Annotated in this window: 56 protein-coding genes and 1 pseudogene (1 of these 57 cut by a window edge); 32 read left to right on the top strand and 25 right to left on the bottom strand. The window is 70.0% G+C overall.

Translation table 11 applies throughout. The features are described 5' to 3' along the window. The 4 genes and pseudogenes from AB0B64_RS49895 to AB0B64_RS49910 form a co-directional block, all read right to left on the bottom strand. Positions 1-299, bottom strand: a pseudogene (locus AB0B64_RS49895) (PucR family transcriptional regulator); the annotation flags it as partial. A gap of 57 nt (positions 300-356) precedes the next feature. Further along, on the bottom strand, positions 357-698 hold the full coding sequence (locus AB0B64_RS49900) for a TraR/DksA C4-type zinc finger protein (protein WP_357958594.1): 342 nt from the start codon (positions 696-698) through the stop codon (positions 357-359). 32 nt (positions 699-730) lie between these two features. Continuing rightward, positions 731-1,504 (bottom strand): rod shape-determining protein, encoded by a 774-nt coding sequence (locus tag AB0B64_RS49905; RefSeq protein ID WP_357958596.1) that lies wholly within the window; start codon positions 1,502-1,504, stop codon positions 731-733. A gap of 288 nt (positions 1,505-1,792) precedes the next feature. Then, positions 1,793-2,170 (bottom strand): hypothetical protein, encoded by a 378-nt coding sequence (locus tag AB0B64_RS49910; protein ID WP_358196029.1) that lies wholly within the window; start codon positions 2,168-2,170, stop codon positions 1,793-1,795. A gap of 122 nt (positions 2,171-2,292) precedes the next feature. Between AB0B64_RS49910 and AB0B64_RS49915 the strand changes: the two genes are divergently transcribed. Together AB0B64_RS49915 and secD are read left to right on the top strand one after the other, a co-directional pair. Continuing rightward, a complete protein-coding gene (locus tag AB0B64_RS49915) occupies positions 2,293-2,625 on the top strand; it encodes a hypothetical protein (RefSeq protein WP_358196030.1) in 333 nt (110 codons plus the stop codon). A 37-nt stretch (positions 2,626-2,662) separates the two neighbouring features. Beyond that, a complete protein-coding gene (secD, locus tag AB0B64_RS49920) occupies positions 2,663-4,954 on the top strand; it encodes a protein translocase subunit SecD (RefSeq protein WP_358196036.1) in 2,292 nt (763 codons plus the stop codon). Between the two features lie 89 nt (positions 4,955-5,043). On the opposite strand, the gene AB0B64_RS49925 is transcribed toward secD, so the two are convergent. Then, positions 5,044-5,187 (bottom strand): hypothetical protein, encoded by a 144-nt coding sequence (locus AB0B64_RS49925; protein WP_357958607.1) that lies wholly within the window; start codon positions 5,185-5,187, stop codon positions 5,044-5,046. Positions 5,188-5,344: 157 nt separating this feature from the next. Between AB0B64_RS49925 and AB0B64_RS49930 the strand changes: the two genes are divergently transcribed. From AB0B64_RS49930 to AB0B64_RS49955, 6 genes are all read left to right on the top strand, one after another. After that, positions 5,345-6,262, top strand: coding sequence for an ATP-binding cassette domain-containing protein (locus AB0B64_RS49930; protein WP_358196052.1), 918 nt, complete (start codon positions 5,345-5,347; stop codon positions 6,260-6,262). A 34-nt stretch (positions 6,263-6,296) separates the two neighbouring features. Continuing rightward, positions 6,297-8,540 (top strand): alpha/beta fold hydrolase, encoded by a 2,244-nt coding sequence (locus AB0B64_RS49935; protein ID WP_358196058.1) that lies wholly within the window; start codon positions 6,297-6,299, stop codon positions 8,538-8,540. A gap of 371 nt (positions 8,541-8,911) precedes the next feature. Beyond that, complete coding sequence (locus AB0B64_RS49940; RefSeq protein ID WP_358196062.1) at positions 8,912-10,333, top strand: alpha/beta fold hydrolase; 1,422 nt, start codon at positions 8,912-8,914, stop codon at positions 10,331-10,333. Position 10,334: 1 nt separating this feature from the next. Beyond that, entirely contained in the window at positions 10,335-11,408 is a 1,074-nt protein-coding gene (locus AB0B64_RS49945; RefSeq protein WP_358196072.1) for a sensor histidine kinase, read from the top strand. Further along, positions 11,405-12,061 carry a response regulator transcription factor gene (locus AB0B64_RS49950; protein WP_357958622.1) on the top strand — a complete coding sequence of 219 codons (657 nt, stop codon included), beginning with the start codon at positions 11,405-11,407 and terminating at the stop codon, positions 12,059-12,061. Before AB0B64_RS49945 ends, AB0B64_RS49950 begins: the two co-directional genes overlap by 4 nt. 204 nt (positions 12,062-12,265) lie before the next feature. Further along, positions 12,266-12,982: an alpha/beta hydrolase gene (locus tag AB0B64_RS49955; protein ID WP_358196082.1), complete on the top strand. Its 717-nt coding sequence runs from the start codon at positions 12,266-12,268 to the stop codon at positions 12,980-12,982. A gap of 104 nt (positions 12,983-13,086) precedes the next feature. On the opposite strand, the gene AB0B64_RS49960 is transcribed toward AB0B64_RS49955, so the two are convergent. Further along, entirely contained in the window at positions 13,087-15,957 is a 2,871-nt protein-coding gene (locus AB0B64_RS49960; RefSeq protein WP_358196092.1) for a BTAD domain-containing putative transcriptional regulator, read from the bottom strand. Positions 15,958-16,115: 158 nt separating this feature from the next. Here AB0B64_RS49960 and AB0B64_RS49965 point away from each other — a divergent pair, with 158 nt between their 5' ends. From AB0B64_RS49965 to AB0B64_RS49975, 3 genes are all read left to right on the top strand, one after another. Beyond that, positions 16,116-16,568: a carboxymuconolactone decarboxylase family protein gene (locus tag AB0B64_RS49965; protein ID WP_357958631.1), complete on the top strand. Its 453-nt coding sequence runs from the start codon at positions 16,116-16,118 to the stop codon at positions 16,566-16,568. A 257-nt stretch (positions 16,569-16,825) separates the two neighbouring features. Further along, the gene (locus tag AB0B64_RS49970; RefSeq protein ID WP_358196104.1) at positions 16,826-18,130 is read left to right on the top strand and encodes an FAD-binding oxidoreductase; all 1,305 of its coding nucleotides are present in this window, start codon (positions 16,826-16,828) and stop codon (positions 18,128-18,130) included. A gap of 12 nt (positions 18,131-18,142) precedes the next feature. Continuing rightward, positions 18,143-19,360: an SGNH/GDSL hydrolase family protein gene (locus AB0B64_RS49975; RefSeq protein WP_358196109.1), complete on the top strand. Its 1,218-nt coding sequence runs from the start codon at positions 18,143-18,145 to the stop codon at positions 19,358-19,360. Positions 19,361-19,397: 37 nt separating this feature from the next. Here AB0B64_RS49975 and AB0B64_RS49980 read toward each other — a convergent pair whose 3' ends face one another. After that, positions 19,398-19,856 (bottom strand): rhodanese-like domain-containing protein, encoded by a 459-nt coding sequence (locus tag AB0B64_RS49980; protein WP_357958640.1) that lies wholly within the window; start codon positions 19,854-19,856, stop codon positions 19,398-19,400. A 98-nt stretch (positions 19,857-19,954) separates the two neighbouring features. Between AB0B64_RS49980 and ftrA the strand changes: the two genes are divergently transcribed. Further along, a complete protein-coding gene (gene ftrA, locus AB0B64_RS49985; RefSeq protein WP_357958643.1) occupies positions 19,955-20,923 on the top strand; it encodes a transcriptional regulator FtrA in 969 nt (322 codons plus the stop codon). Positions 20,924-21,028: 105 nt separating this feature from the next. Here ftrA and AB0B64_RS49990 read toward each other — a convergent pair whose 3' ends face one another. The 3 genes from AB0B64_RS49990 to AB0B64_RS50000 are packed head-to-tail and all read right to left on the bottom strand — an operon-like array spanning position 21,029 to position 24,141. Next, positions 21,029-21,958 (bottom strand): superoxide dismutase, encoded by a 930-nt coding sequence (locus AB0B64_RS49990; protein ID WP_358196130.1) that lies wholly within the window; start codon positions 21,956-21,958, stop codon positions 21,029-21,031. A gap of 12 nt (positions 21,959-21,970) precedes the next feature. Next, positions 21,971-22,855: an SDR family oxidoreductase gene (locus tag AB0B64_RS49995; RefSeq protein WP_358196135.1), complete on the bottom strand. Its 885-nt coding sequence runs from the start codon at positions 22,853-22,855 to the stop codon at positions 21,971-21,973. Positions 22,856-22,857: 2 nt separating this feature from the next. After that, complete coding sequence (locus tag AB0B64_RS50000; protein ID WP_358196141.1) at positions 22,858-24,141, bottom strand: MFS transporter; 1,284 nt, start codon at positions 24,139-24,141, stop codon at positions 22,858-22,860. Positions 24,142-24,220: 79 nt separating this feature from the next. Between AB0B64_RS50000 and AB0B64_RS50005 the strand changes: the two genes are divergently transcribed. From AB0B64_RS50005 to AB0B64_RS50015, 3 genes are all read left to right on the top strand, one after another. Then, entirely contained in the window at positions 24,221-25,120 is a 900-nt protein-coding gene (locus AB0B64_RS50005; protein WP_357958655.1) for a LysR family transcriptional regulator, read from the top strand. A 125-nt stretch (positions 25,121-25,245) separates the two neighbouring features. Beyond that, the gene (locus AB0B64_RS50010) at positions 25,246-25,494 is read left to right on the top strand and encodes a hypothetical protein (RefSeq protein ID WP_357958658.1); all 249 of its coding nucleotides are present in this window, start codon (positions 25,246-25,248) and stop codon (positions 25,492-25,494) included. A 257-nt stretch (positions 25,495-25,751) separates the two neighbouring features. After that, positions 25,752-27,389, top strand: a complete 1,638-nt coding sequence (locus tag AB0B64_RS50015; protein WP_358196151.1) for a phospholipase A2 — start codon at positions 25,752-25,754, stop codon at positions 27,387-27,389. 61 nt (positions 27,390-27,450) lie between these two features. Here the strand turns inward: AB0B64_RS50015 and AB0B64_RS50020 are convergent, their stop codons facing one another. Then, on the bottom strand, positions 27,451-28,146 hold the full coding sequence (locus tag AB0B64_RS50020; protein WP_358196157.1) for a CGNR zinc finger domain-containing protein: 696 nt from the start codon (positions 28,144-28,146) through the stop codon (positions 27,451-27,453). Between the two features lie 67 nt (positions 28,147-28,213). Here AB0B64_RS50020 and AB0B64_RS50025 point away from each other — a divergent pair, with 67 nt between their 5' ends. From AB0B64_RS50025 to AB0B64_RS50040, 4 genes are all read left to right on the top strand, one after another. Continuing rightward, positions 28,214-28,603 (top strand): RidA family protein, encoded by a 390-nt coding sequence (locus tag AB0B64_RS50025; RefSeq protein WP_357958668.1) that lies wholly within the window; start codon positions 28,214-28,216, stop codon positions 28,601-28,603. A gap of 119 nt (positions 28,604-28,722) precedes the next feature. Next, entirely contained in the window at positions 28,723-29,058 is a 336-nt protein-coding gene (locus AB0B64_RS50030) for a hypothetical protein (protein WP_358196170.1), read from the top strand. 183 nt (positions 29,059-29,241) lie between these two features. Beyond that, on the top strand, positions 29,242-32,202 hold the full coding sequence (locus AB0B64_RS50035) for a glycosyl hydrolase (protein ID WP_358196178.1): 2,961 nt from the start codon (positions 29,242-29,244) through the stop codon (positions 32,200-32,202). A 137-nt stretch (positions 32,203-32,339) separates the two neighbouring features. Then, positions 32,340-32,873, top strand: a complete 534-nt coding sequence (locus AB0B64_RS50040) for a MarR family transcriptional regulator (protein WP_358196186.1) — start codon at positions 32,340-32,342, stop codon at positions 32,871-32,873. 61 nt (positions 32,874-32,934) lie between these two features. Here AB0B64_RS50040 and AB0B64_RS50045 read toward each other — a convergent pair whose 3' ends face one another. Further along, entirely contained in the window at positions 32,935-33,684 is a 750-nt protein-coding gene (locus tag AB0B64_RS50045; protein ID WP_358196194.1) for an NAD(P)-binding domain-containing protein, read from the bottom strand. Between the two features lie 98 nt (positions 33,685-33,782). Here AB0B64_RS50045 and AB0B64_RS50050 point away from each other — a divergent pair, with 98 nt between their 5' ends. After that, positions 33,783-34,397: a TetR/AcrR family transcriptional regulator gene (locus AB0B64_RS50050; RefSeq protein WP_358196202.1), complete on the top strand. Its 615-nt coding sequence runs from the start codon at positions 33,783-33,785 to the stop codon at positions 34,395-34,397. A gap of 131 nt (positions 34,398-34,528) precedes the next feature. On the opposite strand, the gene AB0B64_RS50055 is transcribed toward AB0B64_RS50050, so the two are convergent. Further along, entirely contained in the window at positions 34,529-35,776 is a 1,248-nt protein-coding gene (locus tag AB0B64_RS50055; RefSeq protein ID WP_358196210.1) for an erythromycin esterase family protein, read from the bottom strand. A 72-nt stretch (positions 35,777-35,848) separates the two neighbouring features. Next, positions 35,849-36,571 (bottom strand): haloacid dehalogenase type II, encoded by a 723-nt coding sequence (locus tag AB0B64_RS50060; protein WP_358196219.1) that lies wholly within the window; start codon positions 36,569-36,571, stop codon positions 35,849-35,851. Positions 36,572-36,820: 249 nt separating this feature from the next. On the opposite strand from AB0B64_RS50060, the gene AB0B64_RS50065 reads away from it, so the two are divergent. Beyond that, on the top strand, positions 36,821-37,702 hold the full coding sequence (locus tag AB0B64_RS50065) for a nucleoside hydrolase (protein ID WP_358196227.1): 882 nt from the start codon (positions 36,821-36,823) through the stop codon (positions 37,700-37,702). Positions 37,703-37,719: 17 nt separating this feature from the next. On the opposite strand, the gene AB0B64_RS50070 is transcribed toward AB0B64_RS50065, so the two are convergent. Beyond that, complete coding sequence (locus tag AB0B64_RS50070; protein ID WP_358196234.1) at positions 37,720-38,676, bottom strand: helix-turn-helix domain-containing protein; 957 nt, start codon at positions 38,674-38,676, stop codon at positions 37,720-37,722. Positions 38,677-38,934: 258 nt separating this feature from the next. Between AB0B64_RS50070 and AB0B64_RS50075 the strand changes: the two genes are divergently transcribed. Both AB0B64_RS50075 and AB0B64_RS50080 read left to right on the top strand, forming a co-directional pair. Beyond that, complete coding sequence (locus AB0B64_RS50075; protein ID WP_358196242.1) at positions 38,935-39,579, top strand: carbonic anhydrase; 645 nt, start codon at positions 38,935-38,937, stop codon at positions 39,577-39,579. An 81-nt stretch (positions 39,580-39,660) separates the two neighbouring features. Further along, entirely contained in the window at positions 39,661-40,344 is a 684-nt protein-coding gene (locus AB0B64_RS50080) for an NmrA family NAD(P)-binding protein (RefSeq protein ID WP_357958698.1), read from the top strand. Positions 40,345-40,435: 91 nt separating this feature from the next. On the opposite strand, the gene AB0B64_RS50085 is transcribed toward AB0B64_RS50080, so the two are convergent. After that, positions 40,436-40,810, bottom strand: a complete 375-nt coding sequence (locus tag AB0B64_RS50085; protein WP_357958701.1) for a nuclear transport factor 2 family protein — start codon at positions 40,808-40,810, stop codon at positions 40,436-40,438. A gap of 138 nt (positions 40,811-40,948) precedes the next feature. Here AB0B64_RS50085 and AB0B64_RS50090 point away from each other — a divergent pair, with 138 nt between their 5' ends. Both AB0B64_RS50090 and AB0B64_RS50095 read left to right on the top strand, forming a co-directional pair. Further along, on the top strand, positions 40,949-41,956 hold the full coding sequence (locus AB0B64_RS50090; RefSeq protein ID WP_357958704.1) for a YafY family protein: 1,008 nt from the start codon (positions 40,949-40,951) through the stop codon (positions 41,954-41,956). Positions 41,957-42,085: 129 nt separating this feature from the next. Next, complete coding sequence (locus tag AB0B64_RS50095; RefSeq protein ID WP_357958707.1) at positions 42,086-42,310, top strand: hypothetical protein; 225 nt, start codon at positions 42,086-42,088, stop codon at positions 42,308-42,310. A gap of 37 nt (positions 42,311-42,347) precedes the next feature. Here AB0B64_RS50095 and AB0B64_RS50100 read toward each other — a convergent pair whose 3' ends face one another. Next, positions 42,348-43,496, bottom strand: coding sequence for a hypothetical protein (locus AB0B64_RS50100; protein ID WP_358196265.1), 1,149 nt, complete (start codon positions 43,494-43,496; stop codon positions 42,348-42,350). A 168-nt stretch (positions 43,497-43,664) separates the two neighbouring features. Between AB0B64_RS50100 and AB0B64_RS50105 the strand changes: the two genes are divergently transcribed. Continuing rightward, a complete protein-coding gene (locus tag AB0B64_RS50105; RefSeq protein ID WP_357958712.1) occupies positions 43,665-44,618 on the top strand; it encodes a DUF5829 family protein in 954 nt (317 codons plus the stop codon). 50 nt (positions 44,619-44,668) lie between these two features. Here the strand turns inward: AB0B64_RS50105 and AB0B64_RS50110 are convergent, their stop codons facing one another. After that, positions 44,669-45,688, bottom strand: coding sequence for a saccharopine dehydrogenase NADP-binding domain-containing protein (locus tag AB0B64_RS50110; RefSeq protein WP_358196280.1), 1,020 nt, complete (start codon positions 45,686-45,688; stop codon positions 44,669-44,671). Positions 45,689-45,785: 97 nt separating this feature from the next. Between AB0B64_RS50110 and AB0B64_RS50115 the strand changes: the two genes are divergently transcribed. Next, on the top strand, positions 45,786-46,781 hold the full coding sequence (locus AB0B64_RS50115) for a helix-turn-helix domain-containing protein (RefSeq protein WP_358196288.1): 996 nt from the start codon (positions 45,786-45,788) through the stop codon (positions 46,779-46,781). 44 nt (positions 46,782-46,825) lie between these two features. Beyond that, positions 46,826-49,462, top strand: coding sequence for a caspase family protein (locus AB0B64_RS50120; protein WP_358196302.1), 2,637 nt, complete (start codon positions 46,826-46,828; stop codon positions 49,460-49,462). 9 nt (positions 49,463-49,471) lie between these two features. Here the strand turns inward: AB0B64_RS50120 and AB0B64_RS50125 are convergent, their stop codons facing one another. The 4 genes from AB0B64_RS50125 to AB0B64_RS50140 form a co-directional block, all read right to left on the bottom strand. Beyond that, complete coding sequence (locus tag AB0B64_RS50125; RefSeq protein ID WP_357958724.1) at positions 49,472-49,882, bottom strand: VOC family protein; 411 nt, start codon at positions 49,880-49,882, stop codon at positions 49,472-49,474. 10 nt (positions 49,883-49,892) lie between these two features. Then, positions 49,893-50,333 carry a helix-turn-helix transcriptional regulator gene (locus AB0B64_RS50130; RefSeq protein WP_357958727.1) on the bottom strand — a complete coding sequence of 147 codons (441 nt, stop codon included), beginning with the start codon at positions 50,331-50,333 and terminating at the stop codon, positions 49,893-49,895. A 68-nt stretch (positions 50,334-50,401) separates the two neighbouring features. Continuing rightward, on the bottom strand, positions 50,402-50,608 hold the full coding sequence (locus AB0B64_RS50135) for a tautomerase family protein (RefSeq protein ID WP_357650494.1): 207 nt from the start codon (positions 50,606-50,608) through the stop codon (positions 50,402-50,404). A gap of 50 nt (positions 50,609-50,658) precedes the next feature. Next, entirely contained in the window at positions 50,659-51,393 is a 735-nt protein-coding gene (locus tag AB0B64_RS50140; RefSeq protein WP_358196318.1) for an SDR family oxidoreductase, read from the bottom strand. A 110-nt stretch (positions 51,394-51,503) separates the two neighbouring features. Between AB0B64_RS50140 and AB0B64_RS50145 the strand changes: the two genes are divergently transcribed. Then, positions 51,504-52,193, top strand: coding sequence for a TetR/AcrR family transcriptional regulator (locus AB0B64_RS50145; RefSeq protein WP_357958733.1), 690 nt, complete (start codon positions 51,504-51,506; stop codon positions 52,191-52,193). 244 nt (positions 52,194-52,437) lie between these two features. Next, positions 52,438-52,887 carry a hypothetical protein gene (locus AB0B64_RS50150; RefSeq protein ID WP_358196325.1) on the top strand — a complete coding sequence of 150 codons (450 nt, stop codon included), beginning with the start codon at positions 52,438-52,440 and terminating at the stop codon, positions 52,885-52,887. 21 nt (positions 52,888-52,908) lie between these two features. Here the strand turns inward: AB0B64_RS50150 and AB0B64_RS50155 are convergent, their stop codons facing one another. Together AB0B64_RS50155 and AB0B64_RS50160 are read right to left on the bottom strand one after the other, a co-directional pair. Continuing rightward, entirely contained in the window at positions 52,909-53,232 is a 324-nt protein-coding gene (locus AB0B64_RS50155; RefSeq protein ID WP_358196330.1) for a hypothetical protein, read from the bottom strand. Between the two features lie 27 nt (positions 53,233-53,259). Then, positions 53,260-53,700: an Lrp/AsnC family transcriptional regulator gene (locus tag AB0B64_RS50160; RefSeq protein WP_357958740.1), complete on the bottom strand. Its 441-nt coding sequence runs from the start codon at positions 53,698-53,700 to the stop codon at positions 53,260-53,262. 79 nt (positions 53,701-53,779) lie between these two features. On the opposite strand from AB0B64_RS50160, the gene AB0B64_RS50165 reads away from it, so the two are divergent. Both AB0B64_RS50165 and AB0B64_RS50170 read left to right on the top strand, forming a co-directional pair. After that, positions 53,780-54,523: an AzlC family ABC transporter permease gene (locus tag AB0B64_RS50165; RefSeq protein WP_357958744.1), complete on the top strand. Its 744-nt coding sequence runs from the start codon at positions 53,780-53,782 to the stop codon at positions 54,521-54,523. After that, a complete protein-coding gene (locus tag AB0B64_RS50170) occupies positions 54,516-54,842 on the top strand; it encodes an AzlD domain-containing protein (RefSeq protein WP_358196347.1) in 327 nt (108 codons plus the stop codon). Before AB0B64_RS50165 ends, AB0B64_RS50170 begins: the two co-directional genes overlap by 8 nt. Before the next feature lie 993 nt (positions 54,843-55,835). Here AB0B64_RS50170 and AB0B64_RS50175 read toward each other — a convergent pair. After that, positions 55,836-55,918, bottom strand: partial view of an NAD(P)H-binding protein gene (locus AB0B64_RS50175; protein WP_358196356.1) — the final stretch only. The gene runs 544 nt beyond the window's last position; 83 of the gene's 627 nt are visible here — the last part of the coding sequence; its start codon lies off the right edge, out of view; it ends in the stop codon at positions 55,836-55,838.

Raw genomic sequence — 55,918 nt, forward strand, 5'->3', positions numbered from 1 at the left:
GCGGGGGCCCCGCGCGCGCCCCCCGCGCTCGGCGAGGCGCACGGGGCGTCAGCGCCGGTCCCGGTCGCGGTCTCGACGGGGCGGACCAGGACCGCCGCGGCGCGGGCGGCGGCCGCCCACCGCACCGCCTCGGCGATCGAGGAGGTGCCGACGGCCAGGAGCAGATCACCGGTGACGTGGCGGTCGGTGGCATCCGGCACCGCCACGCTGCGCAGCCAGGCCGAGCGGGTCTCGGGACGGCCGCACAACCGTACGCCGTACCCGCCGAGCACGTTCACCAGGCGGTCCAATGTGATCATGTGCGGCTCCGGATGCCAAGAGGGGGCGGGGCGACCCCGCTCCCCTCTCACTGGTTGTCAGGCGGCCTCGTGCCGCCGCTGGCAGTCGATGCAATTGCGGGCCAGCGGCCGGATCTTGAGCCGTTCGAACGGAATGGCCGCCTGGCAGTGGCCGCAACGGCCGTAGGTGCCGGCCTCCAGCCTGTCGTAGGCCTGAGCGAGTTCGGCGACGGCGCGCTCGGCGGCGGTGATCGAGGCGAGGAGCTCCTGCCAGGTGCCGTCGGCGCCGCTACCGTCCTGCTCCTGTGCCCTCAGCCTATCCAGGTACCGGCTGCGCTGCTCCCGTTGCTGGGTCAGCTCCTGGCGCAGCGACTCAAGCTGCACGCTGCTGAGGTGTGAGGTCGCGTGGCTGTCGGTCATGATCGAAGGTCCTTTCTTGCGAAGCGAAGACGTCAGCGGACGCGCGGGGCGAGGGCGGCCGTCAGAGCCGGCTGCAGGCACAGGCGCATCAGGCCGCGGATGGTGGCGTGCTGCGGCTGGTGCGTCGCTGTGACCGGCAGGCGAAGCGCGGCGCGGAGGCGGGCCAGCAGCTGCTCTTGGTGAGCGCCCCCGCCGGTGACCGTCAGACCCCGCTCGCGCGCGGCCGGACGCGAAGCGGCGGGCAGGCGACGCACCAGGCCCGCCGTCATCTCGATGACGCCCTCCAGCGCATACGACACCAGCCCCTCGCCGGTGGTGGCGTTGAGCTGGAGGGCGACCGCGTCGGTGACGGCCCCGTCCGCGATGGCGACGGCCTCGACAATGCCCGCCCCCACGTCCAGGACCAGGCAGGGCCGGGAATCGAGGATGTCCAGGCCGGCGCCGACGGCTGCGGCCAGCGGCTCCTCCATCAGGCCCACTTCGCATCCGGCGGCCTCGGCGACCGCGGCGCGGACCGCCCGGCGATCGCCCGGCGAGGCCGCCACCGGCACGCCGGCCAGCACCCATCGCGGCCGGCTCCCCGATACCTGGGCGTCCTGCAGCAGCCGCTGCACCAGCCGCCGGCAGGCGTCCGGGTCGGCCACCATGCCGTGCCGGACGGGCCACAGCGCGGCCGCCAGGCCGGAGCCGGCCGGCGGCCGGGTGACCGACGACGGCCGGTCCACGATGGCGAACCCGCTCAATGACAGCGACCGGGTACGCGCGGTACCCAGGTCGAGCGCCACGAAGCGCTGCGCGGTGCTCACCTCGCACCTCCCGGCGATGCCGGATGTGGCCGCTCCGGCCGCGGCCAGGCGTGAACTGATTCGACAACGGACATGACGATGATCGGCTCCTTGCTGAGGCCAAAGGAAGGCAGTACAGGAACAAGGCAGTACAGGAACACGGCCCTGCTGCAGGGACCGCGAGAGGGCTCCGAAGGCGACGGCGAGCATGGACCAGCCCCACCAGGGCGCAGTCCATGGGCTCGGGACATGCGGCGTCAGGATCCACGGCACGAGCGGCCGCAGCCCTTCGGAGAGAGGTAGCGTCAGCTAGATGAGCGGCGGGCTGCGCGATCCCGCAGTGCGGTGCGCGAGCTGTTGCGGATCGCGGAGCTCATCGACCTTCGAGCCAGGCGACGCCGACAGCGCCAGATAAGCGGGCTCATCGTGACGCTCGCCGCGCAACGGCGGCCACAGCGCCAGCACGTGGTGCTCACGGGCGCTACCCGCCTGTGGGGGCAGACCGGGCAGGTCACCGCCCCCACCGTCCGGGGTCCATGCCAGGCCGGACAGCGAATTCTCAGGCGCGATCGGGCCGTCGGCGCTCGCACTGCCGGTGGCGCCGGCCAGCACCAAGCACAGCAGGACCAGACCCATCACGCCGGCGAACGCGATGGACCCTCGTGGTGTTCTCCACGGTCCCGTCATAGGGCAGACCATAGCCCAGACGGCGCGAAAAAGGGCATGCCGTTCCATCGCAGGTGCGATCCGCGCCGGGGCCGGGGTACGGTGACCGCCAAGACCCGACCCGTGACCTGTCAGGAGGAGACGTGCGCAGCAGACTGCCCGCCGTCCTGCTCCTGCTGCTGTCGACCTTCCTGCTGGGCCCCGCGCCTGGCAGCGCCCAGCTGCCCGTCACCGCAACGCCTGCGACCTGGTGGAGCGGCCCGTCCGAGCACGCCGTGCAGGACGCGGCCCTGCCCCGGCTGCATCCCGCCCGCAGCGCGCCCGCGCTGCCGATGTGGCCGGCCGTACTGCCGTCCACCGAACGGCCCGGGCCACGGGCACGGCCCCTGACGACCCTCGCCCGGCCTTTCACCGCGGCACCTCAGCCGCCCGCCCGTCAGGCGCTGGCCCGAGCGCCACCCTCCACGACGCGCTGACGTCCCCTTTCCTTCTTCGACAGCCCGTGGAGGCTTCATGTCCCGCGCGCCCTTTTGGCGCGCGGTGGCGGCGTGCGCCATCGCCGCCACCGCACTGCTGTTCACCGTCACCACACCGCCACGTCTAGGGCTGGACCTGCGCGGTGGCACCCAACTCGTCTTCGAAACCCGAGACGCCTCAACAGTCAAGGCCGACGCCGAGGCCACCGACCGTGCCCTGGACGTGCTGCGCCGGCGCGCCGACGCGCTCGGCGTGGTCGACCCCACCCTGTTGCGCTCCGGCGATCGGCGCATCATCGTCGAGCTGCCCGGGGTGCTCGACCCCCGCCAGGCCGCCGAAGTCATCGGCAAGACCGCCCAGCTCACTTTCCACCCGGTCCTGGAACAAGCCGACGACACCAGCGCCGATCAAGGCACCCCCACCAGCAGAGGCATCGGCGCGTCCGGGCAAGTCCTGGCCGACGAAGGCGGGCAACGCCTGCGGCTCGGCCCTGCCGCGATCACCGGCGACGGGGTGAGCGACGCCACCGCACGCAACGACCCGCAGCAGGGGCCGGGCTGGTTCGCCACCGTCGACTTCCGCGACGCCGCCGCCTGGCAGCGGCTGACCGGCGAGGCCGCCTGCCACAGCCCGAGCAACCCCCAGCGGCGGGTCGCCATCGTCTTGGACAACGAGATCATCTCTTCGCCCCAAGTCGATGCGAGCGTGCCCTGCCAGATCGGCATCCCCGGCGGATCCACCCAGATCAGCGGCTCCTTCACCCACCAGGAGGCACAAGACCTGGCCGTGCTGATCAAGGGCGGCGCCCTGCCCGTCCCGCTCACCTTGATCGAGCAGCGCACCGTCGGCCCCACACTCGGCGCGCAGGCCATCGAGGCCAGCGCCAAGGCAGGCATCGCCGGTGTCCTGCTCACCGCGTTGTTCATCATCCTCACCTACCGGCTGTCGGGGCTGCTGGCCACCCTCGCGCTGGCCGCCTACGGGCTCATCTCCTACGCCGCCCTGCTCGCCCTCGGCGCGACGCTCACCCTGCCCGGCCTGGCCGGGTTCGTTCTGGCCATCGGCATGGCGGTCGACGCCAACGTGTTGGTCTTCGAGCGAGCGCGTGAAGAGTATGGCCGCGCGCCGCGCCGCGGCCTGCGCGCCGCCCTCGACCGAGGCTTCGCCAACGCCTGGAGCGCCATCGCCGACTCCAACATCACCACGCTCCTGGCCGCCGGATTGCTGTTCTGGCTGGCCTCAGGGCCGGTGCGCGGATTCGGTGTGACGCTGGCCGTCGGCGTCCTTGCCTCACTCGTCTCCGCCATGCTCATCACCCGTGTCCTGACCCACCTCATCCTCAGCGGGACCAGCCCCCGGCTGGCCCGGCTGTCCGGGCTGGCGGTGCACGGCCGGGTCAGGGCCTGGATCACCCGGCGCAACCCGTCCATGATGGCCGGGCGCCGACGGTGGCTGGCCGCGGCCGCCACCCTGGTCGCCGCAGCCGTGACCGGGCTGGCCCTGCACGGGCTCAACCTCGGCATCGAGTTCACCGGCGGTCGGATGCTCGAGTACACAGCCGCGCAACCGGTGAGCGCCGAGACTGCGCGGCAGGCGGTGGCCGAGGCCGGCCACCCGGCGGCCAACGTGCAAAGCTCCGGCACCAGCGTGTCCGTGCGTGCCGGCCAGATCAGCGCCGACGACACCGCCGCCATCGAGCGGGCACTCGATACCCACCTCGGCGAAGTGACCAAGCAACGCGACGAGCTCATCGGCCCCAGCCTGGGCGACGAACTGCGCCGCAACGCGCTCATCGCGCTCGCCGTGGCGCTGGCGGCACAACTGCTGTACCTGGCCGTCAGATTCCGCTGGACGTTCGGCGCCGCCGCCGTGATGGCCCTCGTCGTGGACACCCTCGCTGTGCTCGGCCTGTTCGCCTGGCTGGGCAAACCCATCGACGGGGTCTTCCTGGCAGCCATGCTGACCATCATCGGCTACTCAATCAACGACAAGGTGGTGGTTTTCGACCGCGTCCGCGAACTATGGCAGGCCTCGCGGCAGGCACGCTTCCCCGGCATCGTCAACGCGGCGATCCTGCAGACCGTGCCGCGTACCGTCAACACCGGCCTGGGCGCCCTGTTCATCCTCACCGCGCTGGCCGTCTTCGGCGGTGACACGCTGCGCGACTTCGCCATCGCGCTCATCTTCGGCATCGTGGTGGGGACCGCGTCGTCATCGTTCGTGGCCGGCCCCCTCGCGATCGAGCTCGAACGCCTCAGCAAGCAACCCCCACCCCAGCCGCCCCAGCCGCGCAAACGCCGCCGGCAGGGCACGGGCGCGGTCCTGTAGCACCGCGCGGGGCGCCCGGTGGAACCATGCAGAGGAGTCATCCACGCCACAGGAGCGCCCCGCCCTCCGCCCCCGTCACCAGCGCCGGCTCAGCGGGGCGGCAGCCGCACATCGACCACGGCGACATCCGGACGACCATGAACGAGCGCGTCGAGCAGCGAGCAGCACCAACGCGGCCACACGTTGAGCAGCAGCCCACCACCTGCGGCGATGAGGTGTCGAATGCCGGTCACGCCAGAAGTCTGCCCGATGCGCGGCGCGCGGTCGGTAGGTCTAGGCCTACCTCCGGAGGTGGGAATCTTCGCCCCGGCCGGTGGGCGCACGCCCATCGAGATCGACGGCCCGAGCCGGAAAGCTGGCGGCCGTCAATCGACGAAGGGAGGCCAGGCCGTGATCGAAGTGAGCGGGCTGACCATGAGATATGGCGACAAGGTCGCCGTGGACGACCTGACGTTCAGCGTGAAACCGGGACTGGTAACCGGCTTCCTCGGCCCGAACGGCGCGGGCAAATCCACCACCATGCGCGTCGTGCTCGGCCTGGAGGTGCCCCTCGCGGGCAAGGCCCTGGTGAACGCCCGTCCATACGCGTCAATGTCCAGGCCCATGCGCTCAATGGGAGCGCTGCTCGACGCCGGGGCTGTGCACGGGGGCCGCAGCGCGCGGGCGCATCTCGCCTGCCTGGCCCGCAGCAACGGCATCGGCCGGGCCCGGGTGGCCGCCGTGCTCGAGCAGGTCGGCCTGACCGGCGTCGCCGACGAGCGGATCGGCGGCTTCTCGCTGGGCATGCGGCAACGCCTGGGGATCGGGGCTGCGCTCCTCGGGGACCCGGGGGTGCTGATGTTCGACGAGCCGCTGAACGGCCTCGACCCGGAGGGCATCCGCTGGCTGCGCGACCTGCTGCGCTCGCTGGCCGACGAGGGCCGCACCGTGCTGCTGTCCAGCCACTTGATGAACGAGATGGCGCTCACCGCCGACCATGTCATCGTCATCGGACGGGGCCGGTTGATCGCCGACACCCCCATCGATGCCCTGGCCGGCCACTACCAGCGCGACGTGCTGGTCCGCACGCCCGACCCGGCCCGCCTGACCGCCCTTCTGGACACGCACGGTGCGACAGTGATCCCCGAGGACGACGGCGCCCTGTCCGTACGGAATCTCGACGCGGCCAGAATCGGCGTACTGGCGCTCTCCGGCGGTATCGCGCTGGCGGAGCTGTCCCCGCGCGGCGCCTCCCTGGAGGAGGCCTTCATGCGGCTCACCGAGGACAGCACGGAATACCGGGCCGGTGCCGGGGAGGCCATCCGATGACGGAATACAAGGCCGGTGGCAGGAAGGCCGTCCGATGATCGATGTGATCGCTTCCGAGTGGCTCAAGCTCCGCTCGCTCCGCTCGAACCTCTACCTGCTGGCCTGCTCGGTGGCGGCCGTCCTGGCCTGCGCCGGCGTGGCGTTCATGATCGGCCGCGGGTTCGACAACCAGTCGCCTGACGAGCGAATGACCTTCCCCGGCAACGGCGACGGCCTCGGCAACGGGATCGCGGTCGCCTACTTCGTGTTCGCCACGCTGGGCGCCCTCACGATCACCTCCGAATACAGCACCAAGATGATCCAGACGAGCCTGGTAGCCGTGCCGCGCCGGCACGCGTTATTGCTGGCCAAGATCCCGGGTCTGGCCGCGGTCGCGCTGGTGGCGGGTCAGATTCTGGCGTTCGCCATGCACGCGGCCGCCATGGTGGTGCTCGGCGACCGAGCCGGCCAGTTGCTCCGCGACGGCCAGACGCTGGGCACGCCACTGTCGGAGCCGGGCGTGCTCGCCTCGGTGATCACCGCTGGGTTGTCGATGGCGGCGTTCGCCTTGATCGGGCTGGGCGTCGGGGCCGCCGTCCGCTCCACCCCCGGCGCCCTGGTCGTGCTGACCGTGATCATCGTGGTGCTGCCGGTGGTGGCCAAGACATTGCCCTCGCCCCTGCGCGCCCAGGTCGGCTCGTTCATGATCGAGAATCTGCCGCTCCAGATCGCGGGGGTCGGCGGCGGGCAGCTGTCGCCCGCGGCCGCGGCGGGGCTGCTGGTCGCGTACGTGATCGCCGCACTGACGGCGGGCGCGACGGCGATCACGCTCAGGGGACGCCGGATCAGGGCCCTGGCCATCGGTGCGGCTGTCACCGTCCTGGTGTCGGCGGTGCCCGCCGCCGCGTCCGGTTCGCCCGGCTCTGGCCCGTCCTCGCTGGACTGGGCGGCCTGCGCGGACAAGGAACTGTCCAAGGAGATGAGGTGCGCCTCGATCGAGGTGCCCGTGGACTGGTCCAAGCCATCCGGCAGGAAGATCCGCCTGACCGTCGGCATGCTGCCGAACACAGGTGTCCAACGCCGCATCGGCGCGGTGTTCGCGGTCCCCGGCGGCCCGGGCGGCTCTGGTGTCAAGGACCTGAGCAAGTACGCGGGCAGCTTCTCCGAGCTGCGCGAACGTTTCGACATCGTCACCGTCGAACCGCGTAACACCGTCGACAAGGGCGTGCTGCCGGACAAGTGTCTGATCGGTGGCCCGTGGATCGCTCTGCCCGACAGCCCTGCCGAGTACGCCGAGCTGGGCCGTCGCAACCGGGAGGCCGCGCAGCGCTGCCGCGCCGCCGACCCGGAGTACTTCGACCACCTCGACTCGGCGTCCGTGGCGCGTGACATGGAGGCGATCCGTGTCGCGCTGGGCGAGGAGCGGCTGAGCTTCATCGGCTCCTCCTACGGCGGTATCCCCAGCGTCACCTACGCCCGCCTGTTCCCCGCCCGCGTCCGGGCGGTGGTGGTCGACGGCACGATGAGCCCGACCATGGACAACGCGGAGTTCATCATGCTCACCAGCGAGAAGTCCTTCGAACGCTTCGGCGCCTGGTGCGCGGCGACCACCGCCTGCGCCCTGCACGGCCAGGACGTCGGCGACGTCTGGCGGGCGCTGATCAAGCGCGCCGACCGCTCGCCGATCCCGATCAGAGGAGAGCAGTCGCAGGTCGCCTACAGCGGGTTCGACATCAAGGAGGCCGCCGCACCCAGCATCATCTCGCCTGGTCAAAAGCCCGACTATCCGCGATGGACGCAACTCGCCGAAGCGATCAAACGGGCCGTGGGCGGCGACGCCTCCGGATTCGCCGACTATGTCCGGCAAGGCACGTACAGCCTCAAGGTCCCGTCGGTCGTCGGCGGGAACATGACCCACTGCCCTGATGGCATGGGATACAACTCCTACGAGGAATACCGCGAAAAGCGCCGTAAGGGCGAGCGGCTGCTGCCCAACTTCTCCGGTATCGAGTTGTGGCACCGGCTCGGCTGCGTCGGCTGGCCCACCCCCGTCACCAACCCGTTCGAGCCGCTGCCCACCAAGGGACTGCCGCCATTCCTCGGCGTCGGCTCCTGGAGCGACTTCGTCTCGTCCGCGGACCTCGTACGGCACGTACCCGGCTCGGTGGCGGTCCAATACCAGTCGAACGGCCACGCGCTCTACAACAGCGACGTCTCCTGCATCATCGGCCACGTCAACCGCTATCTGACCAGCCTGCGCCTCCCTCCACCCGGCACCGTCTGCCGCCCCGCCGAGTGAAGCTCTCAGCATGGCGGTGAACCTACACGCCTGGCCAGTGGCCTCCGGCAACGCCGAACAAGACATGAAGAGATGAGGTGAGCCGGCCGGCGGAAACGCGCCCCCAGCCGCCGACGTGAACATCAAGAACCCCGGCGATCTCCCGCACATTGCCGGGGTCTTCCCGCTTCCACAACTCCTCATTTCTGAGAATGCGAGTGTGGTCATCGTCACGCTTAGCTACTAATCAGTCTTTACGGGTACGTCCGATGCCACGCGGGCGGAGGGCCATACCCAGGGCAGGCGCGGGTCGCCGCGCTCGCCAGTGCGCACGCGAGGATCTATCGAAAGGTGGACGACCGGCAGCAGGCCGTCCGGCAAGGCTGAGGGTCATGAAGAAGACGATCCTCGCCGTGCTCGGCACGATGCTGCTCTCCACGGTGGCGGCGGCACCGGCGACAGCGACGGCAGGCGCCAAGCTTTCCTGGCAGGACTGCGGAGACGGCCTGCAATGCAGCCGGCTCACCGTACCCGCCGACTGGGCCGTCCTCAAGGGTGAGCAGATCACGCTGGGGCTCGCCAAGCTGCCCGCCAGGGACCCGGCCGCCAAGAAGGGGACGCTCGTGCTCAACATGGGCGGCCCCGCCCAGCAGATCTCGGTCATGCGTCAGGCGAAGCAGGCCTTCGCCGACCTGACCCAATGGTTCGACATCGTGGTCTTCGACCCGCGCGGATTCGAGGCGAGCACCGGGGTGCGCTGCCCCGACCGGGCGCCGTGGGCTGCGAACGCGGAGTGGGTGTTCCCCGACCGCGCCGCTTACGCCCGGTACACAGAGCAGAACCACCGCTTCGGCCTCGGCTGCGCCGAGGCCGCCGGCCCGCTCGCGGGCAGCCTGGACTCCGGTCAAGGGGCCCACGACCTGGAGGCCGTCCGGGTGGCGCTGGGCGAACAGAAACTCCTCTATTACGGCAACTCCTACGGCACCGTCCTCGGTGTGGCCTACGCCGAGAAGTTCCCCTCTCGTGTCGGCCGCATGTACCTGGACAGCCCGATCGACCACACCAACCGATCGTGGGCCGAATGGCTCCTGCCCAAGGCGAAGGTCAAGGAGGACAACCTCCATCGCTTCGCCGAGTGGTGCGCCACCGACCAGAGCTGCGCGCTCCACGGCCGCGACGTACTCCAGGTTTGGGACGAGGTCATGGACCGCGCCGCCAAGCGGCCGATCCCCGCGCCCGGTGCCGGCGCCGGAGCAGCGGCCAGTGCGACCCTGATCGCCTCCCGCGCGACTGTCACGTTCGATGCGACGTGGCCCGAACTGGCCAAGTCCCTGGCCGAGGCGTACGCCGGCGACGCCACCCGGTTCGCCAAGCCGTCCACCGGCGCGGCCGATCCGGACTTCAGCAGGATCACGATGTGCGCCGACTTCCCGTACCCGACCGCATATGGCGAGGTCAAGGCCATGGAGAAGCGGCTGAAGCGCGCCGCGCCGCGCATCGGCTGGACCATCGCGTGGCCGCTGGCCAACTTCTGCACCGGACTCCCGCGAAAGACGCCCTTCCCGCCCCATCCGGTACAGCCTCGCGGCCCGCCGCCGATCCTGATCGCCGGCGGCCTGTACGACGACGTGGCGCCGCCCGCGTACGCCCGCCGGATCACGGCACAACTCGACGGCGCCCGCTACATGGCGGCCAAGGGCGGTCACGCGCTCTACCTGAGCGGCAACCCCTGCATCCGCGATCATGTGCACCGCTACCTGACCACCGGACAACTCCCGCCCATGGGCACGACCTGCGGTCCGGCATCATCGTGACATGCGCTGGCTGAGGGAGGTTCTGCTCGTCGCCGGCGCCGCGACCGCTGCGGCGCTGCTGACGGCACTGGAAGGGTCGGTCCCGCCCGACATGCCGCTCCTGATCGTCTTCAGCGTCGGCGTCAGCCTCCCCTTGTTCGTCCGGCGGGCGCTGCCGTTGACCGCCGCGGTGGCCTCCGCGGTGATCGCGCTGGCCGGGATGGTCCAACTGCACCGCTGGGAAGGGATGCTGGTCACGATGGCCGTGTTCTGCACGGCCGTCTACCACCGGCCGCAGCGTCCCGCTCTGGTGCTGGCGATCTCCACGTGCTGGGTGACGGGCATCGGCATGGTGACCGGCGGAAAGGGGTTGGCGCTCACCAGCATAGTGATCATGAGTGTCGCCCCGGTGGCCACGGGCTACGCGCTGCGGCTGCACCGGGACCGGGCCGGTCAGGCGCTGCGCGTGCAGCGGGCCGAGGCGGAGCGCGTGCTGGCCGAGGAGCGTACCTGGCTGGCCAGGAACGTACACGACAGCGTGGGCCACCACCTGACGGCGATCCGGCTGCAGGCCGCGGCGGCCCGGCGAACACGCGATGAGACCTCGGCGACGCGGGCCCTGGAAGTGATCTCGAACCTGTCGCTGTCCGCGCTGACGGAGGTGCGTGACCTGCTACGGACGCTCAGCGAGCACCCGGCCGCCCTTCAGCCCGGCACCGCCGACCTGGAGCGGCTGGCCGGGCAGCTCACCTCCGCCGGCCGAAGGATCACCATCCGCCGTACGGGGACAGCAGGAGTCCTGCCGCCGGCCGTCGACCACACCGCCTACCGGGTGGTCCAAGAGGCGCTGACGAACGTCGTACGCCATTCGACCGCGAGCGAGGTCACCGTCGACCTACGTCAGGACGATCGCGGCCTGCGCGTTGAGGTCCTCGACAACGGCGCCCCGGCGCCGCCGTCCCAGGCCGAGGGCCAGGGCATCCGCGGCATGCGGGAACGGGTGCGCCTGCTCGACGGCACACTGTCGGTGGGACCGGTCGAGACGGGCGGCTGGCGGGTCCGTGCCGATCTGCCCGGGGAAGGGAGCGCGTGGTGACGATCCGGGTGCTGGTCGCCGACGATCAGGAGGCGGCGCGGGAGGCGCTGCGGTGCATACTCGACGGCGAACCCGACATCGACGTGGTCGCGACGGTCGCCGACGGCGCCGAAGCGGTGCACCAGGCGCTGTGGCGGCGGCCGGATGTGGTGGTGATGGACCTGCGGATGCCCGGCATGGATGGCATCGCGGCCATTGACCGTCTCGCCGGCGCCCAATCCGCTTCCCGGGTGCTCGCTCTGACCACGTTCGACCTCGACGAGTACCTGTTCGGCGCGCTGCGCGCGGGAGCGGCCGGTTTCCTGCTGAAGGACAGTGATCCCGACGTGCTCGTCACGGCGGTCCGCGAACTGCACCAGGGCCGGGGGTTGATCGACCCGCAGGTCACCGGCCGCCTGATCAGCCGCTTCGCCGCACTGTCCCCGCGCCCCGCCACACCTGAACTCGACCTGCTGACCCCGCGCGAACACGACGTGCTACGCCTCCTGGCCCGAGGACTGAGCAACGGTGAGATCGCCGCGGCATGCACCATCGAGGAAGGCACGGTCAAAACCCACGTCAACCGGATTCTCACCAAACTCGGCCTGCGGACCCGCGTGCACGCCGCGATCTACGCCCACGAACACGGCCTCGTCGCCCGCGACGTTCCTTGACCGTCCGCCGGCCCTGGTGCCGCGTCAGGCATCGCTCGCCCTCGCGGAACGTGAGCGGCCCCCTTGTGATAACTTCGGCGTCGCCGTGCACCGCATCAAACCGCAGGAGGTGAGACCGATCAACGCTGTGACAGGTCGGGGCTCCCTCCCTCGCATGGCCTAGGGAGCGCCCGCGCAAGGCATCCCGAAAGGCGTGAAACGCGCATGCGCTTCATCTCTCAGACGTCTACCGACGGCGTCACCGAACGACCCTTCACCCTTGGCGAGATCCCCGGCGTACTGTGGACGCCGGACGAAGCCGAGCCCCGTGCCCTGATTCTCATCGGACACGGCGGCGGACAGCACAAGCAGGCCCCTGGCGTGGTGGCCCGCGCCATCCGGCTGGCGGCCGAGTGCGGGTACGCGGCGGCGGCCATCGACGCCCCCGCCCACGGCGACCGGCCCAAGAGCGCCGAACACGAGCGGATCATCACCGAGATGCGCGCCCGCATGGCCGGCGCGGGCGACCCGCTCCCGCTGCTGGCCGAGCTCCACACTCTGCTGGCCGCCCAGACGGTCCCGGAATGGCGCACGGTCCTGGACGTGCTCGGGGATGTCGGCCCAGTGGGCTACTGGGGCATGTCGCTGGGCTGCGCTCTCGGCATTCCGCTGGTCGCCGCCGAGCCGCGCGTCCGCGCGGCGGTGCTGGGGCTGAGCGGGACGTCGGCGGCCTCGGCCGAGGCCGCCGCCGGGGTCGCGGTGCCCGTGCGGTTCCTGGTGCAGTGGGATGACGAGCGGGTTCCGCGCGAGGATGCCCTGGCGCTGTTCGACGCCCTGGCTTCGAGTGAGAAGACGCTGCACGCCAACCCCGGCAAGCACGGGGACGTGCCGACCTTCGAGGCCGACAGCGCGCTGCGTTTCTTCGCCCGCCATCTGTGCTGATACCGCCGTCGGCCGCGAGTCCGTCGTGGCGACCGTGGCCGGTCCGGCGGTAGGACATGTACCGTTCGCAAGCGTCGTCGTACCGGTGACCGCCAGCCCCCTGGTCACTTTCGGCGAGAGGTCTCCGGCGCGGAGAGGAGCTGGGCGATGGCCTCGCGGGCGCGATTCTCCTCGCTCCGGTTGCTCAGCTCCACGGCCAGATCGAGAGCCGCGCTGTGCAGGCGTACGGCCTGGCCGAGGTCTCCCATGGTCGCCGCGATCTCGGCCAGGCTGTTGAGTGCCTTGGCCTCGCCTCGCCGGTAGCCGAAGAGCCGATAAAGCTCCAGCGCCTGCTCGTGATGGTCGCGCGCCTCGGTGAGCCGGCCCAGCCGGGTGCAGGCCACCCCGAGGTTGTCCAGAGCGTCGGCCTCACCGCCTCGGCTGCCGATCTCCCGGGACAGCTCCAGCGCCTGACGATGCAGGTCGGCCGCCCGCGCGTACCGGCCCAGCCGCTCGTGGACGATGCCGAGGTAGTCCAGCGTCACGGCCTCCCCGAACCGGTCGCCGATGTCGCGGAACAGTTCAAGGGCACGCAGGTTCGCCTCCTTGGCCCGCTCGTGGTCGCCTTCGTCCGTACTCACCCTGGCCAAGCCGAGCAGCGCCCGCGCCTGACCTCGCCGGTCTTCAGCTGTACGGCAGGCGGCCAGCGCCCGGTCGAAGTGCTCACGGGCGACGTCATGGCGCCCCCGCACCTGATGCACCCAGCCGAGATCGGTCAGCGCCCGCCCTTCGTCGGCCGGATCCTCACGGCGCCGGGCGGCCCGCAGTGCCTTGCCGTACAGAGTGAGGGCGTCGTCGTGGTGGGCGTGGTCGTAAAGATAGCGGTACAGCGTGGTGGCCAGCAGGCTGGTGTGCGCCACGTCGCGATCGGCGGCCAGGACGAGGTTGGCTCGCTCGGCGTCCAGCCACACCAATGCCTGCGGCGCGTCATGGAGCGGGACCGGTGGGAGCGTGGCTCGTTCGATGCGCGGTCGCCGGTGGGCGCTGTCGGGGTAGAGCACCTCCATGGCGGCCGACGCCGTGGCCAGCTGGTGGCCGAGCAGCCGGGTCAGCGCCGCGTCCCTGGCCTGCGGCGGCTCCTGCTCGGCCACCAGGTCCGCGGCGTACCGGCGGAGCAAGTCGTGGAAGACGTACCGGCCGAAAACGCGCTGCTGAAGCATGTGCGCGTCCAGCAGGTCCTCCAGTACGTCCTCGGTACGCTCCATGGGGAGATCGGCGAGCGCGGCGGCAGCGTAGGGTTCGAAGTCGCGGCCGGGATGCAGTCCGAGCAGGCGGAAGAGCCGCTGCTGGTCAGCGGTGAGCTGGCGGTACGACAGGGTGAACGCAGCCGCCACGCCGCGTTCCGACCTGGCCAGTTCGGTGAGCCTGCGGCGCTCATCACGCAGGCGTTCGGCGAGATGGTCCACGCTCCAGCGAGGGCGGTGCCGCAGACGGGTGGCGGCGATGCGTACGGCCAACGGCAAGAACCCGCACAGCAGCAGAACCTCGGTGACCGCCTCGGGCTCGGCGGCCGCACGCTCGCCCACGATGCCGGTGAAGAGCGCCAAGGCGTCGGGCAGGGGCAGTACGTCCATGGACAGGGCCCGCGCGCCATCCAGGTCGGTGAGCCGCTGGCGGCTGGTGATGAGCACCAGGCTGTCCGAAGCGCCCGGCAGCAGGGGCCGGACCTGGGCGGCGTCGGCGGCGTTGTCCAGCACCAGCATTACTCGGTGGCCGGCCAGCTCGGCTCGCCACAGCGCGGCCCGCTCCGTCATGGACGCGGGGATGCGCTCGGTCGGCACGCCGAGCTGCCGCAACAGCACCTCCAGCGCTTCCCCGGGCTCAAGTGGCCGCTGGCCCGCTGTGTGAGCGTGCAGGTCGATGAAGAGCTGACCGTCGGGGTATCGCTCGGCGAGCCGATGCGCGGCATGGACGGCCAGCGCCGTCTTGCCGATGCCGGCCATGCCGTCGATCGCGGAGATCGTCACCGCCTGGCCGGCGGGCTGGCACAACTCCTCCACCTGGACGGAGCGGCCGGCGAAGTCGGCGATGTCGTAGGGCAGGAACGCCGCCTCGCGCCGGGCCGTGACGGCGGCGGGCAGCACGGCCTCCGCGGGCCTCGCCGTGGCGAGTAGGTCGGCCGCCGGGGGCCGGATCGTAGCGGCCGCAGACGGCTCACCGCGCAGGACGGTCTCCTCCACTGCCAGGAAGTCAGGGCCCGGATCCAGCCCCTGCTCATCGGCCAGTCTGCGGCGGTAGTCACGGCCGACGGCCAGCGCGTCCGTCTGGCGCCCGGCGCGGCGCAGGGCCAGCATCAGTTGCCCGGCCAGTCGTTCACGCAAGGGATGCGCGGTCAGCTCGGCGGCCAGCTGATCAATGAGCTCCTCGTGCCTTCCGGCGGCGAACTCGAGCTCCACCAGCCGCTCGATCGCGGCAAGCCGCCGATCCTCCAGCCGTGCCCTGGCGCTCTCGGCGAAATGGGCCTGGACATCGGCGAAGGCGGGCCCGCGCCACAGGGCGAGCGCTCCACGCAGCGTCCGTACGGCCGCAGCCGGCTCGAACCCCCGCTCGGACCCCGGCCCGGACCTCAGTTCGGACCTCGCCTCGGACTCCGCCTTGGCCACGAGCGTGGTGAACTCCTGTAGGTCGAGCTGTCCCGGCTCCGGAGTGATCACGTATCCGGCCGGCCGGGTCTCGACCAGGTGGCCCGTGTTCGCCGCGCGCAGCGTGCGCCGGATCGCCGTCAGCGCGGCGTGTACCTGTGCCCGGGCGGTGTCCGGCCGCGTCGGGCCCCACATCGCCTCGCTCAGCCGCTCGACGCTCAGCACCGTGCCGGAATGCAGCAACAGGTACGCCAGGAACGCACGGTGCCGCGGGGCGAGCGAAGGAAGCTCCAGGCCCTCGACCGACACCTCCACGGCACCCAGAACCACAAACCGTACATTCCAGCCGAGCATCGCAGGAGTCTATATCCGCGGCGGATCACCACATCGTCGATGCATCGCGGATGTATCAATCGCCCCCGTGATGCTGGTCGTACGGCGCGGCGGTCACATTTCCCCGCTCGCCTCAGTCATATGAGCGACAACGTTCAGAACTCTCCAGGAGACAGACCATGCAAGCACGCATGAAGAACCCCGCCATCGTCCTGCCCGGAGCCATGCAGGCGCTGATGAACCTCCAGAAGGCCACCGACCAGGCCGGGCTGCCCAAGGTCACGTCCGACCTGGTGCTGCTGCGGGCCAGCCAGATCAACGGGTGCAGCGTCTGCGTCGACATGCACGCCAAGGACCTGCGCAAGCAGGGCGAGAGCGACGAGCGGCTCTTCGCCGTGGCCGCCTGGCGCGAGGCCCCGTACTTCACCGACGCGGAACGCGCCGCGCTGGCACTGGCCGAGGCCGTCACCCGGCTCGCCGACGGCGGTCAGGTCGGCGACGACGTGTGGGACGAGGCCGCCGACCACTACTCCGAGACCGAGCTCGCCGCCTTGATCATGACGGTCTCCACCGTCAACCTGTGGAACAGGCTCAACGCGACCACCAGGCAGATCGCGGGCGCGGCATGGTAGCGGTCGCCCTCGTCACCGGCGCGAACAAGGGCATCGGCTTAGATGCTGCCACTGCTGCGCCGCTCGGCGGCGGGCCGCATCGTGAACGTCTCCAGCGAGCGCGGCTCGATCGGCCGCACCCTGGACCGGAGCCAAAGGCGCCGCACCGATCGTGGCCATGGCCCTGCTGGAAGCCGACGGCCCCACCGCCACCTTCGTCCAGCACGAAGGCCCTCTTCCCTCGTAGTCCCTGGTAATTCCTGAAGGAGATGACAGCTATGGATCTGCGTAATGCCGTCCGAGGGCGTGTACTGCTCCCCGGCGAGGACGGGTTCGACGAGGCGGCCCGGCCGTGGGCGGTGGGCGTGCACCAGCCGGTGGCCGCCGTGGTGACGGCCGAGAACGCCGCGGATGTGGCGGCGCTGGTGCGATACGCCCGCGAAGCCGGGCTGACGGTCACCGCCCAGCCGTCGGGCCATGGCGCCTCGGGCGATGTGCAGGGGGTGATCCTGCTGCGTACCGGCCGCCTGGACCGGGTGGAGGTCGACGCGGAGGCGCGTGTCGCCCGGGTCGGTGCCGGCGTGCGGTGGGGCCGGGTGCTGGCCGAGACCGGCAAGTACGGCCTCACCGGGCCGGCCGGCAGCAGCCCGGCGGTGACGGTCGCCGGGTTCGTCGCCGGCGGCGGGATCTCGTGGTTCGGCCGCAAGTACGGCTGGGCCGCCGACTCGGTACGCGCCTTCGAGATCGTCGACGCCGACGGCGAGCAGGTGCGGGTCACCGCCGAATCCGACAGCGAGCTGTTCTGGGCGCTGCGCGGTGGTGGCGGCGACTACGCGCTGATCACCTCGATCGAGCTGGCGCTGTACCCGGCGCCCAGCGTGTACGGCGGACGGATCGTCTGGCCAGCCGCCCGCACGGCCGCGGTGTTCGACGCCTTCCGCCAGGTCACCGCGGACGCGCCGCGCGAGCTGTCGGTGTGGGTCAACCGCGTGGCTCCGCCGCCGCCCGCCCCGCCGATGGTCACGGTGGACGTGACCTACCTCGGCGACGACGCCGAGGCCAAGGCGCTGCTCGCCGTCTTCGACGAGATCGGCGGCAGCCTCTCCGACAGCCGTGGCCTGATGGACCTCGCCGACCTGGGCACGATCGCCGCTGAGCCGATCGAGCCCAGCCCGATGCTGGCCCGTACCGAACTGCTGACCGGCCTGGACGAGGCGACGCTGGAGACGCTCGCCGGCGCCGACCTCGCGCCGCTGCTGAACCTGCAGGTCCGGCAGCTGGGCGGGGCGCTGGCCGAGGCCGATCCCGTCGGCGGCGCCGGTGGCGCGCTCGCCGAGCCGTACATGCTTTACCTGCTCGGCCTGCGGCTGCCCCACCTGGCCGATGCGGTGCGGGGCAAGCAGGCAGCCCTGGTCGAGGCGCTGGGGCAGGCGGTCAGCGGGCGCAAACCGTACACCTTCCTCGCGCCGGCGGAGAACGCCGCCCAAGCCTTCCCCGCCGACGCCCTGGCCCGGCTGCGCGAGATCAAGCGCGACCGCGATCCCTATGGCGTCTTCCGCGCCAACTTCCCTGTCCTGGACTGAAGGAGCACCCACGTGTGGAAAATCGCGACCGCGGCCGCCCTGATCGCCGCATTGACGGCGTTACCGGCACCCGCCGACGCGGAAACCGGCAGGTGGACAGCGGGATGGGCGAGCGCCGTCCAGCAGCCGTCGGCCGACGTCTGGTATCCCACCTGGGCGGAGAAAGGTTTCGCCGACCACTCCGTCCGCCAGGTGGTGCGGGTCACCGCCGGCGGTTCGCAGCTCCGGATCCGGCTGTCGAACCGCTACGGCGGCAGCCCGCTCCGGCTGACCGGCGCGAGCGTGGGCAAGGCCGGCACGGGCGCCGCCGTGCAGGCGGGCACCCTCCGGCCGCTGACCTTCGCGCACTCCGCCTCCGTGAACATCCCCGCCGGCGGGCAGGCCGCCGGCGATCCCGTCCGGCTCGCGGTCAAGCCGGGCGAGCGGCTGACCGTGACGCTCTACTTCCAGGGCGCCACCGGCCCGGCCACCTACCACAACCTCGCGCAGGCCACCTCCTACCGGGCCACCGGCGATCACCTCCGCGACCTCGGCGCGACCGCCTTCGCCGAGACCAACAGCTCCTGGTTCTACCTGTCCGGCGTGGACGTGTACGGCGACGCGGCAGCGGTGGCGACCTTCGGCGACTCCATCACCGACGGGTACGGCGCCACCCAGGACGCCGACGACCGCTACCCGGACGCGCTGGCCCACAGGCTGGCCGGACGACGGCCGGTGGTCAATCTCGGCATCGCCGGCAACCGCCTGCTCACCGACTCGGCGTGCCTGGGTGAGCGGGGACTGGCGCGCTTCCGCTGGGACGTGCTCGACCGGTCCCGCGTCAAGAGCGTGATCGTGCTGGAGGGCATCAACGACATCCTCCTGGGCCTGCAGGAACCCACGCCCTGCACCACGCCCGCGGTCAAGGTCGGTGCCGACGACCTGATCGGCGGCTACCGGCAGCTCATCCGCGCCGCCCACGCACACGGCGTGCGGATCATCGGCGGCACCCTCCTGCCCGCCAAGGGGTACGCGTACCTCACTGACGAGGCCGAGCGGATCCGCGACGCGGTCAACACGTGGATCCGGACCAGCGGCGCGTTCGACGCGGTCGTCGACTTCGAGCGCGCCGTCGCCGACCCCGCCGACCCCGACCGGATTCGGCCCGGCTTCGACAGCGGAGACCACCTCCACCCCAACCCGGCGGGCTACCAGGCGATGGCCGACGCCATCGACCTGCGCACCCTATGAAGCCGGGGTCCGCGGTCAGCGGCCGCATGTGACCAGGTCAGCAGCCGCATGCGTCGGCGTGGACGGGAGCCGTCAGCGGGTCGGCGGGCCGCCTCTCCACGCCGGAGACGGTCACGACGGGGAAGCCCTCGCGCGCCCAATACTCGAATCCGCCGATCATCTCCTTGACCCGATAGCCGAGCCTGGCGAACTGCAGCGCCGCGCGCGTCGCGCCGTTGCACCCGGGCCCCCAGCAGTACGTCACCACGGTCACGTCGCGGGAGACGATCGATGGCGCGCGTGCGGCGATCTCCGCCGTGGGCAGGTGCAGCGCGCCCTCGATGTGACCCTGACGCCAGCTCTCCACGCTGCGCGAGTCGACCACGACGATGCTCGCATCGCCCGCGCTGAGATCGGCGTGGACATCGGACACGTCCGTCTCGAACGCCAGACGGGCGGAGAAATGAGCGACGGCGGCGGCCACGTCGGCGGCCAGCGTGGCAAGAACTGCTGACATTTCGGGATTACCTCCAACTCGTTCCTGCCATGAATGGTGCAGCGCGCCCCCACCGCCTCACGAGTGGCATGAATGCCTAATGTCGCTAATATCCAGCCATGCTCTGGCGCTATGACAGCAACCGCACCGTCTCGGTCCTGGCCTACGACGGCATGAGCCCTTTCGAGCTGGGGTGCGTCGTCGAGGTCTTCGGGCTTCCCCGGCCGGAGCTGGACGTCCCGTGGTACGACCTCGCCGTCTGCGCCGAGCACGACGGCCCGCTGCGGGCGGTCGGCGGCTTCACCATCCAGGCCACGTACGGGCTGGAGGTGTTCGCCGAGGCACGGACGGTGATCGTCCCGGGTGTGCCGGACGTCCGCGCCGAGGTCTCCCCCGCGCTCATCGACGCGGTGCGACGGGCGCACGAGCGGGGCGCCCGCGTCGTGTCGATCTGCTCGGGGGCCTTCGTCCTCGCGGCGGCCGGCCTCCTGGACGGCCGGTCGGCCACCACGCACTGGAGGTACGCCGAGCTGCTCCAGGAGCGTTTTCCGCAGGTGAGAGTCGATCCCGGCGTGCTGTACGTGGACAACGGCGATGTTCTGACCAGCGCGGGCAGCGCGGCCGGCATCGACCTGCTGATCCACCTCGTCCGCCGGGACCATGGCCCGGGCGTGGCCAACGCGGTGGCCAGGAGGCTGGTCGTGCCGCCGCACCGGGAGGGCGGCCAGGCGCAGTTCATCGAGGCCGCCGTCACCCCCGTCGAGGACGACGACGCCGTGGCCAGGACGATGGAATGGGCGCTGGCCAATCTCTCCCGCCCGATCACGGTGGCGGTGCTGGCCCGTGTCGCCGGGATGTCGCAGCGCAGTTTCGTCCGGCACTTCAACCGCAGGACCGGGACCAGCCCGCTGCGCTGGGTGATCGCGCAGCGGATCGCGGCCAGCCTGCCGCTGCTGGAGTCGGCCACGGCGCCGGTCGAGGAGGTCGGGGCCGCCGTCGGCTTCGAAAGCCCGGTGACCTTCCGTCACCACTTCAGCCGCTCGATGCACACCTCCCCGTCCGCCTACCGGAAGGCATTCGGCCGCTGATCCGCCCGGCCCAGATCAGCTCTTGCCGGGGAGCCGCGCGACGGCACCCGCGGCTACAGCCGAGACGAACGTGGCGGCGAGGTCGCGCCGGCTCACGAGCGCCGCTCAGGGGCGGGGGATGGCGACGGCGGTGTACGGGGTGGTGGGGGTCGGGCTGGTGTCGAAGCGGGCATTGGGGAGGTGCAGCCGGGTCCCGAAGGCCGCCACGGTCGCCGGTACGTCGAACCGGCGATCACTCACCCGCCGCACGACGCGGCCGCTGGTGCCCGCCGCGTTCAGCCGCAGGACGGCCACGGCGTTGAGCCGGTTCTGCACCGCGTACAACGTCCGGCCGCGCAGCAACAGGCCATCGCCCTCCCGCAATGACTCGCCGTGCAGGTTGACCCGGCGGGTCTTGCCGGACCGGTCGACGCGGAACAGTCTGCCGGTGTTCGACTGCACAACGATCAGGCCGCGGCCGTCCGGAGTCGGGGTGATGCCGTTGGCGTTGAAGCCGTCGCCGTACACCAGGTCCCCGGTGAGCGGGATCCGCGCCGCGGCGGCGGGCAGCCGTCCGCCGCGCAGCGGCAGCTTGTAGAGCACCGGGTTGGTGGAGTCGGTGAACCACGCGGCGCCCTGGGTGAGGATGACGTCGTTGACGAACGCCGGGCCGGTTGCCAGCCGGTAGGAGGCCAGCACCCGGCCGGTGCGGGAGTCGATGACGCGTGCGTCGCCGCCCGTGCCGCCCGCCACGAACAACCGTCCGCGCGGGTCGGTCTTCATCCCGAGGGACGGTGTTCCGGACCCGCGGCTGATGATCGCGCCGCGTCCGGTGCGCAGGTCGGCGCGGTAGATGGAGCCGTCGGCCATGGAGCCGATGAAGGCGAACGGGCCGGGGCCGATGGCGATGCCCTCGGGCTGGAAGCCGTCGGGTAATGAGATGGAGGTCGGAGACGTCCCGGCCCGCCGGTCCGCTGTCGCTCCGGCGGACCCGCCCATGGTGATGGCCAGGACGAGTGCGGCGAGAATCGCGCGAAGGCCCCTGATTGATCGCATGGTCTGATGCCTTCAGTTGTCGACGGCCGGGGCGAACGCGGCGGCGTGGTCGCGGGCGAAGTCGGCGACGTCGCGCGGCGGGCGCCCGAGAAGGTCGGCGACCGTATCGGTGGTGAAGTCTCCCCAGCCGGATTCATACGCCCGCGCGTACTCCTCCAGCATGTCGACAGTCCACTGCGGAACGCCGTAGCCGAGCAGTGTCTTGCGCTTGGCGTCGTCGCTGACCGGCACGTGCGTGATGGACCTGCCGAGAGCGAGGCTCAAGTGGCCGGCGACCTCGTCGAACGTCAGCGAGCGCGGGCCGGTGAGGGTGTACGTCTGGCCGTGGTGGCGATCCGGGTCATCGAGGAGCACGCGGGCCGCGCACTCGGCGATGTCGCGTGCGTCGATCATGCCGATCCGCGCCGCGGCCATGTTCAGCGAGAACGTGCCGGTGGCGGCGAGGTCGCCCGCCTCGTTCAGCAGGTTCTGCATGAACCAGTGGGGACGCAGGATCGTCCAGCGCATGCCGCACCGTTCGGTCTCCCGGTCCGACAGCGCGTGCAGTCTGCCGCTGCGGTTCGGCGTGTCGTGTGCCGCGCCGACGACGGACAGGCGCACGACGCGCTCCACACCGGCCTGTCGGGCGGCCCACACGGCGTTCATGTTGTGCTCCGGAGCGCGCGGCCCGTTCGGGGTGAGCAGCCACACGTCCTGCACGCCCTCGAAGGCGGGCGGCAGCGACTGGGCGTCGTCGAGGTCACCGACGAAGACCTCGGCGCCCCGCTCGCGCGGGCCGGCCGCTTTGGACTCTTCGCGGACGAGAGCCCGGAGTCTCACATCGGCGCCTTCCAGCGCGTTGATCAGCGCGGTGGACACGGTTCCGGTGGCGCCGGTGATCAGTACGGTACGCGACATGCTCATTCTCCCTTGGTGGAGGTACGGACGAGGTTGCGGACGTCCTTCGGGGGCTTGCCTGTCGCCCGGGCAACGGTGACGCGCTCGAGAAGCCACAGCATGAGGGTCCCGGCCGAGAGAGTGGCGCCCAGGACGCACACGCCGGTCCAGCCGCTGTTCGCCCAGACCGCCGAGGCCAGCGCGGACCCCACCGCGCCGCCGACGAACAGGGAGGTCATGAAGGCGGAGTTGATCCGGTTGCGGGCCTCGGGCCGGAGCGCGTACAGGACGTTCTGGCTGCTGTTGAGCACCGCCTGATGGGCCAGATCCAGCACGATCACACCGACGAGCAGCAAGACCAGCGAGTGCGCCCCGGCCGCGAGCGCCGGCCAGGACGCCACCAGCAGGACCGTCCCGGCGCCGGAAACGATCTGTACGTACCCGCGGTCGGCCAGCCGCCCGGCCACCGTGGCGGTCAGCGCGCCCACGACACCGGCCAGCCCGAACAGGCCGATGGCCGACTCCGACCAGCCGTACGGCGAGCCCGCCAGCAGGAAGGTCAGCGCCGTCCACAGCACGCTGAACGAGGCGAGGCTCAAGGCGCCGATACCCGCCCGCCATCGCAGCAACGGCTCGTACCGGAACATCGCCGCCGTCGAGCGCAGCAGACCGACATAAGACTGGCGTCCGCCACCTCCGCCGTCCCGGCCATCGCCGCTGTCTCCGCCGAGCCGGGGCAGGAAGGCGCGCAGCAGCACGGCCATCAACGCCATCAGGATCGCGGTCACCCAGTAGACCGTCCGCCAGCCGCCCAGCTCCGACAATGCTCCGGACGCCGTACGTGCCAGCAACAGGCCGAGCATCAGCCCGGTCATCACCGTGCCGACCACCCGGCCACGCTCGGCCGGGGCCGCCAGCGTCGCCGCGAACGGCACCACGACCTGCGCTCCCACCGAGGTCAGCGCGGTGAGGGCCGTACTGACCAGGAGGACCATGCCGTTGGGGGCGGTGGCCGAGACCAGCAGGAACACCGCGGTCGCCCCGTAGAGCGACATGGCGAGCCGCCGCCGCTCCACCAGGTCGCCGAGCGGCACCAGCAGGACCAGCCCCAGTGCGTACCCGATCTGCGCGGCCGTCACCAACAGCGCCGCCCGCGATGACCCGATCCCCAGCTCCCGGCCGATCAGGTCGAGCAGCGGCTGCGCGAAGTAGTTGCCCGCGACGGCCAGCCCGGTCGCCACCGACATGAGCAGGAGCAGCCCGCGCGACAGGCCGCCGTCCGTGTTGTGAGGTCTCATCACCATCATGCCCCCACCTTGAGCGACAGGGGATCAATGAGTCCAACGCATGTTTGTCATCGGACCGATCGCGTATCACGATTGATCCATGGAACTGCAGCAGATGCGCTACGTCGTCGCGGTCGCGGAGACGAGCAACTTCACCCGCGCCGCCGAGCAGTGCCTGGTCGTCCAGTCCGCGCTGAGCCACCAGATCGCCCGCCTGGAACGTGAGCTGGGTGCCAAGCTGTTCGAGCGCACCAGCCGCCGGGTCCGGCTGACCCCCGCCGGCGCGGCGTTCCTGCCCGCGGCCCGCCAGGCTCTCGACGCCGCCGAACGCGCCCGCGCCGAGGTGGCGGCCGCCGCCGGCGAGATCCGCGGCCGGCTCGCCATCGGCGCCATCCCCACGGTCGCGGCGGTCGATCTGCCGGCCGCGCTGAAGGAGTTCCACCTGCGGCATCGGCAGGTACGGATCAGCCTCCGCTCGGGCGCGAGCGAGGATCTCATCGAAGGGGTGAGCCAGGGCACCCTGGACGTCGCCTTCCTGGGGCTTCCCCTGGGCGTGCGCCCCAAGGGAGTCCGCGGCCGCGAACTGGCGCGCGGCGACCTCGTCGCCCTGGTCGCGCCCGATCACCCGCTGGCGGACGAGCAGTGTGTGGACCTGCACCAGCTGTCGGACGAACCGTTCGTCGACTTCCCCGTGGGCACCGCCGCGCGGGCCCAGTCGGATGAGGCGTTCGCGGCGGCCGGGGTAAGGCGCGAGGTCGCCTTCGAGGTGACGACCGTGGACTTCATCGCCCGCCTGGTCCGGCAGGGCCTGGGCATCGGGATGCTGCCCGCCGCCTTCGTGGCCGAACTCCCCGATCTGCCCATCCTCCAGCTTCGCGACGCTCCCGCCCGCATGGAGCACCTCATCTGGAGCCGCTTCCAGCCCTCCCCCGTCGCCGCGGCGTTCCTGTCCGCCCTCGGCATCTCGGCGGCGGAATCCGCAAGCTCGCCGGATTCATGATTTATCCGGAATCCGCAGCGGTGGTTCCCGACGAATACGTCAAGAAAGCGCTCAACGCTTTCGGCGTCGCCTGCGCCGTCGAAGCAGTTGAGCGTTCCCCTTACCTGCTCTGATCGGGAGGATGTGTGAAGAAGAGGCTGCGGCAGCTCGCCCTCGCCTTCGTGGCGGTTCTGATCCTCGGGTTCGTCGCTCTGACGGTGGTGATCTTCGTACCTGAATCGCTGCCGTATGTGTTCATCGCCGTGGTGGCCATCCTTGTGGTGTGCGGCATCCTGTTCGAGATCTTCGTCCTGTCCGACCCGGAGCCCCTCGACCTACCGCCGCGATCGGCCCACGACGAGACGATGGAACGACGCCGCCGCGATCCCTGGTAACGCGACAGCACAATTGCCAATAACCAAAGTCAAGTCATTATTGTCGAAGCCGCCACAGTATCGCCATAAATTCGCTATAAACTCACCATACAGTCCGCCGACCTGCGCAAACGCATGAATGAATCACCTCCAAGCTATAGCTCCATGGGCGATTTGAACATCGTCCTGCGAAATAGTCAAGCTCTTGTCAAAGCGATTTATTAGCACTTATCCTCCAGGTGATCAAATCACTTTTTCTCTTTTCCTGGAGGCACCACTTGCGCCGATTAGCGCTCCCCGTCGCCGTCACGGCGATGCTCCTCCCCTTCCTCGCCCCCGAGGTCTCCGCCGCCACGGTCACCTCGAAGGCCTCCGTCGCGGTGCTCGCCGACCCGCCGCCTGCCGACGTGCAGGAGATCGGCCCCGGCCAGTACTCCGCCGACACCAAAACCTTCAAACTCACCGAGCTGGACGTGTCCGCGGGCGCGATCAGCCGTAAGCACGGTGTGGCGCTGGCCGGTGGCGATCTGGCACGGCCGCAGTCGGCCCCGTCCACCCGCCCTGAGCTGGGCGTCTTCGGGCCGAGCTGGCAGGCCGAGTTCGCCGGTGGGGAGATCAACCGGAAACTGGAGAACCAGAACGGCACCCTGGTCGTCACGGAACTCGACGAAGGGACCTCGACCAGCTACCCCCTGAAGAGCAGCGTCTCCACCCCTGACGGCGGCGGCATCCAGACGTACGAGGCCGCCGACGGATCCAAGATCACCGAAACCACCAAGTGGGACGCGGCCGTCGGCGCGATGCGCACCACGACGACCGAGACGTACGTGACGGATTTGGGTCCCCTGAACCCGGGCGCCGAGCCCATGACCTACCCCGACGGCACCCCCATCAGCGCCGCCGACCTCCAGCTCACCTACGTCTGGTCACGGCCGGCCGGGGCGCCGAGCGCCGACCCCTGGCGCGTGACCAGCGTCGGCACCGCCGCCCTCGGCAAGTCCACGATCACCTACGACGCCCAGGCCCGGGTCAGCACCGTCAAGGAACCGGCCCGTGGCGAGAACCCCGCGTCGGTCACCAAGTTCACCTACGCCACGGCCACCACGGCCGCCGGCACCTCCTTCGGCGACTTCGCGGGCCGGCTCAAGGAGGTCACCGTCGCGTACGGAACCCAGGCGCCGCAGACCGAGGCCAGCTACTCCTACGACCCGAACGGCCTGCTGCGCACCGTGACCGACCCCAGCGTCGGCGCCACCCAGGGGACCTACGCCTACGACCCGGTGGGACGCCTGTCGTCGATCGAGTCCGCCAGCAACGGCGGCTGGCAGCTGTCCTTCCCGGCGGGCGTCGCCGCTCCCCAGGTGACCGCCACCGACACCGACATGCCGACCAACGGCGGGACGACCGAGGGCGCGGCCGGACTCGACGACCCCAACGCCACCGAGCCGCCGGCCAGTGACTTCCTGCCGGACGGCGTGGACCCCCCGCAGTCCTACCCGAAGAAGTGCGACACGGCCAAGACCTGGATGTGGTACACGAAGTCGGGCTGCTCGGCCTGGGCATTCCATGGCGGCAAATGGCGGAAGCCGAGCTGGAAGCGGACCGCCAGCGGCTTCAAGGTCAGGGGCATCGACTACGACCACTGCACGAAGCCGGGAGCGGACCGCCCCGCCGGGTTCGACTTCCGACCGGCCTGTGACTCCCACGACTACGGGTACGGCCTGATGACCAACCAGAAGAAGCACTACAAGTACTACCTCGACCGCACTCTCAGGCGGAAGGCCGATGTGGACACCCGCTTCTACATCACCTTGAAGGACAAGGTGTGCGGGGGCTACTTCTTCCTGGTGCGGGGCGCCTGCAGGAAGATCGCGGCAGTCTACTACGCGGCTGTTCTCCTCTTCGGCATGCCCTGAGAACGGGCGTGCGCAAGCCGTAAAACCCGCTGAGTAACCTTCCACGGGCCGGATGGCGGCATCAGCCGCCATCCGGCTCCGTGGTGCGCCGGGCGCGGTGCGCCCGGAGCTTGTGGCGGTTGCCGCAGCGCTCCATCGCGCACCAGCGCCGGGCTCCGGGGCGGGAGGAGTCGACGAACACGAGCGGGCAGTCGTCGCTCGCGCACTCGCGGATGCGCTCGGAGAGCGGCCCGGACAGCAGCTCGATCATCTCCCGCGCCAGCGTCGACAGCGCTTGCGTCGCCCGCACGGGCGACACCCACCCCGCGGTCGCGCCTCCGGCGACCGGCGCGGAGACCGGCTCGTGGACCGGCTCGTGGACCGGCGCGGAGTCCAGCTCGTGGACCGGCTCGGGGATCAGCTCGGGGATCAGCTCGGGGATCAGCGGTGCTTCGGCCGCGGCCCGGTTGATGGTCGTGACCGCCTCGGCGGGGAGAGGGCGACGCGCGGCCTGGGCGTGCGCCGCGTCCCAGATCGCCTGGCGGAGGGCCTTGGCCGCGGCCAGCTCGCGGACCGTCACGGGGACCGTCATGACCGCGGCCAGTGGCGGCTCGGCCAGCCATTCGCCGAGGTCGGCAGGCTGGTGCAGGGTTTCGAACACCGCGTAACGGCCCTCGCCGCCCGTGTGGGCGAAGTCCAGGCAGACCGCGCCGGCGTCGAACCAGAACGACCCTCCCTTGGGGTCGTGCAGCATCCGGCCGGTTGTGCTCGCGCGCATGAAACCACTATAACTGGTGTCGTACGAAACCACTATTACTGGTGTCAGCGTCCGAGGAGAGCGACACATGAGCACACGGCACATCAACCCCGAGGGACTCCACCGCAGTCCGGCCTTCAGCCAGGCCGTCGTGGTCGAACAGCCGGCCAAGACGATCTACATCGGCGGGCAGAACGGCGTCGGCGCCGACGGCAAGGTCGTCGGTCCCACGGTCGGGGAGCAGGCCAGGCAGGTGTTCCGCAACCTCACGACCATCTTGGAGAGCGAGGGGGCGAGCCTGGCGAACATCGTGCACTGGCGCATCGCGGTGGTGGACGGCCACACCTTCGACGAGGGCGTTGCCGCCTTCCAGGAGGTGTGGAACCGGGCCGACCCACCGCCGGCCATCACAGTCCACGTCGTCGCCGGCCTGGGCCCCGGGTTCCTCGTCGAGATCGACGCCGTCGCCGTCGTGTGACCCCCACGGGCCGATGGCCGCCGTGACATCTGTGCGGAGGCGCTTCAGCGCCGCCGCCCCCTGACGCTCGGTGAGACCGCCGGGAAGGACGACGGGTTCCCGCCCGTCTCCACGGCTCGGTGCACCAGCACCTGGACATCGGGCGGGGAGAGGTCGACTGGGACACCTTCTTCGCGACCCTGAACCGGCTCGGGTTCGCGGGCGGTGACGACAACACCATGACCCCCGTGACCAGGAGGCTGTGGCGGCCCTCGTACGCCATGCTCGTCGTCACCTCGGCCTGGGCGACCTGCGGGCCGTACAGGATGACCCAGTCGTCGGTGTCGCGCTCGAACCCGGCCCGGACCGTCGCGGCGGCACCGCCCGTGATCAGCGGGAACGTCACCACCGCGCCGACCGTCAGGGCAGCGTGCCGTGGGCGCTCAGCCCGATCTGGCCGGCCGGCTTGCGCATGATCTCAAGCTTGCCGCGAAGCCGCGACGCTGTCGACCCGTTGTTCCCAGGTGTACGCGAGGGCTCACCAGTTTCCTCAGGACAATTTATTGTTTCCTCACGACATTGTTTTCTGCTGTCGCGCGCCTTAGTGTCGGTCCGGCGGGCACCCTCAGGGCCGCCCATTGACGTTCAGGGAGAAACGCGTGTCACTTGACGACCTCGCCCGCATGATCGCCGACCCGTCGATCGAGTTCCGGCCCGAGCTGCGCTGGTGGCTGGCGGAGGGGCTGCACACCGACGAGACGCTGGTCCGCGAGATAGACACCGCGCACCGGCTGGGTTTCGGCGGGATGGAGTTCCTCGCGATGGACGAGGGCGCCATCGACCACTCCCGCTACGGCTGGGGCGCGGAGGAATGGGTGCACGACTCCCAGGTGGTCGTCGAGGAGACCACTAAACGGAACATGTCGGTGAGCTTCACCTCCGGCACGAACTGGTCGAACGCGAACCTCCCCACGATCACCCCCGACGACCCGGCCGCGGCCCAGGAGCTCGACGTGGTGTTCGAGGACCTCGTCCCCTCGGGCTCCCGCAGCGGGGCGCTGCCGCGCGTCGACCTGGACGCCGAGCCGCCGACGCTGCACATTCCCGGCCACCGCGGCAAGATCACCGAGCAGCACCTGGTGGCCGTCGTGGCCGCCCGCCTGCTGGAGACCAGCGCGACGGGCGCGATCCTCGACCTCGACTCCGTCGTCGACCTCTCCGACCAGGTGCGGGACGAGGCGCTGGACTGGAGCGCGCCCGCCGACGGCGACTGGCGGCTCTTCGTCTTCTGGATGCACGGCACCGGGCAGACCGCCTCGCCCTCGGCGTCGGTCAACTACACCGTCAACTACCTGGACCGGGACGGAGTCGACGCGGTCATCGACTACTGGGACTCGGTCGTCCTCACGCCGGAGCTGCGCGAGCAGATCAGCCGCAACCCGCGCGCGCAGATGTACATGGACTCCCTCGAACTGTCCGTCTACGGCGCCGGTGGCATGTTCTGGGGGCGCACCGTCGCCCGGGAGTTCCGCGCCCGTCGCGGGTACGACCTCACCCGCTGGCTGCCCTTCCTGATCCGGTCCGCGCCCTTCATGGCTGTCAGCACGACCTACCACAACGACGTACGCGAGGAGCACCGCGTCACCGTCGAGAAGGTGCGCTTCGACTACGTGCGTACGCTCACCGACCTCTACATCGAGAACATGCTGCGCCCCTTCGCCGCGTTCCTGCACGACAACGGGATTTCGCTCCGCGCCGAGATCAGCTACGGACTGCCGTTCGAGCTCACGCGCCCGGGACCTGAGGTCGACGGCATCGAGACGGAGTCGCTGGAGTTCGCCGCGCAGATCGACGCCTATCGCTTGCTGGCCGGGCCGGCGCACCTGTTCGGCAAGCAGTACTCCTCCGAGACCGGCGCGACCACCCGCAACCACATGCTCGACCACCGCTTCTACGACCAGATCATCGCCACCCAGCTGGCGGCGGGGATCACCAAGACCGTGCTGCACGGCTGGGCGAGCACCGCGGGCGCGGAGGGCGTCACCCATTGGCCGGGACATGAGGGCATGTGGCCGATGTTCTCCGAGCGGTTCGACACGCGTCAGCCCGCGGCGGAGTTCTACCCGCTGTGGAACAACGCGATCGGCCGCTACCAGTGCGTCCTGCGGCAGGGCCGGCCGCGGATCGACGTGGGGATCCTCCGTACCGACCACTTCACCGACAACACCTCAGGGGTGGCCCTCCTCGACCAGGACGGTCGGCGGATCCCGGACGAGGACGCCTACGGGCGCATGTGGATGCGCGACCGGGACAACCACTGGTGGCGGGACCTGAGCATGCAGGACGCCGGGTGGACCTACGAGTTCTTCGACGGGTCACTGCTGCTGCGCGAGGAGGTGTCGTTCGCGGACGGGATCGCGCAACCGCACGGCCCGGGCTACCAGGCGCTCGTCGTCTATCAGGACACGCTCGACCCGGACGTGGCGGTCAAGCTCCTGGAGTGGGCGCGGCAGGGGCTGAAGCTGCTCATCGTCAACGGCGCCACCGAGCTCAAGTGGCTCACGGCCGGCCAGTACACCACCCACCCCCGAGCCGCCGCCCGCACCCCGGGACTCGACGGCCGCGACGAGGAGCTCGCCCAGACGATGGCGCGACTTCGCGCGCTGCCGACCGTCGCCGAGGTGAACGACCCGGCCGGCACCGTCGAGGCGCTGCGCGAGCTCGGCATCGCCGGACGCGCCGAGTTCACCGGCGAGAACCGCAGCCTGCTCAGCCACCTGCGCGAGGACGGCGACCTGCTGCACCTGTACCTGTACCACTTCCTGTACGAGACCGGCGAGCCGACCACGGCCGAGATCGCCCTGCCCGGCACCGGGACCGCGCACCGGATCGACCCCTGGACCGGCGACATCCACCCGCACCCCGGCATCCGGCACGAAGCGGGGCGGACGATCATCACCGTGAGCTTGGCGCCCGGGGAGACCGCGCTGTTCACGATCGACCGCTCGGCGCGGGAGCCGGCGGGCTCCGAGCCCGTCGAGCCGCGCCTCCTCCAGGAGATCGCGGAGTGGACGACCACGGTCGAGAGCTGGGACGCCGGCGAGCTCGAGGTGATCAGCGAGGACCGCGGACTCGGCTACGAGACCCGGGAGGTACGGCCCACCACCGCGATCACCCGCCTCGACGGCGGCCACGGCCCGCTCCGCCCGTGGAAGGACCTCCCCGAGGTAGGTCCCGAGGTCAGCGGCGTCGGAGCGTACGACGCGACGTTCACCCTGGAGGAGGCGCCTGTCTCGGGAGCCAGGTATGTGCTCGACCTCGGGTCGACGGCGGGCGGTCTCGGCTCCGTCCAGGTCAATGAGGGCCCGGTCAAGGGCTTCGACACCTCCCGCCCGACCGTGGATGTCACCTCCGACCTGCGGCCCGGGGAGAACGTGGTGACGGTCCGGGTGTCGAGCTCACTGAACAACCGGCTGCTCGCCCGCGGCTACTACGACTCGATTCCCGACATCGCCGCGCAGCTCGCCGGAGGCGCTGGGACGCAGCGGACCGAGGTACACGACCACGGCCTGCTCGGACCGGTGCGACTGCTGCTACTGCGCGAAGCGACGGCGAACTGAACCAGCCGGGAGGGCGGGCGGCGGGCTGGGTCGGGCGGGCGGGCGACCGGACGCGCGGGGCGCCTCGGCATCCGGTCGCCTGCCCGACCGACCGGCAGTAGGGTTCCGGGGATACAACGGGAGAGGGGAGGCACATCGTGACGCGGGCGCAACGCCACGAGCTGGACGATCAGGACATCGACCTGTCCTCCGTCATCGCCCCGGACCTCCTCGATCCGCGCGTCTCCCTCTCCTCGATCATCCACTGGGCGGACAGTCACGCGGTTCGGCTGGCCCTCATGGCCGCCGTCGAGTTCCCCGTCAACGATGTGCCGATGTTCCTCGTCGTGAACCAGCTCAGCTACCGGGGAGCGATGCGCCCCAGCGACCTCGCGCTGGCCCTCGGAACAGGACGGGCCAATCTCACCAAGATCGCCCATCGCCTGCACGACGCCGGCCTCATCGTGCGTGTTCGCGAGCCGTCGGACGAACGCAGCGTGCTGCTCGCCCTCACTCCCCGCGGACGGGAGATCGGGGAGCGGATCATGGAGTGCGTCCAGCAGGACCTTGAGTCGCTCCTGGCGGACTGGAGCGACGAGGACGTGGACACGCTCAAACGCCTCCTCGCCCGCTTTGCCCGCGACACGATGTGGAAACTGCCGACGCCGAAAGGCCATGCCAGGTCGGGCTGAGATCTGCTGGTCACCACGACATCGTGACCGAGGTCATCAGCCCGCTCCCGGCCGCGTCGGGCTATGCCCCTGGGGAAAGCTTTCCGCCCGCCACGCCCCGGACGGCGCTGTCGATCAGTTCCTTCACCCGGGCGGCCGGAACCGGAACGCCCGGGGTCTCGAAGAACCAGCGGAACGCCTCGTCCTGGCCGACCCCCTCAGGCGCCTGCCCCGGGAAGTACGGCTGCACGTACACCGGCGTGCCCGGTTCGACGCGCCAGCTGTCGGCGAGCGACCCGGCGTCCACCGCGTCGTAACCGAGGACGTCCAGCAGCGCGGTCACCTCGGCCTTCGCGGCCGGGTCGTCACCCGCGATTGGCAGGGCGCTGCGGTCGGCGGCCCCGGCCGGCCGGGCGCTGGTGGACAGGCGGTGGAAGTCGATGTTGTTGAACGCCTTGACCAGGCGTGAGCCGGCCAGGTGCCGCTGCACCAGGGCGCTGGAGGTCAGCTCGTCGGAGTCCAGCTCGGCGATGCGGCCGTCGCGCTCCGGGTAGTAGTTCATCGTGTCGATCACGATCTTGCCCGCCAGAGCGGCGGCCGGCAACTGCTTGTAGGCGTGCAGCGGAACGGTGGCCACGACCAGGTCACCCGCCTCGGCGGACGCGGCCGGTGTAGCCGCGCGGGCCTGCCCGCCCAGCTCCGTCACGAGATCGGAGAGAGTCTCGGGGCCGCGCGAGTTGCTCAGAACGACGTTAAGACCGGCGGCGACGGCGAGGCGGGCCAGTGTGCCGCCGATCATTCCGGTGCCTATGAGGCCGAGAGTCTTGGTCATGGCGTCTCCATCTCAGTGGGGAAATTTACGGGACATCTGCAAGATACAGCACACATGCAAGAATAAAGACACATGTACGGTAGGCTAGAGTTGTGGATGTGACAACGACCAGAGACAGCAATCCCCCGAAGGTCGACCTGCGCGTGCGACGCACCCAGGCGGCCCTGCGGCGCACTCTGATCCAGCTCGCCGAGGAGCGGGACCTGTCGCAGATCAGCGTCGCCGACGTCGCCGAGCGGGCCGAGGTGAGCCGCTCCGCCTTCTACTCCCATTACCGGGACGTACACGAGCTGGCCGAGGCCGCCTGCACCGCCATGGTCGACGACTTGATCGAGTCGCTGCCCGCCCTCGCCTGCGAGACGGCGGACGAGGCGCCGGACCCGGTCCAGGCGCTGGCGGCGTTCTTCGCCAACCTCGCCGAGTACGCCGGTCTCTATCGCAGCCTGCTGGGGCCGCAGGGCAGCGCGCGCGTCATCGACCACGTACGCCGCCGGATCACCGCGACCATCCACCTCGCCGCATGCGCGTCACCGGTCGCGGCGCCTGAGGTCCCGCATGACGTACCCGCCGCGTTCACCGCCGGCGCGCTCATCGGCGTGGCCTCCGACTGGCTCCAGCGCGGATGTCCACGGACACCGAACGAGATGGCCGCGTCGACCTGGCCCCTCCTCGCCGCCCTCCACCACCTCGACGGCACACCCACCCACCACTGAGGCGGTCGGCTATCTCCCCCCGAAGGGGGCATTCCCATCAAGGGACCCCAGCCACGACAGGCCGTCACAAGGATTGAGGCGGTCGTCTGACAAACCACCCCATTCGGGGGACGGCGGCCACGATGGGTGGCTCAGATTTCCTTGACGAACACGATGGCGTCGATCCGGTCGATGGTGGCCGGGTCAAGAGACAGGTAGGTGTGGTCGGCCGGCACGCGAGGCGTCAGCTTCCGGTCGATGGTGGCCGGGTCAAGAGACAGGTAGGTGTGGTCGGCCGGCACGCGAGGCGTCAGCTTCCGGTCGAGGGTCGCGGCGAGGCGGCCGGGATCGATGACGGCGCGGGCGTGGGGCAGGGTCGACAGGAGTCCTTCTAGGGTGTCGGGAGGAGGGACGTCGGAGTCGCGGGTGCCGAAGGTGGCGGCGGCGAAGGCGTACTGGTCGCCGAGGTGGGTGCCGATGATGGCGCCCGCGCTCCACCACTGGAGCGACTGACCCGCGAACCACAAGTGACTCTTGTCGCGCTGCAGGTGGCGGTTGCCGGCGAACGCGAGCGTGGGGCCGCGACGGGCCTCGCGGCGGACGATGGCGTCGAGGTTGTCGGCCATCATCGCATCGCGCAGGCACATGAGCGTGCCGAGGCGGGTGGGCGCGGTGTCGGCCAGGCCGGCGTGATAGCGCAGGAGCCCGGCGGCGGTGCGGACGTGCAGGTCGGCGCGCCACCAGTCGTCGGGTGAGGTGGTGGCCGTCAGGTGGGGCGCGTGCGCGGTGAGCAGCACGCGCAGGTCGTCGGCGATCAGGCGCAGTTCCTTGGCCTCGGGGGTGTGGCCGACGGACTCGGTGGGATCCATGATGCCCCGGTCGATCCAGCGCTCGTCGGAGCCGAGGAGTTCGTCAAGGGTCTCGCGACTCCAGGCCAGGTCGAGGTGGGCGGCGAGGTAGTCGTACAGCGCGGTCAGGGCTGGGTGGGGACTGGCGACGCCGATCACCTCCAGCGGGGCGTCGAAGCCGTAGAAGCGGAGCCGCTCGTGCGGGGGACGCTGCTCGTTGTAGGCGCGCATCCAGCGCAGGAGCTCACGGTTGGCGGGTGAGGCGCCGAAACCGTGGCTGAAGCCGCGGCTCATCGCGTCGTCGAGGGTGGCGGTGCCGTCGGTGACGTACGAGTCGGCGACCAGGGCCGCGAGGCAGTCGCTCTCCAAGGCGATCGAGCGGTAGCCCTCGTGCTCGACGAGGTGGTGGAAGAGCTCGTTGCGCAGCTCGAGGAAGGCTTCGACGCCGTGGGTGGGCTCGCCGAGGCCGAGCAGGCGGGTGGCCGGAGACAGGAGCGCGGTGAGGGCGCTGCCGGCGAGGGGACGGGCGGCGTCCCGGCTGAAGGCCGTCATGCATTCGACTGTATCGTTGAACTCTTAGTTTAAACTTTGGCGGCCTTTCTGGCTGTTTACGAGCGCGTACCCTCAAACAGAGTTGTCGGCATCGACCGCGTCCGCGAACGCGCCCATGGACGTGAAGGTCCAGTCCGGAGTGACGTCGGCCGACGGCGCCGGCGTCGCTCCCCCGCCTGGGCTGTCATGACGGCGGTCGATCCACACCGTCGGCAGGCCCGCCGCCTTGGCCGGCACGTGGTCGTGGAACAGGCTCTGCGCCACGTGCAGCAGCTTGCCGTCGGCCACCCCGAGCCGCCCGGCCTCGCTCATCAGCGCCTCGAAGTTACGGGGAGACGGCTTGTAAGAGCCGATGTCCTCAGCGGTGAGGATGCTGGTGAAGGTGACGCCGAGGCGCTTGTTCGAGCCGGCGAAGGAGGCCCGGTCCACGTTGGACAAGATGATGAGCTTGTACCGGCGCGCGAGCCGCTCGAGCGCCTCCGCCGAGTCGGGGAAGGCCGGCCAGTCAGGCACGGAGACCGCCAGCCGCTCGGCCTCCTCGTCGCTGACCGGCACGCCGAGCTTCGTACCCAGGCCCCGCATCGCGCGGGCCAGGATCCGGGAGTAGAGGTCGCCGGGGTGCTCGACCTCGGCCTGCGCCTCGTGCGTCGCGTACGCCGTCAGCAACTGCTCGTCAGTCATCCGGAGACCATGCGTGCCGGCCCACTTACGCAGGACGGCCGCGATACCGGCCTCCCAGTCGATGAGGGTCCCGTAGCAGTCGAAGCTGAGGGCATCGAAATCGCTGAAGGTCACCGTGCACGCTCCTCTTCCGCACTGCGCCTTCCAGGTCGGCGAGCAGCCGACGGCACAGCTCGTCGGCGACGGCGCCCGCCACCGTAACCGGGTGAATCGACACGGTTAACCGTATAACAGGCAGCCAGGCGATCCGAGATCGTCTGCCAGTCGTTGACAGCGCTCCTCATTGACAGCGCCCCGAAGATCGGACAACCTACCGGAACGGAAGATTATGCGGCAGTGCATAATTATGCAACGGGAGCTGCGATGCGCAAGCGCAGAGTGATCATCAACACCGACGCCAAGAACGAGGCCGATGACCAGTTCGCCATCGTCCACGGGTTGTTGTCGCCGACTCTCGACATGCGCGGGCTCATTCCTGCCCATTTCGGCACCTGGCGGTCGCAGCGGAGCATGGAGGAGTCCCGCGAGGAGATCGATCTCCTGCTGGATCTGCTCGGCCTGACCGGCTCCGTCACCGTCGCGAACGGCGCGGCGACGCCGCTGCCGGACGAGCGCACCGCCGTGGACTCCCCCGGCGCCCGGCTGATCATCGAGGAGTCGAAGCTCGCGAGCGAGGAGGATCCGCTCTATGTGGCCTTCCTCGGGCCGCTGACCGACATGGCCTCGGCGATCCTGCTGGACCCCGACCTCGTACGACGCCCGCTGGTCGTGATCTGGATCGGCGGCTCCGGATACCGCGGCTACGACGAAGGCACCCGGATCGAGTTCAACCTCTCCAACGACATCCACGCCGCCAACGTGGTGTTCGACTCCGGCATGACCGTGTGGCAGGTGCCCAGAGACGTCTACACCAAGGTCTCGGTGAGCTACGCCGAACTAGAGGAGAAGATCGGCGACGCCGGCCCGCTGGGCCGCTACCTGATCAAGCAGCTGCACGAGTGGAACGCGACGTACCACCCCGGCCCGATCGAGTCCCGCTCGCTGGGCGATTCACCGGCCGTCGCGCTGATGCTCTACCCCGCGAGCGGAAACCTGCGCGTCAGGCCCGCTCCCCGCTTCGGCGCGGACGGCTCCTACCTGCCCGGCTCGAACCACCCGATCCGGGTCTGCGAGGAGGTCGACGTGCGCTTCCTGCTGGAGGACATGTTCGCCAAGATCCGGGCCTTCGGGCGCGAGCACGGCTGACGCGCGGGTGTGACCGGTCAGGCGTCCGCCATCTCGTCCTTGTGACGGAACAGGCTCCGGTATTCCTGCGGCGAGGTGCCAAGGTGCCGATGGAACACGGCCCGCAAGGAAGCGGGAGCGCCGAGCCCGGTGAGGCGGCCGATCTGCTCGATGGGCACGGTGGTCGCCTCCAGCAGTTCGCGTGCCCGGTCGATGCGCGCGTCGGTCAGCCAGGCCATGGGCGGAGTGCCGGTCTCCTCGCGGAAGCGGCGGATCAGCGTCCGCCGCGACATATGGGCGCGTTCCGCGAGGTCGTCGACGGCAAGGGGCTTCGCCAGGTTGTCGATCATCCACTCCCGCAGAGGAGCAAGCACATCTCCGCTCGCTTCGGGGCGGAACTGTTCGACGAACTGCGCTTGACCTCCCCGTCGCCGTGGCGGCGCGACGAGATCACGTGCGCGTGTGTTCGCCGCCGCGGCGCCGAGGTCGGTGCGGATCAGGTGCAGGCACAGGTCGATCCCCGCGGTGACGCCGGCGGAGGTGAGGATATCGCCGTCGTCGACGTAGAGCTGATCTGGCAGGACATCGACGCGTGGGTAGCGCCGACGCAACTGCTCGGCCGCCCGCCAATGTGTGGTCGCGGGGCGTCCGTCGAGCAGCCCGGCCGCGGCAAGGGTGAAGGCCGCGGTGCAGATGGAGACGAGCCGGGCGCCTCGGGTGTGGGCCGCCCGTAGCGCCGCCAGCAGCTCAGCTGACGGGGTCGCGTCAATGTCGTCGTAACCCGGAATGATCACAGTGTCGGCGTCGTCCAGCGCCTCGAGGCCGGCCGCGACGGTGATCGCGAAGCCGCACCCCGGCACCAGTCCGGTCTCGGTGTCAGCGCAGACCGTCAGCTCATAGTGGGGGTCCATGGTGAAGATCTGCGTCGCGGCACCGAACTCGAGCGGGAGCACCCCGGGCTGTACGAGCACTGCGACGTGGTGTCTGTCTGCCATAGTGGCACGATTGTAGCGCCGAATGGCATCCGTGCCACTTTTGCCCGGGTTCCGCCTCGTACCGTCGAGTCATGACCGATACCGCCGCCCTCTCGGAAGGGCCGCAGAACGACGTACTCGCTCTCCCGACCGGGCCGCTGGTCGAGGCGAGCCTCGCCGCGGCACGGGCCGCAGGTCCCCGAACGCATGGGACTGCTGACCTACCTGACCTACGAATGGCCCGTGGGGAGAGTAGGCCCACAAGAATTGGAGTCAAGCATGTCGAATTTTGTCGAATTCGCGTTCAGCGGGCAGCCGGGATACAGCGAACCGGCGGTCCGGAAGATCGTCACCAGTTCGATTCCCGTCAGGACGATCGCCATCTACTGTTTCGACCCCCGGGCGGCCGGCGTCGCGCAAGCGGTGGCCGATTACTTCGGTGACGAGGTCTATCCTGGAGAACTCATTCTCGACGAGACCGGCCGGAAAATAGGTTCTACCGCGACGGTGTTCCCCCTCATCGTCGGGGGCGGACGCGCGGCGGACACTCTTCGCTCGATCACCGTCTCCCAGCACCTGTTCGGAATCGAGCGGGTTGTCGTCGTACACCATTCCTTCTGTGGCGGGACCTCCTTCACGGAGGAGGGGATCATCGACGCGTGGAAGCGTGAACAGCACACCGATATCTCGTCCGTGTACGACTGGGACGGCATCCGCATCGCCGACTTCGAGAAGTCACTCAAGTACGACGTGAACCTGATCCGTAACAGCCAAGGCACGCCGAAGCACGTTGAGATTCATGGCCTCTTCTACAACGTCGATTCCGGCGAGCTGACAGAGGTCGTCCGGGACGTTCCCACCGAGGCCGCACCCGGGCCAGAACCACGAGAGGTGACGGCTCAGGCGTCAGGGGCGATCCGCTGAGCGGTCAGCGTTCTGCGGCGAACGACCATCCACCCCGCCGCACGCCGCTAATTCCAAAGAAGGAGTAACAACTAGACTTTGATGAAAGGGATCGATGCCCTGTACTTCACCTACCCGATCCGTCACGGCCTGATGGACGCCACGGCGAACGTGGCCCTGGCCGCGGAGGAGAGCGGCGTGCGGGCGATCGTGAACATGTCGCAAATCTCCGCCCGCCGCGACTCCGCCAGCAACGCGGCACGCCAGCACTGGGTCGCCGAACGCGTGCTGGACCGCTTCCCGGTGGCCGTCACCCACATCCGCCCGACCTTCTTCGCCCAGTGGCTGATCGACACCTGGGCCGACGGAACCGGCGAACTGCGGTTGCCCTTCGCCGACGGACGCCATGCCCCGATCGCTGAAAGCGACCAGGCAAGGGTGATCGCGGCCATCCTGGAGGATCCCGCCCCGCACGCCGGCAAGATCTATCCGCTGTACGGGGCGGTGGAGCTCAACCACTACGAGATCGCCGAGAAGATGTCGCAGGCGCTCGGCCGTCAGGTCACGTACGTGCCCATCAGCCTCGACGAGTTCAGGACCATCCTGGAGAACCGCGGCGCGCCGGAGCACCTCATCCAGCACCTTCTCGCCGTCGCGGTCGACTACCGCAACGGCGTCTTCGCCGGCACGAACGACCTGGTGAAGAAGATCGGCGGCGCCGACCCCCTCGATGTGGAGGGCTTCGTCGCCCAGAACCGGGCGGCCTTCGACCCGCACACCGCCTGAATGGCTGCCCGCGATGCGGCCGAGCAGCCCCGCGCCTCCTGACCGAGGCTGTCGCCGCTCACGTATGCGGTCCCGTCGGCGCGGGGCCGGGTCAGTGCTGGATGTCGCCTCTGGCCTTAGCCATCGGGAGCAGGTCGAAGACACTGATCACGCGCGTGATCTCGCCGTTCTCGACGGTGAGGTAGTCGATGCCGCGGAAGTCCTTCAGGATGGGCGTGTCGACGGCGTACACGGTCGCCGCGTTCGTGTCGTTGCCCAGGACGTCGATGACGGTGGCGCCGATGAGCGTGTTCGCGAACGGTTCGAGGAACCGGCGGTAGCCCTCTACTCCCTCGAACGTGCCGGTCGGGGCCTCGCACACGACGTCGTCGGCGAGCAGGCTCAGGGCCTTCTCTACGTCCTTGCTGGTCCACGCGCGGACGAAGTCCTCGGCGACCTTCTGGGCGAGCGCGTTCGTTGCGGTCACAGCACAGTTCCTTTCGTGGTGCTTTGTCCCTGGCAAGGCCGGGACGCTCGAAGCCGCCTCCTGTAGGTGGCTCGTCTGCCCGCAGCTTCGCCGAGGTATATGTCAGGTGCTGTCATATACATAGGTAAATTTGGAACCATGAGGTCCGAGCGCCTGCTGTCGATCATGCTGCTGCTCCAGACCCACGGCCGGCTGGCCGCCGGAGACCTGGCCGAGCGCCTGGAAGTGTCGGTCCGCACCGTCATGCGCGACATCGAGGCGCTGTCGGCGGCCGGTGTGCCCGTCTACACCGTGCGCGGGCCCCATGGCGGCATCGCCCTGCTGCCCGGCTACCGCACCAACGTCACCGGCCTGACCGCCGACGAGGCTCGCGCCCTGTTCGTCCTGCTGTCCGATCATGCTCACACCGAGCTGGGCCTGGGCCGGGCCCTCGGCTCCGCGCTGCGCAAGCTGATGGCCGCCCTGCCCGCCCCGCACCGGCCGGACGCCGACCTGGCCAGCCGTCGTATCCTCATCGACCCGGTGCGCTGGCGCGGCGGGCCGGCACACCCCGCCACCGGGCCGGCCGTCGACCTGGCCGTACTCCAGCAGGCGATCTTCACCGACCGGCGGCTGCGCCTGCGCTACCGGCACGGCCGCGACAACCGCGTCCGCTCCTACACGCTCGATCCGTACGGCCTGGTCAACAAGGCAGGCGTCTGGTACCTCGTCGCCGACCACCGCGGCGAGCCCGCACTCTTCCGAACCGACCGAGCCTTGTCAGCCGGCATCCTCGACGAGCCCGTACGACGCCGCGACGGCCTCGAATTGGCCGACGTCTGGGACGGCCTGCGCCGCCACATCGACGACATCCCCGCCCCACTGCCCGTCACGGTCAGCGTCCACCGGGACATCCTTGCCAGATTCCTGCGCATCCACGAAGCGGACCTGGCCGGGCCTCCTCCCACCGACCTCTCGCCGGACGCCGACGACCACCCGGAGCGGGTGCACGTCGAGCTGCGCTTCCGCTCCCTGGCCGCAGCCGAGGTACTGCTGGCCTTCGGCACCGACGCCGAAGTCCTCGCTCCGGCCGAACTCCGCCAGGCTCTGGCCCGTAAGGCGGCCGAGGTCGCCGCCCGCTACACCACCGACACCGATCACCGGTAGGGCCGCTCTTAAGATCATCCCGGAACTTTCCCCTACAGGAAGAGCTCACTCATGCGCACCATCTACGCCATCACCCATCCGGAGGCGACGCACCACGTCGAGGGCTGAAAGGTTGCCAAGCTGTCCGGCGTGGAAGCGACCCTGGACCGCAGGCTGCGGGAGAAATCCTACGGAGAGGCGGGGGGAAGGCCAGTGGCGTCCTGGATCAAGATGCCGATCGAGTCGGTCGGCCATGCCAGTTTCCGGGCGCCGTCCGGCAGCATCACCACGCTGCGCGAAGACGACTTCTTCCACAACCGTCAGGTCGTCATCCTCGGTGACACCCGCCATCTCGACTCCGCCGAAGCCGGCTGACCTCTACCTGGCCCGCCGAGCTCACGAAGCCCTGTGGTCACCAGGCCGCGCGCGGCGGGTCGCCCTCACCCGGACGCTGGTCGACTGTGATCGGCACCGAGGTGGCCGCGCCGTCGGTGAGGCCGACCCGGTAGGCGCGCCAGTCGTGCACATACAGGAGGTGCTCGCCGGTTCCGTCGACGCTGAAGCGCAGGCTCAGTGAGGCGCCGGGCGGCAGCTCCGGCCGGGCCAGGACCTGCGCCGGCCCGCCTGCCACGGGGACGCGTTCGACGACGTGCCCGGAGGCGTAGATCAACGCGCTGCCGTCGGGGGTGTGGGCCACCGACTCGATCGGCATGGCGCCCGTGGTGTTCTTGATGATCCGGGACGCGGCACTTTCCGGGTCGGCGTCCAGGCGGGCGAGGTCGAGCGAGGCGATGGCCCGGCCACCCAGCACGTACGCGAGCGAGCGGCCGTCCGGGGCCCAGGACAGGCCGGTCACCATCGAGTGCGCCATCGTCTTCCAGTCCCGGCGCCGGCCGGTGGCGACGTCGAGCACGGAGATCTTGGCGCCACCTCCGATGAGCGGCGTGGAGTAGGCCAGCCGGGTGCCGTCGGCGCTGAGGGCGAGGTCGAAGACGAACGTCAGGTCGTCGGGGTCGGTCTGCGTGACGGCCACCGGCTTACCGGGCCGCCCGTCCTCGCCGAGACGTACCAGGAAGAAGCAGATGCGGGGCTTCTTCGGCTCAGTCCAGCCGGCGACCGCGAACGTGCGGTTGTCCCGGGCGGCGGCCACGAGGTGCCAGGAACTCTCAGCGCCGGGCGGCAGCGGGATGTTCGCGATGAACGACCCGGTCTCGGCGTTGTGCACGGCGGGCGGCACCGGAGTGAAGACGGCGGTCTTGGACCTGCCGGGGAAGTGGGTGAGCGGAGTGCGCGCGGAGACGAAGAACCGCGGCGGGCCCGTCGCGGTCAGGGGCGCTCCGGTCGCCATGGGCTCGGCCAAGGAGGTCGCCATCGGGAACGGGTGCCGTACGGGACCCGAGGACACCATGGGCGAGGGCAGCGACGGGACCACCGTGAGCGACGTCAGGGGCTGGGGTGCGCTGATGAGCGACACCCGGTCGGCGGCCGGATCGGCGCATCCGGCGACCAGGACGGCCAGGGCTAAACCGGTCAGGGCGGCGGACGTACGTGACGACGACATGTAGCGATCATCGCATGGGGCGGCAGCGACGCGCATAACACAGAGCGGCCGGGCGACATGGCGGTTGACCTGCGGATTCGCGAGGGCAGTGGGCATGGTTCCGGCGCATTGTTAGAGGTTTGTCAAATCTTCAGTGGATGTGATCTTCCCAAACCTAAGATCACCTCCATGCTGATTCACCGAACCTTACGGACGATCACCGTCCTCGCCGCGACGTTCACCGTCGCGTTGTCCGGGGCGGTCACAGGCGGCGCGAGCGCGGCGATGGCCGACGAGAGCCGGCCCAAGCCCGACCGTCAGCTGCTCTTCTACAACCACGCCTACAGCGTCGTCGACAAGGAGACCGCCGACGCGGTCGAGAACTCCGACTACCTCCGGAAGTTCGCCAACTTCGAGGTCCGCACCACGACCGGTGGCGGGATGACCTGGAAAGGCCGCTACCTGAAGGGCCGCGAGACCTATCTGGAGCTGTTCTCGGTGGGCGACCTGCCCGGCCAGGACGCCGAGTTCGGCTCCGCCGGGCTCGGGACCTCGGTCGAGCGCGCGGGGGACCTCGCCACGGTGACCGAGCGCCTGAAGGCCGCGGGGATCGCCAACCCGTTCCCGTACCGCCAGACGCGTGACTTCGGCGACGGGGTCAAGGTGCCGTGGTTCGACACCATCCGTACCACCGGCGACCAGTACGACGCCTTCGACCCGTGGGCGATGGAATACCTGCCGGAGTACTTCGCCGACCCGCGCAGCAAGACCGAGCCCGAGAGCTTCCCCGGCGACGTCGGCCGGGAGCGCTACCTGCCCGACGACTACCGCGACCACCTGATGCGTGACGTGACCTCCATTCGCATCGGGGTGCCCGCTCGTGACCTCGCCAACACGGTGCCGCTGCTGCGTGCCGGCGGCTTCACCGTCCGGACGCTTCCCGGCGGTGGCGTCGTCGCCGAGGGCGGCGGCACCCGGATCCAGCTGGACTCCGTCGCGCGCGAGCAGGCCGGCCTCAAGCAGATCCAGATGTCGCTCAACAAGCCCCTGCTGTCCATGACCGAGGAGCGGATCGGCCGGTCCACCCTCGCCGTCGGCCCCGGCGCGCGCGCCGTGTGGACCTTCGACGCGCCCGCCAAGTAAGCATCACACCGCCGCTGTCCTTCAGGCCCGGCGCGGCGCGATGGATGCGGTCAGTGCGGAAGCTCCACCGACAGGTGCGGACTCAGCGCCCGGAGGAAGTCCGCCGCGTCGAACATCGCGCCCGCCGAGGCCAGGCCCGTCGTCCGGGTATGCCCGGCGAGGATCCGCTGGACGGCCTCCACCGCCAGAGGTGCGGTGATGGCGTAGATGTCCTGGCCCCGGGCCGTGGCGCGGCGCTCGACGCCGCCCGCGCGTACCAGGACGTCGACGACGAAAGTCTGATTCGACCGCCCCAGGGCGTCGACCGGCTCCGGCGCCGGCGTGTCCTCCCGGGCCAGGTCCCTCGCGGCTTCGACGGTCATGTAGGTGCGGACTTCAGGCACGGCCAGGTGACTAGGAACGGTCACGACATCGGCCATGGTGAACTCCGCGATCACCGCCCGCCGGCCCAGCGGCTCTGGAAAGAGCCAGTCCTGCTCCACCGCCTTGTCGTCGTGGTATTGCAACGCGCCGTCCGTGAACCGCACCCGACGGCCCCCGCGACGCTCATGGGACACCTGTCCGGCCGCCCGCGTGCCCGCGGTTGGACGCCAGCTGCTCAGCCCGTACGCGACGTGCGCCTCGTCCGCGGCGGTCCACTCTCCCATCGCCGCGGTCACCAGCAGGTCGCCCAGCCCACCGTAGAAGGCCATCGCCGGCACCACGGGTCGGGTAGCCGCCGCGTGGTCGGCGAACATCGCGGCGTTCGCCTCGATCTCGGCCGCGACGTCGACGTACGGGATCCCCGCGCGCGAGGCCGCCTCGACGACCGGGCCGCCCGTCACCGCGAACGGTCCCGCGCAGTTGATCACGGCCGCCGCACCGGCGAGGGCCCGGTCCAGTGCGCGCGCGTCGTCCACGCCGGCCGGCCGCACGACCACGTCGGCCCACTCGGCCGCCAGCGCCGCCAGCCGAGCCGCGTCCCGGCCGGAGATGACAGTGGCGATGCCACGCCTGCGTAGCTCGGCGACGATGAAGCGACCGGTGTGCCCTGTCGCCCCGTACACCACCACTGCGGCCGTCGTGCTCATGGTTCCCCCATCTCGATGTTCTGATGGGCGTCAGTCTCGCGGTGGGCGGGACCCGACGGTGAGGGTCCGGAACGCCATCATGCGTACACTTTCGGACATGCCCACCGTCGCGCTGCTGACCGCCGGTCACCTGCTGCACTTCGAGCTGGGGGTGGCCTACGAGATCTTCGGCAATCCCCCGAGCGAAGCCACGGAGGGCTGGTACGACGTACTGCTCTGCGGGCCGGGGCCGGTGCGGGTCGGCCCGTTCATGGTCGAGCCCGACTGCGGGCTGGAGCGCTCGGCCGGTGCCGACACGGTGATCGTGCCCGCGTGCGCCGACATCGACGATCCGCCGCCGGCGGAGCTGGTCGAAGCCGTACGCGCGGCCCACGAGTCGGGGGCCCGGATCGCCTCCCTCTGTACCGGAGCGTTCGTGCTCGGCGCCGCGGGCCTGCTGGACGGCCGGCGGGCCACCACTCACTGGGCTCACACCGCGGAGCTGAGCGCCCGCCATCCACTGGCCGTGGTCGATCCGGACGTCCTGTACACCGACAACGGCAGCGTGCTCACCGCCGCGGGCAAGGCCGCCGCCGTGGACCTCTGCCTGCACCTCATCCACCTCGACCACGGCGCCGCCGTCGCCAACTCCGTCGCCCGCCGCCTCGTCATGCCACCGCATCGGCCCGGCGGTCAGGCCCAGTTCGTGGCCACGCCGATGCAGGTCCGGGGCGACCACCTGCTCGCCGACCTGTTCACCTGGGTCCGGCAACGGCTGGATCAGCCGCTGACGGTGACCGACATGGCGCGGAAGGCGAACACGAGTCCGCGCAATCTCGGCCGGCAGTTCCGGTCAGTGGCCGGGCAGACGCCGCTTCAGTGGCTCCTGACCCAGCGCGTACGCCGTGCCCAGGAGTTGCTGGAGGCCACCGACGAGAGCGTCGAGGCGGTCGCCGTCGCCACCGGCATGGGCACCGCCACGACGCTGCGGCGCCAGTTCAAACGGATCGTCGGAGTCCCACCTGACAGCTACCGGCGCTCCTTTCGCAGCGCGGATCGAGCAGGCTCGCTCCGGTACGGAGAAGGTGACGGTATCGAGATGAGCCCCGGCTAGGCTCCACTCGACGCAGCCCGGATCCTTTCCCTGTGGGAGCCGCTATGGCGGGTGGAACGAACCAGCTGAACCTGTGGGTGGTCGACGACTCCGCGGATCCGCAGGAACTGGACGAGCTGACCGCCGCGCTCCGCGCCGAACTGCTCGACATGGATGTCATGGTCAGCCTCTCCCAGGCGGGTGCGACGCCGCCGGGCAGCAGGGCGATCCTGTCCTTCGCCATCGGCGGCCTGACGGTCGCGCTGGCGGGCACCGAGTTCCTCGGCGCCATCGTGGAGGCGGTGACCGCCTGGCTGACGCGGCACCGGGATCGTTCGGTGAAGATGAGTCTCGACGGCGACGTGCTCGAGGTGACCGGGGTGTCGTCGGCGGATCAGCGCCGGCTGATCGATGAGTGGCTGGCTCGCCGCCAGGCGCGGCAGGAGCTCACCGAGGCCGCTCCTCGCGGCGGCCGGCGGGTGGCGCTGATCGTGGCCTGCGACGACTACCGCGACTCGGGGCTGCGCCGGCTGCGCGCGCCCGCCATGGACGCCGAAGCGCTGACCCGGGTGCTGGGCGATCCCGCGATCGGCGATTTCGAGGTGCGTACGCTGGTCAACGAGCCCACACCGGTCGTCACCGAGGCGATCGAGGACTTCTTCGCCGACCGCGATCCCGACGACCTGCTCCTGCTGCACTTCTCCGGGCACGGTGTGAAGGACGACAGCGGGGATCTGTACTTCGCCACCTCCAGCACCAAGCTGAACCGGCTCGCCGCGACAGCGGTGCCGGCCGACTTCGTCAACCGGGGGATGAGCCGCAGTCGTTGCCGCCGCATCGTCCTGCTGCTCGACTGCTGTTACGCGGGTGCCTTCGCGCGCGGCGCGATGCCGAGGGCCGGGTTCAGCATGCACGTCGAGGACCAGTTCGGCGGGCGTGGGCGCGTCGTCATCACCGCCTCGAACGCGCTGGAGTACGCCTTCGACGGCCTCGACCTGGCCGACGACCGGCAGCCCGCTCCGTCCGTGTTCACCGGTGTGCTCGTCCAGGGGCTGGAGACCGGCGAGGCCGATCTCAACCAGGACGGGTATGTGGGCATCAACGAGTTGTACGACTTCGTCTACGAACGGGTGCGCACGATCACCCCCAAGCAGACGCCGGGCAAGTGGACGTTCGACGTCCAGGGTGATCTGGTCGTCGCCCGGCGGGCCCGCCCGGTCGAACGGCCCAGCGAACTGCCCGCCGAACTACGCGAAGCGCTGCAGAATCCGATTCCCACGGTGCGCACCGCCGTTGTCGGGGAGCTGGAGCGCCTGCTGCGCGGCGCACATGCGGGGCTCGCCCTGGCCGCGCGGATGGCCCTGCGGGAGCTGGCCGACGACGACAGCCGCATGGTCTCCGCCGCCGCCGCCCAAGCCCTCGCCACCGCCGGGCCGGGCACCACCGCTCCACCCGAACCCACCGCTCAACCTGCCCTCACCGCCGAGCCCGAACCCGCCGCCACGTCCCAGGCTCCCGCCACACCGGTCGAGCCCTCTCCCCCGCCTCAACCAGCCAGCCCAACTCGGCAGCCCGTCACGCTGAAGCCATCTGCCATCGCGGGTTCGATCTGCGCGATGTGGCGGCGGCGGCCCCGCGTCGTTCTCCTGGCCGGGCTCGCGGTGGTCGTCGCAGCGACAGCCGTCACCACAGCACTGCTATACGGATCAAACCATGACAGCAGCCACGAAAGCGGCAGCGGTGGCGTCGAGGCGCCGATGACGTCGGTGGCGTTCAGTCCGGATGGCAAGACCGTCGCGATGGCGAGCTACCTCAAAGGCGACCTCTGGCTACGCGACGCGTCAACGGGAGCCGCCCTGTCCACCCTCAACGACTCAGGCAACACCAGCGGCCTCTACGGAATGGCCTTCAGCCCGGACGGCAAGAAGATCGCCGCTAGCCGCGCCGACAACTCGATCCACCTGTGGGACGTCCGCACCGGTGCGTCGATCACCGACCTCACCGGTCACACCGAGGGCCCGCTGACGAACGGCGGTCGTGCCAGTGTCGTACGAGCCGTCGCCTTCAGCCCGGACGGCAAGACCCTCGCCAGCGGCGGCATCGATCAGACCATCCGGCTCTGGGACGTGGCCACCGGCCGCACCCGAACCCTGATCACCGGTCACACGGGCGAGGTCACGGCGCTGGCTTTCACGCCCGACGGCAAGACCCTGGCCAGCGCCAGTGAGGACAAGACGATCGGCCTGTGGAACCCGGCGAACGGCCACACCAAGGGCACCCTCACCGGCTCCCAGGACGGCATCCACTACCTGGCCATCAGCTCGGACGGGAGGACACTGGCCAGCTCCAGCGGGGTCACGTACGCCATCCAGATGTGGGACCTGACGACGCGTACCAGCAAGGACCTCAAGACCGGACACACCGACGGGGTCGGCCCGGTGGCGTTCAGCCCGGACGGCAAGACGCTGGCCAGCGGCAGCTTAGACAAGACGATCGTGCTGACGGATGTCGCCACCACGCGCCCGCTCGACACACTGACCGGCCACAGCGGGCAGATCGCCGACCTGGCCTTCAGCCCGGACGGCAGGTCTCTGGTCAGCGGCGGCTCCTACGACGGTACGGCACGCCTCTGGGATATCGCGACCCGTCGCTCCCTCGTCATGACGGTCGCCTCCCCCACCCCGACCAGCTCCAGAAGCTGAACGCGAGTATTACGCCTTGGGCGCCTGCTGGATCCGCACCAGGTTGCCCGAGGGGTCGCGGAACGCGCTGTCGCGCGGCCCCCAGGGCTGCTCGATGGGCTCCTGCAGCACCTCGGCGCCGGATGCCCGGACCCGCTCGAAGGTCGCGTCGAGATCGTCGGTGCTGAAGATGATCATCGACAGGACGCCCTTGGTGAGCAGTTCCTGCAGGGCGTCGCCGTCGGCCTGGGAACGGCCGGCGTGTGGTTCGGAGAGCACGATTTCGAGGTCCGGCTGGGTCGCGCTGCCGAGCGTGACCCAGCGGAACCCGCCGGAGGCGACGTCGTTGCGTACTTCAAGGCCGAGCGCGTCGCGGTAAAAGGCGAGCGACTCGTCCACGTCGTTGACGGTGATGTGGCAGTAGCGGAGTGCGATGGTCATGTCGCCCACGTTAGGCGGCGGCGACGCGATCCGCTTCTCCGATCCTGCTCGGCGGGTTTCGTGTCGGCCGCGTGCGCACCTTCGCCACGCACGCGGGCATCGCCGCCTCGACGCGGTGCTCCCGGCCGCGGTACGCGCTCGGCGTCTCCCCCACGACCTCGGTGAACCGCGAGCTGAACGAGCCGAGCGACGTACAGCCGACCGCCATGCACGCGTCGGTCACGCTCATGCCCTCGCGCAGCAGCGCCATCGCCCGCTCGATCCGGCGGGTCATGAGATAGCTGTACGGCGTCTCGCCATAGGCCGCCCGGAACCGTCGCGAGAAGTGCCCCGGCGACATGAGCGCGTGGCGGGCCATCGCCGGCACGTCGAGCGGCCGCGCGTACTCCCGGTCGATCAGATCGCGCGCTCGGCGCAGGTGCGCGAGATTAGCGAGGTCTTCCGGACTCATGGGACGAACATACCACCCCCAAATGGCCCTTTACCTGCACGAATGCCACTCACGGGTGGGACAGGTGCTCAGCTTCGGCCGAGCATCTCAGCGGTGAGGATGTCCCCGCCGAGCCCCCAGCCGCCATCGGGGACCTCGTCGATGAGGACCAGGGTGTTCGCCCGGGCCCGCTCGCCGTACACGGCCGCGTAGGCGTCGGTGACGGCGTCGATGAGCTTCTTCTTGGATTCGGGGGTCAGGGTGTCGGCGGGCACCTTGAGGTTGGCGAACGGCATGGTGTTTTCCCTTTCGTGTGGATGATTCAGAGATGAGCCTTCGGCGGACGTCAGATGATGCCGCCGTTCGCGCGCACGACCTGCCCGTTGACCCAGTGCCCCGCGGGGCCGGCCAGGAAGGCGACGACCCGGGCGATGTCCTCCGGGGTGCCGAGCCGCGCGAGCGGGGGCTGGTTGGCGAGCCGCTCGATCGTGGCCTCGTCCTTGCCCTCGAGGAACAGGTCGGTGGCGGTCGGCCCCGGCGCGACCGCGTTGGCCGTGATGTCCCGCCCGCGCAGCTCGCGGGCCAGGATGAGGGTCATCGCCTCGACGGCACCCTTGCTGGCGGCGTACGCCCCATAGTTGGGGAGCTGCAGGCCCACCACGGAGGTGGACAGGGTGACGATCGCGCCTCCGGCGCGCACGCGACGCGCGGCCTCCCGCGCCATGACGAAGGTGCCGCGGATGTTGGTGCGGTGCAGGGCGTCAAGGTCGGCGAGGTCGAGGTCGGCGATCGGGGACAGTGACAGCCGTCCCGCGGAGTTCACGACGACGTCGACCCCGCCGAAGACCTTCTCCGCCTCGTCGAACATCGCCGCGACCGCGGCCTCGTCCGCCACGTCGGCCTGCGCCGGGATCGCCCGGCCGCCGGCCGCGGTGATCTCCTGGACCACCTCGGCGGCGGCCGCGGCCGACCCTTGGTATCCCACGACGACCGCGGACCCCTGTGCCGCCAGAGTCGTCGCGATCGCCCGGCCGATCCCGCGGGAGCCGCCGCTGACCACTGCTACGCGCTGCTCGTTCATGGAAACCCCTCCATTCGTATCGTCGATACGCATCAGCGGTATCGCCGCTAAGGCACGACGGTAGCACGGTCTTCGTATCATCGCTAGCGCTGTGGCGTATCATTGGTCACATGACTGGAACGGACTCCCTTCGCACGGCGATGATCGAAGCCGCGGAGCGTCAGCTGGCGACCTCCTCGGACAACGAGATCGCCACGCGGGCGGTCTGTGAGGCGGTCGGTGTGAGCCAGCCCGTGCTCTACCGGCTCTTCGGCGACAAACGAGGACTCCTGGACGCCATCGCCGACCACGGATATGAGAGGTACGCCACGCTCAAGGCCGCGCAGGAGCAGACAGCCGATCCGGTGGCCGATCTGCGCGCCGGCTGGGACGACCACATGGCGTTCGCGAGGGAGAATCCTGCCCTCTACCAGCTGATGTTCACTCCCCGGCCGTGGTCTCACTCTACTGCCCGGGATCGCGTGTTCGACTTGCTGGTGGCGACGCTCGTACGGTGCGCGGCGACGGGCGCGCTGAAGGTCGAGCCGCGGACCGCCGCCCAGCTGATCCTGTCGGCGAGCATCGGCAACGCCCTCAACCACATCGCCGGCCCGGCCCTGTTCGACGACCCCGCGCTGTCCCATCGCATGCGCGACGCCGTGTTCTCATACGTGCTCACCGAAACAACCGCTCAAGAGGACGCCGACCCGCTGCGTACCGCCGCACTGCGCCTGCACGCGCAACTCGGCCTCGGGGGCACCGACGCCCTCGAACCTGCCGAGGTCGCCCTTCTCCTGCGCTGGCTCGAACGCCTCACCTAACGTTTTGGTGGCTGCCGGCTCAGACGGCCGGCGTCCGGTCCGCCCATGGGCGGGCGCGCTCCAGCTGCCCGGCCAGGCGGAAGAGGATGCCTTACGTCCGAACCCGGTGTCACGCATTCGGAAAGCTTCATGTCATCATCCCCGCATCCACAGGATGCCATGGCAGCGTCGATCAGCCGGGGCGGCACTCTGGCTTCCTGCCGTGCTCGTCGTCACGCCCCCGAATCACCCTGGAGAAGTCATCATGACCGTGCCCGAACACATCGCGACCTGGCGCGACGCTCGCTACGACATGCCCGTCAGTCAGCAGCTGGCGCGCTACGACGAGCTGGCCGCCAAGCACGCGTCGGCCCGCGCCCGGATCGAGCTGGTGACCCGAGGGATCTATGACCCCGACCGGCACGGAGCCGATGATCGTCCTCCCCTTACCGTGGCCGAGCACATCGAGCTGCTGGGGCTGGCGGAGTGCATCGCGCGTACCGTGCGTCATCCCGCCAACATTCACCACGCGGTGCTGGCCGGAGTCACCTGGGCCGACATCGCCCGCATCGTCGACTCCGACGAGCGCACCGTACGGCGGGACTACCAGCGATGGGCCGACGACCAGCACGACCTCAACCGGCAGGACCCCGACCTCGGCATGACCGCCGACGAGCACGTCGCCGCGACCGCCAGAGCTTCGACGGGGCTCTGAGACCGGCCCAGCACCGCGAGGTCATGTGTCGCGCAGGATGTCGAACGCCTGGCGGGCCGGCCGCCGCGCCGACTCCAGCGTCCGCTCCTCCTCGGGAAGGGCGTGAAAGGCGAGCACGGTGGCGCGCAGCGCGCCCACATTGGCGCGGGACAGCACGGAGGCGCGCAGAGCGAGCGCCTGCTCGTCCTCCTCGCTGCCCGCCTTGACCAACCGGTCGCGCAGCGCGTCCATGAGGCAGCCTTCGAGTTCCAGCAGCACCGGCTGCGCGGACCTGGTCGGCTGGGAGAACATCTGGCCCGGCAGGCCGCTGAACAGGATGGCGACCCCCGCGCACGACCTGCCCATCCCGGCGGGCTGGGCAGGTCGTGCGCGCTATGGAGCCGGCTTGAGGTTCTTGAGCGTGAAGTGCGAGGTGATGCCTCGGACGCGCGGGATGGTCATGACGTACTGGCTCAGAAACGCCTCATAGGCGGCCAGGTCGGCCACGGCCACCCGCACGAAGTAGTCGGGACTGCCGAACAACCGCCGCAGCTCGACGACCTCCTCAGCCCGCGCCAGGGTCTGCTCGAAGTGCTCGACCGTCTCCGCGTCCTGGGCGTCGAGCGTCAGGTCGACCAGGACCTCGAAGGACCGGCCCACGGCGGCGGCGTCGATGACCGCCCGGTAGCCGCGAATCACGCCCTCGGCCTCCAGCCGCTGAACGCGCCGCAGGCACGGCCCGGTGGTGAGCCCGACCCGCTGGGCCAGCTCCACGTTCGTCAGCCGCCCGTTTCGCTCCAACTCGGCGATGATTGCTCTGTCAATCGAGTCCACGAAAGAATATTGCACCGCAGACCTCTGGCTGAGCAATATCCGCAACCACATAACAGCCGTTTTCCGGCACCCTAGAAGGGTGCAAGATGTACTAGTCCCGACCGCGGTGACCCCCGCCCACACCACCCGGCGCCAGCAGATCGCCGCGGGTGTGCGCGATTCCTTCTCAGCTGGGCTGGGAATCTTCCCGCTGGGGATCGCCCTCGGCCTGCTGGTCCTCCAGGCCGGCCTGCCCGGGTGGCTCGCCCCCGCCCTGTCCTTGGCCGCTTTCGCCGGCTCCCTGGAACTCCTGCTGGTGGGCATGATGGCCACGGTCACACCGCTCGCCGCAGTCGCGCTGACCGTCCTGGTGGTCAACTTCCGGCACGTCTTCTACGCCTTCTCCTTCCCGCTTCACCTGGTCAAGAACCGGTGGGCGAAGGCGTACGCCGTGTACGCGATGATCGACGAGGCGTACGCCGTCAACGCCTCCCTCCCCGAGTCGGAACGCTCGGCGGCCCGGCTGCTGGCGATGCAGATCTCCTGCCAGACCTACTGGGTCGGCGGCGGCCTGGTCGGCGTCGCCATCGGCGCGGCCCTGCCCGCACCGATCAAGGGCCTGGAGTTCGCCCTGTGCGCCCTGTTCACGGTGCTCACCCTGGACGCGTTCCGCTCCCGCCGCGAGATCCCCTCCGTGCTGCTCGCCGCGGCCAGCGTGACCGCCGCCCTCATCGTCACCCCGGGCGTCGCCATGTTCACGGCGCTGCTGCTGTTCGTCGCCCTGCTGCTGGCCCGCCACGCGCTCACCGCCCGCCGACCCGTCCCGGAGGCCGACGATGCCTGACCTCGCCTACATCCTCGCCGTCCTCGCGATCGTCTTCAGCATCACCTTCGCCCTGCGCGCCGTCCCCTTCGCGGCGCTGCGCACGTTGCGCGGCTCGGCCGCCGTGGCGCAGCTGTCGGTCTGGATGCCGGTCGGCATCCTCGCCATCCTCGCCCTGACCGCCCTGCACAGCACCATCACCGCCGACCCGCACACGACGCTGTACGCGTTGCTCGCGGTCGCCATAACCGCGGTCATCCACCTCGCCTCAGGCCGCCGCACCATCCTGAGCGTCGGAATCGGCACCGCCGTCTACGTCGTCCTGGTCAACGCCTTCTGAGCTTGTCTTTCAACCGCTGATGCGGCGCCGGGTTTGCCTGGGGCTTCACACCCCCAGGCAAACAGGTCAAGTGCCTTCAGACCCGCTGGCGTTACTACTCGGCCCGAACAAAGTCCACTGCACCCTTGGAGGCCGCTGTCGAGGTGTCGCAGCCGGCATCGCCGATCGGCACCGCCCTCACGTCAAAACCAGGAGGGGCATCGGGAAATAGGGCCCACCTGGGCCCCTCAGGGCTGATCTGTACGGGCCCCAGACCACCTCCTGGTAGCCAGTTGCGGACTCGCAAGCAATAATTGTCTCCGAAGTAAATAGCAGCCGTGTGCCGCCAGCCTGAATATTGCCCGGCCGGAATCAGGGCATCGTAACAACCCTGGCGGTAAATACAGCTGGCCCCCCTCCAGACCTCGACGGCGCCGAGGGCGATCGTGCTCGTATTGTGAACCCCGTTGTCCGTTGGTGAGGCCGCCGATGCGGAGGGTGCCGCACTAGCCAGAAGACCTGCTGTCATGGCGATCGCGGCAGCCCATGCCATTCTCTTCATTTCCTTCTCCCCTGCCTGGTGATTTCCCGCTGGATCTTTCCGGTGAACCACATGACGAACGGCACTTGTAGAATCGCGCCCAGGGCAATGGCTGTTTTTCTGATCCGCCACCCGACCGGGCGCATTGCGGTTCTTTCCTGCGATGAAGAACGGCTATTGCGAGAAAGTTAACACGTTCGCTTCTATGGCACCTAGGACAACAATGGGACATTTCGCGGGCATGTGAGCCTCTCACATCGCGCACATAGAAGGAATGCGTAGAGCGACGAATAGCCTCGGTACGCCCTTGTCGCCGTTCCGGCACGCGCGCCATCGCAGATCCCGTCAACCATCGCTTCGCCGACGCCGCGCCAGGCCGCAGCCGTCGGCAAAGGTAGCGGCTCATCGAACAAGAACGGGCGGCGAGTTGCTCGCGAAACTTCGTCCGTAGTCAGTCCGTAGTCACTCCGCAGTCAGGAGGAGACGGCGACCGCGGTCCGATAGCTGCGAGGGTCGTCGATCGCGTCCAGGGCGAAGGCGGCCAGATCGGCGCGGG

Origin of the sequence: Nonomuraea sp. NPDC049129, assembly GCF_040648495.1 — a bacterium.
Classification (GTDB): domain Bacteria; phylum Actinomycetota; class Actinomycetes; order Streptosporangiales; family Streptosporangiaceae; genus Nonomuraea.

Excerpts from the sequence above, each read along its gene's own strand:
- AB0B64_RS49900 (WP_357958594.1), bottom strand. The coding sequence starts at position 698 with ATGACCGACAGCCACGCGACCTCACACCTCAGCAGCGTGCAGCTTGAG.
- AB0B64_RS49910 (WP_358196029.1), bottom strand. The coding sequence starts at position 2,170 with ATGACGGGACCGTGGAGAACACCACGAGGGTCCATCGCGTTCGCCGGC.
- secD (WP_358196036.1), top strand. The coding sequence starts at position 2,663 with ATGTCCCGCGCGCCCTTTTGGCGCGCGGTGGCGGCGTGCGCCATCGCC.
- AB0B64_RS49935 (WP_358196058.1), top strand. The coding sequence starts at position 6,297 with ATGATCGATGTGATCGCTTCCGAGTGGCTCAAGCTCCGCTCGCTCCGC.
- AB0B64_RS49940 (WP_358196062.1), top strand. The coding sequence starts at position 8,912 with ATGAAGAAGACGATCCTCGCCGTGCTCGGCACGATGCTGCTCTCCACG.
- AB0B64_RS49945 (WP_358196072.1), top strand. The coding sequence starts at position 10,335 with ATGCGCTGGCTGAGGGAGGTTCTGCTCGTCGCCGGCGCCGCGACCGCT.
- AB0B64_RS49955 (WP_358196082.1), top strand. The coding sequence starts at position 12,266 with ATGCGCTTCATCTCTCAGACGTCTACCGACGGCGTCACCGAACGACCC.
- AB0B64_RS49960 (WP_358196092.1), bottom strand. The coding sequence starts at position 15,957 with ATGCTCGGCTGGAATGTACGGTTTGTGGTTCTGGGTGCCGTGGAGGTG.
- AB0B64_RS49965 (WP_357958631.1), top strand. The coding sequence starts at position 16,116 with ATGCAAGCACGCATGAAGAACCCCGCCATCGTCCTGCCCGGAGCCATG.
- AB0B64_RS49970 (WP_358196104.1), top strand. The coding sequence starts at position 16,826 with ATGGATCTGCGTAATGCCGTCCGAGGGCGTGTACTGCTCCCCGGCGAG.
- AB0B64_RS49980 (WP_357958640.1), bottom strand. The coding sequence starts at position 19,856 with ATGTCAGCAGTTCTTGCCACGCTGGCCGCCGACGTGGCCGCCGCCGTC.
- ftrA (WP_357958643.1), top strand. The coding sequence starts at position 19,955 with ATGCTCTGGCGCTATGACAGCAACCGCACCGTCTCGGTCCTGGCCTAC.
- AB0B64_RS49990 (WP_358196130.1), bottom strand. The coding sequence starts at position 21,958 with ATGCGATCAATCAGGGGCCTTCGCGCGATTCTCGCCGCACTCGTCCTG.
- AB0B64_RS49995 (WP_358196135.1), bottom strand. The coding sequence starts at position 22,855 with ATGTCGCGTACCGTACTGATCACCGGCGCCACCGGAACCGTGTCCACC.
- AB0B64_RS50000 (WP_358196141.1), bottom strand. The coding sequence starts at position 24,141 with ATGATGGTGATGAGACCTCACAACACGGACGGCGGCCTGTCGCGCGGG.
- AB0B64_RS50005 (WP_357958655.1), top strand. The coding sequence starts at position 24,221 with ATGGAACTGCAGCAGATGCGCTACGTCGTCGCGGTCGCGGAGACGAGC.
- AB0B64_RS50020 (WP_358196157.1), bottom strand. The coding sequence starts at position 28,146 with ATGCGCGCGAGCACAACCGGCCGGATGCTGCACGACCCCAAGGGAGGG.
- AB0B64_RS50025 (WP_357958668.1), top strand. The coding sequence starts at position 28,214 with ATGAGCACACGGCACATCAACCCCGAGGGACTCCACCGCAGTCCGGCC.
- AB0B64_RS50045 (WP_358196194.1), bottom strand. The coding sequence starts at position 33,684 with ATGACCAAGACTCTCGGCCTCATAGGCACCGGAATGATCGGCGGCACA.
- AB0B64_RS50055 (WP_358196210.1), bottom strand. The coding sequence starts at position 35,776 with ATGACGGCCTTCAGCCGGGACGCCGCCCGTCCCCTCGCCGGCAGCGCC.
- AB0B64_RS50065 (WP_358196227.1), top strand. The coding sequence starts at position 36,821 with ATGCGCAAGCGCAGAGTGATCATCAACACCGACGCCAAGAACGAGGCC.
- AB0B64_RS50070 (WP_358196234.1), bottom strand. The coding sequence starts at position 38,676 with ATGGCAGACAGACACCACGTCGCAGTGCTCGTACAGCCCGGGGTGCTC.
- AB0B64_RS50075 (WP_358196242.1), top strand. The coding sequence starts at position 38,935 with ATGTCGAATTTTGTCGAATTCGCGTTCAGCGGGCAGCCGGGATACAGC.
- AB0B64_RS50080 (WP_357958698.1), top strand. The coding sequence starts at position 39,661 with ATGAAAGGGATCGATGCCCTGTACTTCACCTACCCGATCCGTCACGGC.
- AB0B64_RS50090 (WP_357958704.1), top strand. The coding sequence starts at position 40,949 with ATGAGGTCCGAGCGCCTGCTGTCGATCATGCTGCTGCTCCAGACCCAC.
- AB0B64_RS50100 (WP_358196265.1), bottom strand. The coding sequence starts at position 43,496 with ATGTCGTCGTCACGTACGTCCGCCGCCCTGACCGGTTTAGCCCTGGCC.
- AB0B64_RS50105 (WP_357958712.1), top strand. The coding sequence starts at position 43,665 with ATGCTGATTCACCGAACCTTACGGACGATCACCGTCCTCGCCGCGACG.
- AB0B64_RS50110 (WP_358196280.1), bottom strand. The coding sequence starts at position 45,688 with ATGAGCACGACGGCCGCAGTGGTGGTGTACGGGGCGACAGGGCACACC.
- AB0B64_RS50115 (WP_358196288.1), top strand. The coding sequence starts at position 45,786 with ATGCCCACCGTCGCGCTGCTGACCGCCGGTCACCTGCTGCACTTCGAG.
- AB0B64_RS50120 (WP_358196302.1), top strand. The coding sequence starts at position 46,826 with ATGGCGGGTGGAACGAACCAGCTGAACCTGTGGGTGGTCGACGACTCC.
- AB0B64_RS50125 (WP_357958724.1), bottom strand. The coding sequence starts at position 49,882 with ATGACCATCGCACTCCGCTACTGCCACATCACCGTCAACGACGTGGAC.
- AB0B64_RS50130 (WP_357958727.1), bottom strand. The coding sequence starts at position 50,333 with ATGAGTCCGGAAGACCTCGCTAATCTCGCGCACCTGCGCCGAGCGCGC.
- AB0B64_RS50135 (WP_357650494.1), bottom strand. The coding sequence starts at position 50,608 with ATGCCGTTCGCCAACCTCAAGGTGCCCGCCGACACCCTGACCCCCGAA.
- AB0B64_RS50140 (WP_358196318.1), bottom strand. The coding sequence starts at position 51,393 with ATGAACGAGCAGCGCGTAGCAGTGGTCAGCGGCGGCTCCCGCGGGATC.
- AB0B64_RS50145 (WP_357958733.1), top strand. The coding sequence starts at position 51,504 with ATGACTGGAACGGACTCCCTTCGCACGGCGATGATCGAAGCCGCGGAG.
- AB0B64_RS50150 (WP_358196325.1), top strand. The coding sequence starts at position 52,438 with ATGACCGTGCCCGAACACATCGCGACCTGGCGCGACGCTCGCTACGAC.
- AB0B64_RS50155 (WP_358196330.1), bottom strand. The coding sequence starts at position 53,232 with ATGGGCAGGTCGTGCGCGGGGGTCGCCATCCTGTTCAGCGGCCTGCCG.
- AB0B64_RS50170 (WP_358196347.1), top strand. The coding sequence starts at position 54,516 with ATGCCTGACCTCGCCTACATCCTCGCCGTCCTCGCGATCGTCTTCAGC.